This is a genomic window from Gilliamella sp. BG1, assembly GCF_046635625.1.
Taxonomy (GTDB): Bacteria; Pseudomonadota; Gammaproteobacteria; order Enterobacterales; family Orbaceae; genus Gilliamella; species Gilliamella bombi.
Genome location: NZ_JBIDFG010000006.1, coordinates 1 through 57,671 on the forward strand (window position 1 = coordinate 1; position 57,671 = coordinate 57,671).

Consider the following 57,671-nt stretch of genomic DNA (forward strand, 5'->3'; position numbering starts at 1 on the left):
TGCCCACACAGATTGTCTGTTTCTTCTTTTTAAAGAGCTAACAGCTTACATCTCTCGTCAACCTTTCGTTGATTTAGCTCGCTGTCTCAAGGGTTGCGTATGTTACTCACTTCACATGTGAACGTCAACCCCTATTTTAGAAATTTTTAATTTTTTGTGTTGAATGACTGCTTTTTACACAAATTTAGGCATTATAGGGTTATTTTTAGTTGTTTTGTCACATTAATAGCTTTATTAGTAGCCTCTTTAACTGTCGATGCTCTAGCTAACGCAACTCCCATTCTTCTTGTTCCTTTTACTTCTGGTTTACCAAATAAACGTAAATCAGTTTGCGGTTCGCTTAATGCTTTATCAATATTAGCAAAAGTTATTTGTTTGGAATTACCTTCTATTAATAAGACAGATGATGCACAGGCACCATATTGTTCTATAATTGGAATTGGCAATCCTAATATTGCCCTAGCATGTAATGCAAACTCAGATAGGTTTTGTGAAATTAATGTCACCATACCGGTATCATGGGGGCGAGGTGATACTTCACTAAACCATACTTGCTCCCCTTTAACAAATAATTCAACACCAAATACCCCTCGTCCACCTAATGCTTCTGTTATTTTAGTTGCAATATTTTTCGCTTGTTTCAATGCTTTTTCAGGCATCTGCTGAGGTTGCCAAGATTCTCGATAATCACCGTTTTCTTGACGATGACCAATTGGTTCGCAGAATGAAACTCCGTTAATATGCCGAACAGTCAGCAAAGTAATCTCGTAATCAAAATCAACAAAACCTTCTATGATTACTTTACCCCCACCAGAGCGCCCTCCCTCTTGAGCATATATCCATGAAGATTTAATATCTGCTTCACTACGCAATAAAGATTGACCTTTACCCGAAGAGCTCATAACTGGCTTAACCAAACATGGAAAACCTATCTCTTTTACCATTTGTTCATATTCAAATTCGTTTTCGGCGAAACGATAAGGTGAAGTGGGTAGTTTTAATTCTTCTGCAGCAAGACGGCGAATCCCCTCACGATTCATTGTTAATTGCGTTGCTTTTGCTGTTGGAATAACAGTAAATCCTTCTTTTTCCAACTCAACTAGTGTAGATGTGGCAATAGCTTCAATTTCTGGAACAATATAATCGGGATTTTCCATTTCAATGACTTTTTTTAGAGCATCCCCATCAAGCATATTAACAGTATGATAGCGATGAGCTACTTGCATTGCTGGCGCATTAGCGTATCGATCAACTGCAATAACTTCACAGCCAAAACGTTGTAATTCAATCGCCACTTCTTTAGCTAACTCTCCTGCACCACAAAGTAATACTTTTGTTGCAGTCGGTGATAAAGGAGTACCTAATTTAGCCATAATTCCCTCATACACAGTTAATCGTTATATCTCAAGAAATAAAAAATCGGGAAAATTATCCCGATTTTTTAATCAATATTAAGCTTGATAAGGATCACGTAAAATCATGGTTTCATTGCGATCCGGACCTGTTGAAATAATATCAATTGGTGTTTCGGTTAACTCTTCAATTCTTTTGATATAAGCTTTTGCTGCTTGTGGCAGTGCATCATAGCTTTTAATACCAAAAGTTGATTCGCTCCAACCTGGCATAGTTTCATAAACAGGTTTAACTAAGCTCCACTCTTCAGCGGCAGCTGGAGCATTTTTGATAACATCACCATTTGGTAATTGGTAACCGACACAAATTTTTACTTCTTTCAGCCCATCTAACACATCAAGCTTAGTTAAACAAAATCCTGAAACAGAATTAAGTTGTACCGCTTTACGCACAGCAACTGCATCAATCCATCCTGTTCGACGGCGACGACCAGTTGTTGCACCAAATTCATTACCTTGTTTGCAAAGATATTCACCAACTTCGTCAAATAGCTCGGTAGGGAATGGGCCTGCACCAACACGCGTAGAGTAAGCTTTAACAATACCTAACACATAGCCAACATAACGCGGACCAAAACCAGATCCCGTTGCCACACCACCAGCAGTAGTATTAGAAGAAGTTACAAAAGGATAAGTACCATGATCGATATCAAGTAATGTACCTTGTGCACCTTCGAACATAATTCTTTCGCCTTTTTTTCGTGCATCTTCTAAAAGCGCAGGAATATCGGCAATCATAGCAACTAAAATATCAGCTATAGCTAACGTTGCATCTAAAACTTTTTGATAATCTACAGCTTCGGTTTTGTAATAATTGACTAATTGGAAATTATGATATTCCATCACATCTTTTAGTTTTTCAGCAAAAGCTTGACGATCACGTAAATCACCAACTCGAAGTCCACGGCGAGCAACTTTATCCTCATAAGCAGGACCAATACCACGCCCTGTTGTTCCAATAGCTTTATTGCCACGAGCTTTTTCTCGAGCTTGATCTAATGCAATATGGTAAGGCAAAATTAGAGGACATGATTCAGAGATAAGGAGCCTTTCCCTAACAGGAATTCCACTATTTTCTAACTCTTTCATCTCTTTCATCAAAGCGTCAGGACAAAGCACTACACCATTAGCAATAATGCTAATAACATCATTACGTAAAATTCCTGATGGAATTAAGTGTAATACTGTTTTTTCACCATTAATAACTAATGTATGACCTGCATTATGCCCGCCTTGATAGCGAACAACATACTTCGCTTTTTCCGTAAGTAAATCAACAACCTTACCTTTTCCTTCATCACCCCATTGTGTACCTAACACAACAACATTATTACTCATAGACTATTTACTCATTTTGTTAATTATCAGATTTTAATTTCATATATTTAAAAAATTCACTATCAGGACTAATAACTACAATATCATTATCTGTAAAGCTTCGTTCATAAGCTTTTAGCCTCCGTATAAAGCTAAAAAACTCTATATCTTTACCAAAGGCATCAGCATAAAGTTTGATTGCATTCGCATCACCTTCACCACGAATAGAGCGAGATTGACGTTCAGCTTCAGATAATATTTTGGTTACTTCTAGTGTAGCCTCTGCTCGTATTTCATCAGCTCTTTTAACACCTTGAAAATGTTGATTTTGGAACACATTATTTCGTTCTGCTTTCATTTTCTCATAAATAGAATTAGACATTTCTTGAGGAAAATTAACTTTCTTTAAGCGAACATCAATAACTTCAATACCGAAAGGTCTCATACTCGCTTGATTAACCTCTAAAGCTTTTTCATCTTTATTAGCTTGATTTTCAATCGAATTACTTTTATCCAATTCTTTAACCGTGCTATTTAAAATATCTTTTACACGGGTTACTATAGAATTATGAGAGTTATTATTCGTATCATTAACAACATCAATGATATTTAATTTTTCAATTTCTGTTCTTAAACAACCATTTGATCGAGCAAGCAACAAGTTCTCGATACTATTACCAGCAGCAATAGTTTCATAATATCGATTAAAATCAATAATCTTCCATTGTACAAAATAATCAACAACTAAATCTTTATTTTCACGTGTTCTAAATTTTTGTTCTTGACCGGCATTATTAGGACTATTTATTGTTTTTATTTTAGCATCAACAATTTTTACATTATCCATTCCTGGAAATTTAAAATGTAATCCAGGTTCAGATAATCCTATAATTTTATTAAACCGTAAAACTATTCCACGAGTACCTTCTTCAATAACATAAGCGCTAGAAAAAAACACACCAATCAAAATTAATACTATAGGAACCAATAATTTGCGCATGCTTTTCTCCTTATCTTCCCATAAACCGTGGAGTCCGCGTAGTCTCGCCAACTTTAATGGTGTTATTAGTGTTATTGTTATTTTCTTTTGATAATTCCGGCTTTGATTTAGGCTGTTCTTTTATTGTTTCAGACGAGCTCAGCATATTGGAATTATATTCACTATTTTGGTTTGATAACGTCATTGTTTGAGAATTTTTTTCACTCTTATTTTTTAATAGTACTTCTAACGGTAACACCATTAAATTTCCACTTTTATCATTCACTATAATCTTATTGGTTTTGGTTAATACTCTTTCCATAGTTTCAATATATAAATGTTCTTTAGTAATTTCTGGTGCTACTTTATATTGTGGTAAGATTTTTTCAAAACTAGCCACATCACCAGCAGCTTCAAGTTCTACTCTAACCTTATAAGCATTAGCATCAGCTAAAATTCCTGCTGAACGTTCTTCTGCTTGCTGAATTTTTTTCACCTTATCAGCTTCAGCTTGTTTGATTTCTCGCTCACTATCGTCTTGAGAATGAAGCGTTTTATTGTCATTACCTTTCACTTCATCTGGTAGACGAGCAACTTGAAAATTCAAATTAACAATATTAATACCCATATCATAGGGACTAATGATATTGACTAACTCATCTTTAGTACTACGTTCTAGAGCTGAACGTTCATCAGAAATTATCGCATCAATATTTGAACTTGCCACTACCGTTCTAAGGGCGCTATCGGCAGCTTGGCGCAAACTATCTTCTACATTAGTGACATTAAATAAATATTTTAAAGGATCGCTGACACTATATTGCACATTTATATCAACAAAAACCAAATTTTCACCAGCTGTAACAGTAAGTCCCTTTTCGTTAAAATTTCGAATACCCTGTGTATCAACAATATACACTTTATCGATTAAAGTTGGCTTCCAATTTAGTCCTGGTTGAATGATTTCAGATTGAACTTGACCGAAGCGAGTAATTACACCACGTTGATTTTGGTTAATGGTATAAAATCCACTTCCTGCCCAAACTACAACAAGTAAAGCAATTATAGATATGATAATTTTAGTTGTACTCATCGGCAATTTAATTCCAGAGGAACCATTATTATTACCGAAATTATTTTTTTTTAATAATTTTTTAACTTTATCAAATAAACCATCAGATGAATGATTAGTTGGCTTTTTTTTATTATTCCCCCATGGGTCGTTATCTTGTCCGTTATTGCCGGGCTGATTCCACGCCATATTGTATATGCTCCATTTGATAATTAGTTGTTATTTTGCTTATTGATCAAGTATAACAGATCTGGTTCTTGTTTACAGAGGCGATTCCATTCTATAGAGGGAATTCTCACATCTAGATGAAAACTACCATCCTCATTAATAAATTCATTTTCTACCGCATTTAACTGATATAAACGACTTCTTAATCTTGCTAAATAAGCAGGTAAGTTTAAGTGGCAAACTTGTATTTGCTTAGCTAGCCTTTCTTTTAAAGCGATAAATAATTGATCTAATCCTAAACTATTTTGCGCTGAAATCCAAACACGAATTGGTATACCGTTTTCATCTCTATCAATACTTGGTTGTTTGCCTTCTATCAAGTCGATTTTATTCATAACAAGTAATGTTGGAATTTCGTGCGCATCAATTTCGTGCAAAACTTCATCAACAGCATGCATATTATCTAATAAATTAGGATCTGCTGCATCAACAACATGTAATAACAATGCAGCTTGTTGAGTTTCTAATAACGTTGCTTTAAAAGCCGCAATTAAATCATGTGGCAAATGGCGAATAAAACCAACTGTGTCAGCTAAAACAACTTCACCGACATCATCAACAATAACTCGACGAAGCGTTGGATCGAGTGTAGCAAATAACTGATTAGCAGCATATACATCAGCATTTGTTAACGCATTAAATAATGTTGATTTACCTGCATTCGTGTAGCCAACAAAAGAGACTGTTGATAGATCTGCTTTATTTCGTGATTGACGATTTTGATTTCGCTGTTTTTCAACTTTAGCAAGTCTTGATAAAATTAATTGAATCCGTTGACGAATCAACCTTCTATCAGTTTCTAATTGAGTTTCACCTGGACCACGTAAACCTATCCCACCTTTTTGACGTTCTAAATGCGTCCAACCTCGAACTAAACGAGTCGAAAGATGTTGTAACTGTGCTAATTCAACCTGTAATTTACCTTCATGTGTTCTGGCTCTTTGAGCAAAAATATCAAGAATCAATCCTGTTCTATCAACAACACGACATTTGCATAATTGCTCTAGATTACGTTCTTGGGAGGGAGTTAAAGAATGATTTACTAAAATAACAGAAGCATTAAGCTGTTTAACTTTTTCTGCTATTTCTTGAGCTTTACCTTCACCTACAAAATATTTGGTTTGAGGTACTTTTCTTGAGGTTGTTACAATATCGAGAATATCTATTTGAGCCGAAGAAACCAAAATTTCAAACTCTTTAAGATCCTCGATATTGCTCTCTTGAGGGAAGAATACATGGACTAATAAGGCAGATTCACCGCCTTTATATCTCTCAAACAATCAGATTCTCCACTGAAATTCAGCTTTCGCTTTCCTCTTCGGATTGAGATACCAATCCAGAAATAGGTCTAGATGGTACGACTGTCGAGATAGCATGTTTATATACCATTTGGCTTACAGTATTTTTTAACAAAATCACAAATTGATCAAATGATTCAATTTGTCCTTGTAACTTAATACCATTAACTAAATAGATTGAGACAGGAATATGCTCTCTACGAAGCAAATTTAAATAAGGATCTTGTAATGACTGCCCTTTTGACATGAGTTTATCCTTTAAAAATAATTATATTAAGATAAAATAAATACATTTATAAATAATTAATGTATTTTACATACTATTTCAGATACATCTTTAGTATCTACCAAAATAACATAAAAAAAGCTTCTCTTAAACCAATCAACTATAATTAATGCACAAATAACTAAAATTTTAAAAAATTTAAACTAAAAAGGTAAAAAAAATACTAAATACTGACACTAATATACATAACTTTACCTACGAAAAAATTTACAATTGTATATTATTAAACCACTATAAAAATTATCACTTAAAATATGTTTCGGAATATTGAATCCATATTATCATTGTTTAACCACGTAATAGGTTGTTTCCAACCACGAAGCCATGTTATTTGTCGTTTAGCTAATTGACGAGTAGCGCAAATTCCTTTAAAAACCATTTCATCATAACTTGTATTACCATTTAAATACTCCCACATTTGACGATATCCAACACAACGCATAGAAGGTAAATTTAAATGTAAATCCGATCGCTGCATAAGTGCTCTGACTTCATTTTCAAATCCTTGATCCAACATCTGTAAAAAGCGTTGTTCAATACGTTCATGTAATTGCGAACGATCTTGCGGCATAATAGCAAATTGCATAATATCGTATGGTAATGTTTCGCCACTTTCTTGTGTAAGTTCAGTTAGACTTTTGCCTGAAATTAAATAAACCTCTAAAGCACGATTAAGCCGCTGAGGATCGTTAGGATGAATTCGTTCAGCTGAAATTGGATCGATCTTTTTTAGCTCTTCGTGAATCGCTTGCCAACCTAATTTATTAGCTTTTTCCTCTATTTGCTTACGAATTACGCTATCAGCAGCAGGAAGCGGTGAAAGCCCTTCAATTAAAGCCTTAAAATAGAGCATTGTCCCACCAACTAATAATGGAATTCGCCCTTTTTTTAGGGTTTTTTCAATTTCCACAATGGCATCATGTCTAAAATTAGCTGCCGAATAACTTTTTGCAGGATCACAAATATCAATCAATTTATGTGGATACTTTTGTTGCTCTTCTTTAGTCGGTTTTGCAGTACCAATGTCCATACCACGATAAATTAGAGCTGAATCGACGCTAATAATATCAATAGGATAACGATCATAAAGCGCCATAGCAAATGCCGTTTTACCAGATGCTGTTGGCCCCATTAACGAAATAATTTTTGGTTTATTCATGATAAATCGATTGAGTTAAAGATTGCATGTCAATTGGGTATAAAAATGAATCTTGTTGTAACAGATTAATATCCACTTGTTCTAATTGAGCTAGTAACTGAATGGCTTTTACTACACTCCAGTTCATCGTAACACTATCATAATACTGATTAGCTAACCAAGCCGCTATTTGCGTTGGATCTAAAACTTCATTTTTTGAATCAGAAATAAAAGCAATTAAAGCGGGCAATAATTGTTGCCAATTGATAGTACGCAACATTTTAGGAACATTTTGCAAATACAGCTTCGCTTTATCAATATAAAAATCAAAACCTAAAAAATTTAGTTGCGGCTGATAAGAAGAAAGGACTTTCTGCTCCTTATTATTAATTAAAATTGTTAATGGGATAAGCAATTTTTCAGAATCTTGTGACAATAATTTAATCGCAACGAATTTTTGTTGAGCAATAGGCAACTTCATCAACATTAATTTTTGTTGATTATCTTCATTTTTTTCAAGCAATGCAATATCAGGTTGAATAATAGTTAACACCCGTCCAAATGTCACTAATAATGAATTATCAAGCTGCTGTTGTAATGATTGCAATGGTAAATTTCGTTTAGGAAATAATGATTCAATAACCGCTTTTTGTGGTTCAGTTATTTCATTTTCTTCTACCGATAAAAATGGCTTTTCTGGCTCAAGTTGTACAATATTTTGAGAAGAAGATTCAACGCTAACTAACTGACCATACAACGCATTTTCTTTAGCATAATTACTAGGTTTTTTAGGTAATTGGTTACTAGCTTGATAAGGCTTAGAAATCGTCTGTTGATTAAAGATATTTTCTCCAGCTGCTTGCCGATTAGGTGTTATTGTTACTTTTTCATCTGTTACAGATAAATCCGATTCAAGAGCCATAACTATAGCTTGATAAACGAAATCATGAACCAATCTTGCCTCATGAAAACGGACTTCATGTTTAGCAGGGTGAACATTAACATCAACTTGTTTTGGATCTATTTGTAAAAACACCACATAACTTTGTTGTTCATTCGCACGTCTTATATAGGCTTGTCGCAATGCATGATTAAGTAATTTATCTTTGATAACTCGACCATTAACATAAAAATATTGCAAATTACTAACTTCACTACTTGTTACCCAACCTTGAATGAACAAATCATCATGTTGCCAATCTAATTTGACTGCTTTTTGCATAAATACTCGCCCACATACCAATTCTACCCTTTTTTCAAGGGTAGATGAACGGTACTGCTTAACAAGTTTACTATTATGCTGCAAATTAAAAGTAACATCAGGACGTGCTAGCGCAATACGCCGAACGAATTCCTCAATATGCATAAATTCAGTTTTTTCTGTTTTTAAAAAACGGCGTCTTGCAGGCGTATTGTAAAACAAATCAAGTACTTCAACAGTCGAGCCAACAGGATGTGCAGCAGGTTTAATCACCGGTTCCATATCTCGCCCTTCAGCATAAACTTGCCAAGCTTCAGTTTGTTCTGCTGTGCGTGAAGTTAATGTCAATCTTGCAACTGAACTTATACTCGCCAGCGCCTCACCACGAAATCCAAGGCTAATAATAGAATCTAAATCATCTAACTTGCTGATTTTACTTGTCGCATGACGAGCAAGCGCCAGTGCTAATTCATCTTTAGCAATACCGCAACCATTATCTCTAATACGAATTAATTTACAGCCGCCTTGCTCAAGATCAATATCAATTTGAGTACTTCCCGCATCAAGGCTATTTTCAACCAACTCTTTAATGACTGATGCTGGACGTTCTACCACCTCACCAGCAGCAATTTGATTTGCTAATTGAGGAGAAAGAATATTAATTGCCATTAATGCTGTTCTCCAAATTTTGGATTTTGTTTAACGTAATTTTTTATACCTTGATAGATAGCTTTAGCAATCTTATCTTGATGAGCATTACTACTTAGTAAGCGTTCTTCACCTTCGTTAGAGATAAAACCAACTTCAACTAAAATCGATGGGATATCTGGTGAACGTAATACCCCTAAGCTTGCATGTTCTGGAGCAGATTTATGTAACTTTGTTATCCCTTTCATTTCTTTTAATACTTGTTTTGCTAACTCATATCCCACTCGTTGAGAATAAGAAAATTGCAGATCTAATACGGCTTGACTTAAATGAGGATCATGATCATCGCTAAGCGCATCACCTGCCCCACCAAGTAATTGTGACTGTTTTTCATCTTGTTCAAGCCAACGACCAAGTTCTGTGTCAGCTCGCTTAGTTGACAATACCCAGATCGAAGCACCAGTTGCATTCCGATTTGGTGCAGCATCAGCGTGAACTGAAACTAACAAATTAGCTTTATTTTTTCTAGCGATTTCAGAGCGTTGTGAAACAGAAATAAAATTATCACTGCTACGGGTTAACACCCCTTTAAAATTAGGATCTTTATTTAATAAATTGGTAAGTTTTTTAGCAATAGAAAGCGTAACTGTTTTTTCATATAACTTATTTTTCCCTATTGCGCCGGAATCTTTACCACCATGCCCTGCATCAACGGCAATCACAACTTTAGCTGCATAGGCAGAACTACAAAGCAGTAATAAGATAAAAAAAGTGAATAGTTTTTTCATTGTCTTTATATTGTTTATTTCAATTATGATAGATTAATAATCTCGCTGCCTTTTTCGCTTATTGCCTGAACGCAAGCAGTACGTTCAAGCGCCAAATAAGTCAAATGAATTTCAAGATCCGCGCTTGGCAAGATCCCATTTGCTTGCTGTGGCCACTCAATCAAACAAATTGATCGCGAAGAAAAATATTCACGAATCCCCATATACTCTAATTCTTCTGGATCGCAAAGCCGATATAAATCAAAATGGTAAACTGAAAAATCATCAAATTGATAGGGTTCAACTAATGTATAAGTTGGACTTTTTACGTTACCTACATGACCTAATTGTTGCAAAAAACCACGACTAAAAGTTGTTTTACCTGCACCTAGATCACCTATTAAATAGATAATAATTGTATCATCATGCTTGGACAAATAGTTTAAACATAGTTTGGCAAGTTTACTACCAAACAAAATCGTTTGTTGCTCATTGCTTAAAATAACTGGTTTCATGATGAATTCTTTGCTCAATAAATAGTTCTTATTATATACTAATAACATCAAAGATGTACTAACCAAAATGAGCTTGATTTTGTAAAAAAGTTTCAGGTAACTATACGTTTCAGTATAAAAAGTGAAAATAATGCTACATACTATATCAACAGCAAACCAATCAGCCATAAATCCACAATTAATATCAGCTCAAGATGTTGTATTGTTCTGGCAAAATGGCGTTATTCTGGCTATACAAAATAATCCATTATTAAATAATATTATAAAAAAAACTAAACACTGTTACGTCATCAACAGCGATATAGAAGCCCGAGGAATAAGCAAAATTATTGATTCAAGGCTTAAAATTATCAATATGCAACAAGTTGTTGAACTTACAACTAACCATTTTCCACAAATGAACTGGGAATGACCATAGGGCATAATGCTAAAACTACCCAGTTTTAAAAAGCATGAATCATGCAAATTTGCAAAACCTAAAACCTAAGTTTAATATAAATCTCAATTGTACTCAGCTCGTATTCAAATTTATGGCTAATTTATTAACGCTATCGGAAATCAATAATTATTTAAAAAATGGTGAAGTGATTGCTTACCCTACCGAGGCTGTTTTCGGTCTAGGGTGTGATCCTGATTGTGAATCAGCCGTATTAAAACTGTTACAACTAAAACAGCGTTCAGTAGATAAAGGCTTAATTTTAATTGCCAGCCATTACCAACAACTGATCCCTTATATAGATGAATTAGCTATTACTAATGAACAAAAACAGTTAGCACTTACTAGCTGGCCAGGCCCTGTTACTTGGGTTTTTCCTAAAAATACAAAAACACCTTATTTTTTGACTGGTAAATTCGACACCATAGCAGTACGAGTCACCAATCACCCCTTAGTTTGTAAACTATGCGATCTTTATGGCAAACCAATAGTTTCAACCAGTGCTAATTTATCGAATTATCCACCTTGTAAAACAGCAAGTGATGTCGTTAGCCAATTTGGTGAAAATTTTCCAATATTACAAGGACAAACAGGTAATAGATTACAGCCATCTCAAATCAGAAATATTCAAACAGGTAACATTATTCGACAAGGATAGATATATGCAAAATTTATATATTGGCGTAATGTCGGGAACCAGCATGGATGGAATTGATATTGCTATAATTAATATTACCGCAAAAAATGTCACATCAATAGCTAGTAGTTGCTACCCAATGCCCACCAACTTAAAGCAGCAATTATTAACATTATGTGAAACAAAGCAAACCACATTACAAAATTTGGGTGAATTAGATCATCAACTTGGTGAATTATTTGCTGATAGTATCAATCAATTTTTAAAAGTCAATAAAATTGATAAACAACAAATAAAAGCAATTGGTTGCCACGGGCAAACTATTTACCATGCACCAAACGGTAAAAACCCATTTACCCAACAAATTGGCGATGCCAATATTATCGCAGCAAAAACAGGCATAACCACCATAGCTGATTTTCGTCGAAAAGATATGGCTTATGGAGGGCAAGGAGCACCACTAGTCCCCGCTTTTCATAAAGCGGTGCTACAAGATCCACAAATTAATCGTGTAGTATTGAATATAGGAGGAATTAGTAACATTTCAGTATTAATTCCTAACCATACTGTTATTGGTTACGATACAGGTCCAGGAAACGTACTGCTTGATTGCTGGATAAATCAAAACCTAGGTAAAAGCTATGATAAAAATGGACTGTGGGCAAAAACAGGAAAAGTTAATCAAGACTTATTGAATAAATTATTTGATGAAGATTATTTCAAAATACCAGCACCTAAAAGTACAGGTAGAGAGTTATTTAATTTACCATGGTTACATAAAAAATTAATAGGGACGGATTTTAAAGCAGAAGATATTCAAGCAACGCTCGTTGAATTAACTTCTTTATCAATTGCAAATGAAATCAAAAAATTATCTATATTAAAAACATTACCTTGCGAACTTTTAGTCTGTGGCGGAGGTGCTAAAAATCCACTTATTATGCAAAGATTATCAGCATTATTACCATCATGGTCAGTATTAACAACCGATACAAAAGGTATAAATGGAGACGATATGGAGGCAATAGCCTTTGCTTGGCTTGCTTATTGCCGAATCAACAATATTCCATCAAATATTCCCGAAGTAACTGGCGCAAGCCAAGCTGTGTGTTTGGGGGTTATTTATCAATAAACTAAAAAATATATAAATATCGATCAAATCAACCCAAATTTTTGTAACGCTTTAGCAATACCATCATTATTATTAGTATCTGTAACAAACTCGGCTTTTGCTTTTAATTCATCAACTGCATTACCCATAGCAATAGGATGATCAACGGTTAGGAACATTTCAAAATCATTCATACCATCACCAAATGCATAAGTAGACACATCAGTGAACCCTTTATTTTTTAATAACTGAGTAATACCATAACCTTTAGAGCCACCATGATTAAAAACATCAACACAGTAAGGGGTATTACGAATAAAGGTTAGTTCAGGAAAAACATCTCGATAAAGATCTTCTCCAGATTCACAAAGTAATAAAAGCATCTGAATAGGTAATTTTAAATAAACCTGATCATCAACAGGAGGAACTGGTTGCTTAAGATAATGATAAAACTTCTCGGCTGGTTGACTATACTCAGATATACACATCATTTCATCATTATAAAAAGATAAAGGAATATTCGTTTTTTGCTTAGAATACTGATGTATTCTCATTATCACATCTTTATTAATATTATTAGTAAAAACCTTTTCGCCTTTGTATAAAACTACTTGCCCATTCATACCAATAATTGAATCAATTTGAGTCTTTTGCATTAAATCAGCAACTTCACAAGGTGTTCGACCAGTTGCTATCACTGGAATAATATTATTATGTTTTAATTTTTTTATAGCATTAAGGGAACTGGACAATACATCAATTTGACTATTAAACAATGTCCCATCTAAATCAAAAAAAACAATAGCTTCAGGTTTATGACTCATATTACAAATCCAAAATATTTTTAATAAAAGGAATAGTTAGCTTTCGTTGTTGTGCTAACGTTGCTACTTCAAACTTTTCTAATAAAGAAAATAATGTACGCATATCGCGATTAACACGTTTTAATAAAAATAACCCAACATCTGTTGATAGTTCAAATCCACTTAATTGCGCTCTCAATTGCAAAGCTTTAAGCTTGTCATCATCGCTAAGTTCTTTTAATTGATAAACCTGCCCCCAAGATAATCTAGAAACTAAATCAGGCAATATAAAAGAAATTTGTTTAGGTGGAGCATTTGCTGTTATCAATAATTTACTCACATTTTTTTCTGTCAAACGATTAAATAAATCGAAAATAGCCTCTTCCCAATCCCTATGACCTGCTATTACATCAATATCATCTAAACAGACTAAATCATAATTTTCTAATCCCTGTAAAATTTCAGGTACCAAATGGTAATGCTGTTTTAATGGAATATAACTAGCTAATTTATTTTGGCTTGACGCATGTAAAAGGTGAGTTCGGCCTGCAACGCTAGCCGCCCATATATAAAAGACATTAAACCCCTCTTTATCTAACAAGGTTTGCAATGAATCAAACAACAACCGATTATTACCTATATAAAAACTATCAAAAGTTTCATTATTAGATAACGGAAAAGGCAAAGGTAACTGTGAAAGAGTAATAAAGTAACCTCACAATACAAATAAAATCATATTAAGTATAAATTTGCTTTTATAAAAATCAATCACTTTTATACAAAAAGACAAACAGATAACAGTTAATAAAAAAATAAAACAAAAAACAATAAAACGATCAAAAATTGTTGTTTAAAATAAAAACAACAAAAAGTTAAAAATTAAGCGATCAAACTTAATTTTTGTGGATAACTCTGTTAAAAATTAGGATAACAAGCTGTTATGATCGCACTAACAACTTAAAAATAGAAAACAGTTGTGGATAAAAAGAATAGTTATACACAAGTTAAAACAAAAAAAGATCCGATCAATTAACAGAATAGACAGATCGATAAGATCCTATAAAATAATAACAAAAAAGAGTTATCAACAAAAAGGATCCGATCTAATAATAATAAAAATAAAAAGATCATCTAAAAGATCTTATTTTATTTAGACCACGATCCTAATAGATCATTTGACGTAACCAAAAAGATGAGTAAAATCTCCTACCCTGAATAAATCAAATCTCCCGATCTAAATTAGCGATCATCTATACACAAAACAAATACGAGGCTTTTTATGTTTTATCCAGATCTTTTTGATGTCATCATTGTTGGTGGCGGTCATGCAGGAACAGAAGCAGCAATGGCATCAGCAAGAATGGGGCGAAAAACACTACTTTTAACCCATAATATCAATACATTAGGACAAATGTCTTGTAATCCTGCCATTGGTGGTATAGGCAAAGGTCATTTGGTAAAAGAAATTGATGCAATGGGTGGCTTAATGGCACACGCTATCGATCATGCTGGGATCCAATTTAGGATCTTAAATAGCAGTAAAGGACCTGCAGTCAGGGCTACAAGAGCACAAGCAGATCGATCACTATATTGCAAAGTGATCCGAACTACACTTGAAAATCAAGAAAATTTAATGCTTTTTCAACAATCTGTTGAAGATGTGATCATCGAAAACGATCAGATCGTAGGTGTAAAAACCCAAATGGGAGTATGCTTTAAAGCTAAAACAGTCGTATTAACAACAGGCACCTTTTTAGACGGAAAGATCCATATAGGACTTAATAATTACAGTGGTGGACGTACAGGCGATCCTGCTTCGATCGGCTTATCAAAATCACTTCATCAATATCCATTTAGAATGGGACGATTAAAAACTGGTACACCACCACGAATTGATGCGAGAACAATTGATTTTTCAAAATTAGGTACACAATATGGTGATGATCCTGTTCCTGTATTCTCATTTTTAGGTAATGCAAACGAACATCCTAAACAAATTCCTTGCTATATAACAAGCACTAACGAAACAACGCACGAGATAATCCGAAATAGTTTAGATCGTAGTCCCATGTATACAGGTGTTATAGAAGGAGTTGGCCCAAGATACTGCCCATCTATTGAAGACAAAATTATGCGTTTTGTGGATCGTAATTCTCATCAGATCTATTTAGAGCCTGAAGGATTAGATAGCAACGAAATATATCCAAACGGGATCTCAACAAGTTTACCATTTGATACACAATTAGCATTTGTACGCAGTATGAAAGGATTAGAAAATGCAAATATTGTCAGACCAGGTTATGCGATCGAATATGATTATTTTGATCCAAGGGATCTTAAGCCAACACTTGAAAGTAAAGTTATCAAAGGGCTCTTTTTAGCAGGACAGATCAACGGAACAACTGGCTATGAAGAAGCCGCAGCTCAAGGAATGCTTGCTGGTTTAAATGCAGCACGTTTTGCATATGATCAAGATCAATGGTATCCAAGCCGTGATCAAGCCTATTTAGGGGTATTAGTTGATGATCTTTGTACTCTTGGTACTAACGAACCTTATCGCATGTTTACCTCGCGTGCTGAATATCGTTTAATGTTACGTGAAGACAATGCTGATATTCGCTTAACCGAGCTTGGTCGCAAGCTAGGTATGGTTGATGATTATCGCTGGCAACGTTTTAACGAAAAATTTGAAGCTATTGAACAAGAAAGAGCAAGATTACGTGATATATGGGTACATCCTCATATTGAAAGCATTGACGAAGTAAATGCCGTATTAAGTGCTAATTTGACTAAAGAAGCCAATGGAGAAGAGCTACTTAAGCGACCTGAAATGAGTTATAACACATTGAAATCGCTTTCATTATTTGCTCCAGGATTGTCTGATGCACAGGCTGCGGAACAGGTTGAAATTCAAGTTAAATATGATGGATATATAAAACTGCAAATAGAAGAAATTGAACGTCAAAAACGCAATGAAGAAACGCTTATTCCTGAGCATATTGATTATGCTGAAATATCGGGTTTATCGAACGAAGTTGTGGCTAAATTAAAACAACATAAACCTATTTCAATAGGACAAGCTTCGCGTATATCAGGAATTACTCCTGCTGCGATTTCAATGTTACTAGTTTATTTAAAAAAGAAAAATTATGTTAAAAAAGAAACTCATTAATCTAATAGATCAAACCGATCTTTTGATCTCAGAATCACAAATAGATCAATTGATCCATTATGTTGAAATGCTCAACAAATGGAATAAGACTTACAACTTAACAGCTGTACGAGATCCTAATGAAATGTTAATCAAACATATCATGGATAGTTTAGTTGTATCGCCCTATTTAACTGGCAAAACTTTTATTGATGTTGGAACTGGTCCTGGTTTACCAGGTGTTCCACTAGCAATAATTAACCCAGATAAACAATTTGATTTAGTGGATAGTTTAGGTAAGCGTATTCGATTTTTAAAACAAGTTCAGTTTGAATTAAAGCTAACTAATATAAACCCAATACAAAGCCGAATAGAAGTGTATAACGATAAAAAGTTTGATGGAGTTATTAGCCGAGCATTTGCTTCATTGCAAGACATGCTTAGTTGGTGTAAACATCTTCCTAATGAACAAGGATTTTTTTATGCTTTAAAAGGAAGCGATATAGATCCTATTGCTGATGGTTTTACACTTAAACAAAATATAAAATTGACTATACCAGAATTAGATGCTGAAAGGCGTTTGATTATTATACAATAATTTTTGTAATTAAATACAAGCTGCTCTGAAACTTTTTACAAATTTAATTTTTGCGTTTTTTCAGATAATCTTTAATACCATCAACAATTGATTTAGACACTTGATTTTGGAATGAAACAGTCTTTAACTTTTTTTCTTCAGTAATATTACTAATAAAGGCTGTTTCGACTAAAACAGATGGAATATCGGGTGCTTTTAACACCGCAAAACCTGCTTTTTCAAGTGATGGTTTATGTAACTTATTGACTCTTTTCATTCGATTCAAAATAGCATTACCAAGTAATACCCCATTATTTAATGTTGTTTTTTGAACCAAATCTAAAATGGTATTATCTAAATATTTATCACCACTACGGCTAACACCGCCTATTTGATCTGCTTCATTTTGAGTTTGGGCCAAATAACTGGCTGCAGAACTACTTGCTCCACCTGTTGATAATGCAAAAACCGATGAACCACCGACAGAACGATTAGCAAAAGCATCTGCATGAATAGAAATAAATAGATCTGCATGGAGTGAACGAGCTTTAGCAACTCGTACTTTTAATGGGATAAAAACATCTTCATTACGGGTCATGTAGACTTTTATATTCGGTTCTTTCTTAAGTAAATTATAAGTACGACGTGCAATTTGCAAAACAATATCTTTTTCACGTGTTTTATTGTAACCAATAGCGCCAGGATCTTCTCCACCGTGTCCAGGATCAATCACAACAATAACGGGAGCATTTTTACTCTTATTGGTTGGTGTTTTTATACTAGATTGCTTTTTATTGAGATCACCTTTTTTATATTCTTCTAAAAGCGCAAGTAAAGGGTCATCATCAGTGCTTGAAGCTGGTTTAGATGGATAAAGATCCATAACTAAACGATGTTTGAATTTTGCTATCGGCGATAAGGTAAAAGTATTTGGTTGAACACCTTGTTTTAATTCGATCAAAATTCTTACTGTCTTTGGATCTCGTTGAACAACGCGTATAGATTTAATATAAGGGTCGTGTTTTAATACCTTTGATGAGATATTTTTTAAAATTGGATTTAGATTAACATTGTTAATATCAATAGCGATCCTATTAGGATTACTTAATAAAAAGTGCTTGTATTTTAAGCTAATATTTGATTCTAAAGTAATTCTTGTATAAGTTGATGAAGGCCAAACGCGCACAGCAATAACTTGCGCCATTGCTGCGGCAAAGCCTACACGAGTGACGGATAACAAACATGTAGCAATAATACCTTTTATTAATAGGCGCTTTGTTGGGCTAAATGTTTTTTTCATACCTTAAAAACTTTATTTATTATCAAAATTAGCTGCAGATAATAGCATAAACTAAAGGGATATTAAAAAGAATGATTATCATAATCGACTGTTATTTTTGTAAATAGTCTGTTCTAAATTATCAATCAATTTTTATAATAAAAAAGATTATCAAATTAAATAATAAAAACAACCTTGCTTTAAGTTGTCATTTTTATTTTGTTATAGACCCTATAATAACAAAAGATTACAATATAGCACGCTAAAATCGCGGATTTAAACCCGTTTTCATTTTAACAATTAAATTATAGCTGAGTTATTGATGAGCAAAAAACTACATATCAAAACTTGGGGCTGTCAAATGAATGAGTATGACTCAACAAAAATGGCAGATCTCCTTGAATCTACCCACGGTTTAACTTTAACTGAAAATGCCGAAGAAGCAGATATTTTATTACTCAATACCTGCTCTATTCGAGAAAAAGCCCAAGAAAAAGTCTTTCATCAATTAGGACGTTGGAAGAACCTTAAAAAAAATAACCCAAATATCATTATTGGTGTAGGGGGATGTGTTGCTTCACAAGAAGGCGCCCACATTCGCAAACGAGCACCATTTGTGGATATTATTTTTGGACCGCAGACCTTTCACCGATTACCAGAAATGATTGAGCAAGTTAGAAGTGGTAAAGGTAATCATGTGGTTGATGTAAGTTTTCCTGAAATAGAAAAATTTGATCGCCTACCAGAGCCTCGTAGTGAAGGCCCAACCGCATTTGTTTCAATTATGGAAGGATGTAATAAATATTGTACTTATTGCGTAGTTCCTTACACTCGAGGTGAAGAAGTTAGTCGACCTTGTGATGATGTTATTTATGAAATAGCTCAGCTTGCTGAGCAAGGTGTACGTGAAGTCAATCTATTAGGTCAAAATGTAAATGCATATCGTGGACCGACATTCGATGGTGATATCTGTTCCTTTGCTGAATTACTACGCTTAGTTGCAGCCATTGATGGTATAGATCGTATTCGTTTTACAACTAGCCATCCAATCGAATTTACAGATGATATTATTGATGTTTATCGTGACACACCAGAACTAGTAAATTTTTTACATTTACCAGTACAAAGTGGATCAGATCGTGTATTAAACTTAATGAAACGTACGCATACTGCACTTGAATATAAATCAATTATTCGAAAACTACGCAAAGTACGACCAGATATTCAAATTAGCTCCGATTTTATTGTTGGTTTCCCAGGTGAAACACAAGAAGACTTTGAACAAACCATGAAGTTAATTGCCGATGTTAATTTTGATTTAAGTTACAGTTTTGTCTATTCAGCACGTCCAGGTACGCCAGCTGCTGAAATGGAAGATAATGTTTCGGAAGAAGAAAAAAAACAAAGACTATACATTCTTCAAGAGCGAATTAACCAACAAGCTATGCAATTTAGCCGTCGTATGTTAAATACCGTGCAACGTATTTTGGTTGAAGGTCCATCCAAAAAAGATCTTATGGAATTAACAGGCCGAACTGAAAATAATAGAATTGTTAACTTTGAAGGTCGCCCTGAAATGATTGGTAAATTTGTTGACGTTGAAATTACCGATGTTTATCCAAATTCATTGCGTGGCAAAGTAGTTAGAACTGAAGATGAAATGGATCTACGCGTAAGCGAATCACCAATGTCAGTTATATCTCGAACCCGAAAGGAAAATGATTTAGGTGTTGGTATTTATCAACCATAAAAACAAAACGTAAAATATTTAGTTATTTATTTTAAATAGAAATTAAAAAGTTATTAAATAAGAAAATAGGAAAGAAAAAATGTTTATTATTTTTGGTACTCGTGGAAGAGAAGTCAACGAACGTGGTGGACAATTTAATTGTCCTAATTGTTGCTCACAACAAAATATTACTACTGACGAAAAACAACAGAAATACACACAAATAAAAGTAGCAAAATATTTTACATTATTTTTTATTCCTATTTTTAGTTACTCTACCTTAGGTCGTTATATAAAATGTAATCAATGCAATAACGATTATAACGAAAATGTGCTCGACTATGTACCGCCAACATTTGAAGAACAAATAGCTTCATATGTTGAACAAGAGTTAAAAAGTGGAACACCTATTTCAATGTTGGTTAATAAATTGAAATCACAAGGATTTGATGAAAAGCAATCAACAAGTGCAGTAAATAATGTTGTTAACGGAAATATAGTTTCTTGTCATCAATGTAAAATGGATTTTATAAAAGGCGTTGAAAAATGTTCTTTATGTGAACAGCGTCTGAGCAATTAAAATTAATTGAATAGAGGTTTTATTTTTGAATATTACAACACAAGAAACCATACTTGAGCCCGCTGATAATCAGCGGCTTAATAGTCTTTGTGGTCCTTATAATGACAATATAAAACAGTTAGAACGTCGGCTTGGTATTGAAATTAATCATCGAGGTAATTTATTTTCAATAACTGGTGATAATATTTGTGTTCGAGCGACTATTGATATTTTGCAATCTCTTTATAAACAAACCAAAATCAAAGACAAAATAATTGATATTGAACCAGAACAAATTCATTTAGTTATCAAAGAGACAGGTGCGCTTGAAAAAGTGAGTGAACACTTACCTAGTTATGTTGATCATCAAGGCGGAAAGCTAGTGATGATAAAAACTAAGCGAGGTATAATCAAACCCCGAACAGCGAACCAAGCACAATACATAGCTCATGTTTTGGATTACGACATTTCTTTTGGTATAGGGCCTGCTGGAACAGGTAAAACTTATTTAGCGGTAGCAGCTGCCGTTGATGCGCTCGAAAAACAACAAATTCGTCGTATTGTACTAACTCGACCAGCAGTCGAAGCTGGTGAAAAACTTGGCTTTTTACCAGGTGATTTAAGCCAAAAAGTGGATCCTTACTTACGTCCACTTTATGATGCTTTATTTGAAATGTTAGGTTTTGAAAAAGTCGAAAAACTAATTGAAAAAAGTGTGATTGAAGTGGCGCCACTCGCTTATATGCGTGGACGCACATTAAATGATGCATTTATTATTCTTGATGAAAGCCAAAATACAACGATTGAACAAATGAAAATGTTTTTAACTCGAATTGGTTTTAATTCGAAAGCGGTAATAACAGGTGATATTACTCAAATCGATTTACCACGTAATCAAAAATCTGGATTACGTCATGCAATAGAAGTATTAAGCCAAGTTGATGAAATTAGTTTTAATTTTTTTAATAGTGAAGATGTCGTGCGCCACCCAGTAGTTGCTAGAATTGTTAATGCTTACGAAAAATGGGAAGAACAGCAACATATGCAACATAAGTTGCAGCATACAGAAAGAAGTATTTAGAGGAGTACTATTATCTCTATCTCAAGTAAAAAAAAGAAAACTAAGATTCGAGATCATTCCGCGGAAGCAAATTTGTTTTTACGCCGAGCACTGTTTTCTTTTATTGTCATTATTATTTTAATTATCATATTGATTGCAAACTTAGCTGGTTTACAGATTTTGAATTATAGCTATTACACTACTAAATCTAATGATAATCGTATTGAAATTATTCCTATTCCACCTAATCGTGGCATGATTTATGATCGTAATGGTACGCCATTAGCGATTAATAATATTACATATCAATTAAATATTATTCCTGATAAAACTAAAAACCTCAATGAACAATTTGAGCAATTAAAAAAGATTGTTGATTTGACAGATGAAGATATTGAAACATTTCAAAAAGAACGACGCAATTATAGAGCTCATCGTCCAGTACCGCTAAAAGATAATTTAACCGAAAAACAAATAGCTCGTTTTGTTGTAGATCAACATCGTTTTCCGTTTGTTTCTATTGTAGGTATACAGCATCGTTATTATCCTTATGGATCATCACTGACCCATATTCTTGGCTATATCTCTAAAATTAATAGCCAAGATAAACAGCGATTAGAAGATGAAAATAAAGCAAGTGATTATGTGGCAACTTTTAATATTGGTAAAATGGGAATAGAAAAGTACTACGAAGACGTATTACACGGAACCCCTGGTTATGAAAAGGTTGAAGTTAACAGCCGAGGTAGAATTGTACGCCAGCTAAATCAACATCCACCACAAGCAGGTGAGGATATCTATTTATCTATTAACCTAAAATTACAGCTTTATATAGAGCAATTACTGGCTGGACGTAAAGCGGCAGTGGTAGCTATTGACCCTAATAATGGTGAAATTTTATCCTTGGTTTCTAGTCCAAGTTATGATTCCAACGCTTTTGTTGGTGGTATATCAAGTACTAAATATAGCGAATTACTCAAAGATCCTAGTAAGCCACTTTTTAATCGAGCTTTATTAGGTGCTTATCCACCAGCTTCAACAGTTAAGCCTTTTATTTCCATTGCGGCCTTAAGTGAAGGAGTGATCACACCAAAAAGTGTGGTTAATGATCCTGGTTGGTGGCAATTACCTGGTACTGAACGGCGTTATCGTGATTGGTTAAAATGGGGACACGGTCGAGTTGATGTATTAAGGGCGATTGAAGAATCAGTTGATACCTACTTTTATCAAGTTGCTTATGATATGGGCATTGATCGCCTAAATTTGTGGATGACTAAATTTGGTTATGGTGAACGAACAGGTATAGATATTTCACCAAACGAAGAAACACGAGCAGTTATGCCTAGTCGTGAATGGAAAATCAAACGCCATAAAAAATCTTGGTTGCAAGGCGATACTATACCAGTTGGTATCGGTCAAGGTTATTGGACAGCAACACCTATCCAAATGGCAAAAGCATTAACCACGTTAATTAATAATGGTAAAACTTATACTCCTCATTTTTTATTATATAAAAAGAGCGATATTTTAAATTCAGATGAACATCAACCAACAATTAATCCTGAAAAATACATAGAAGATAATAGTTTAGTTAATGTTAAATCAATTTATTGGGATTTAGCTAAAGAAGGTATGCATCGTGTCATGTTTGGATCACGAGGAACGGCACGTAAAATTTATGCAGATGCAAAATATCAAGCGGCTGGCAAATCAGGTACCGCACAAGTTTATGGCTTAAAACAAGATGAAATTTATAACGCTCATAAGATCCCTGAACATTTACGCGATCACGCGTTATTTATTGCTTATGCTCCTTACGATAATCCAAAAATTGCCTTAGCCATTGTTTTAGAAAATGGCGGTGGCGGAAGCTCAAACGGCGGTGCAGTAGCTCGTAAAATATTAGATTTTTATCTTCTTGGAAATAACTCAACAGAGCTAGATGACCCATCACCAAATACAGGAGCTGAAGATTAATAATGAATAATAGTAAAAAATCTTTTTGGCAAAAAATACATATTGATCCCTTATTTTTTTTATTTATTACTTTATTACTAGGTTATAGTCTTTATATACTTTGGAGTGCTAGTGGGCAAAATATTGATATGATGCAAAAGCGAGTAATACAAATATTACTTGGCTATACTGTAATGATTACGCTGGCACAATTTTCGCCCAGAACCTATGAAAAATGGTCACCATATCTGTATGTTGTTTGCATTATCATCCTATTATTAGTAGATATTTTTGGATATACCAGTAAAGGCGCACAGCGCTGGTTAGATTTAGGTATTTTGCGATTTCAACCTTCTGAAATAGCCAAAATAGCCGTACCATTAATGGTTGCAAAGTTCATTCATCGTGATGGATGCCCACCGCCATTAAAAACCACATTACAAACACTTGGTATAATTGGAGTGCCTACATTACTTGTTGCTATGCAACCAGATCTAGGCACAGCAATATTGATTATTATGTCAGGAATTTTTATTATTTTTTTAGCAGGCATTAATTGGCGCTATATTCTTATTGCATTAATTTTAATTGCTATATTTTTACCAATTATGTGGTTTTTTTTAATGCATGATTATCAACAAAAACGCGTATTGATGCTAATAAATCCTGAGCTTGATCCAAATGGGGCTGGTTATCATATTATTCAATCTAAAACAGCAATTGGATCGGGTGGTATATGGGGCAAAGGCTGGCTTGAAGGTACGCAATCGCAACTTGAATTTTTACCAGAGCGACACACCGATTTTATCTTTTCAGTTATAGCTGAAGAGTTTGGTTTTATTGGTTCGATTATTTTGTTAATTCTATTTTTATGCTTAATTGTGCGTGGACTTATTATTGCAGCTCAAGCACAAACAACATTTGGACGAATTTTATCGGGTGGACTAATTTTAGTATTTTTTATTTATGCATTTATTAATATTGGTATGGTCAGTGGAATCTTACCAGTAGTTGGTGTACCATTACCTCTAATAAGTTATGGTGGCTCATCTTTAGTCGTATTAATGGCAAGTTTTGGCATTATGATGTCTATTCACACACATCGATATATGTTGTCTAAAAATATTTAACGGAATTGAAATAAATGAAAAAGAAATTTAAATTATCTTTTGCTTTGTTTGCGCTTGCAATTTGTTCATCAGCATCGGCTGAAATGGCTTTTCCTATCCCAGCTATTCCACAACTAGATGCTGAATCTTATATTTTAATAGATGCAAAATCAGGCGAAATTTTGGCACAATATAATGCTGAACAACAGCGTGACCCAGCTAGCCTAACCAAAATGATGACCAGTTATGTGGTTGGTCAAGCACTACGCTCAGGACGCATAAAAAATGATGATATGGTTGTAGTAAGTAAAGATGCATGGGCAACGGGCAACCCTGTTTTAAAAGGGTCATCATTGATGTTTTTAGAAGTGGGTAAAACAGTATCAGTATCTGATCTTAATAAAGGTATTATCATCCAATCTGGTAACGATGCTTGTATTGCAATGGCTGAACATGTTGCAGGAAGCCAAGGTGCATTTGTTAACCTAATGAATGATTATGCAAAAAAAATTGGACTAAACCATACCCATTTTGAAACCGTTCATGGGCTCGATGCGCCAGGGCAATACACAACAGCTAAAGACATGGCTTTTTTAGGGCAAGCATTGATTCGTGATTTACCAGAAGAATATTCTATTTATAAACAAAAAGAATTTACCTATACCCTATCAAAACCACAACTTAATCGAAATGGACTACTTTGGGATACCACATTAAACGTTGATGGAATTAAAACAGGACATACCAATGCTGCTGGCTATAACTTAGTTGCTTCAGCGGTTGATGGCAATACCCGTTTAATTTCAGCGGTACTAGGTGGACGAACCTTTAAAGGGCGTGAAGAAGAAAGTAAAAAACTATTAGTATGGGGATTCCGCTTTTTTGAAACTGCAAATCCTGTAAAAGCTGATACGCCATTAGCAACAGAAACGATTTGGTATGGTGATAAAAATAAAATTCAATTAGGTGCAACTAATGGCGCTTATATCACAGTACCAAAAGGTCGTGCGGCAGATGTGCAAGTTGAATATAAAATTGATGATTATATTTATGCTCCAATAACCAAAGGTACAGCCGTAGGTAAAATGCAGTTCCTATTAGATGGTAAAGTAATTAGTGAACAGCCACTTGTTGCTTTGCAAAATGTTGAAGAAACAGGATTTTTTGGTGGAATCTGGGATTGGATCTGCCTACAATGCCATAAATTATTTAGCTAGTTTCAATTATCACAGTTCTGTAAGTATCAGCTTACAGAACAACCTTACTTTTTAAAAATAAACATCTTCTAATATAAAAAACTGCCATAAAAAACCGTCAGGTATACTATTGATTTTATTGAATTTTTTATTAAAACGCTATATTTAACAAATAGTTGCTAATTAAATATACAATAAACACTTAATAAAACTAACTTATACATCATTACAATAATTAACTCCGCTAACAACAGTTAATATTACAAATAAAGCTAGCAATCTTATACTATTTATGGTATAAAACGCGCGCTACATTTCACATTATTTTTTTGTAAAAGTAATGGTGGATAAAAGCATTAAATTTAATGATTAATTAACGTTATAACACACACATATCATTACACTTTTCCGGGGTGCCTTTTACTTTATGTATAGGTCGGTAAAAGCGGATATGTGGAGGCATAACCCCAACGTCAAAATGAGGAAATCATGACTACAGTATCAATGCGCGATATGTTACAAGCGGGTGTACACTTTGGACACCAAACTCGTTATTGGAACCCAAAAATGAAACCATTTATTTTTGGTGCACGCAATAAAGTTCATATTATCAATCTTGAAAAAACAGTACCACTGTTTAACGAAGCATTAGCTGAATTAAACAAGATTGCCGCTCGTAAAGGTAAAATTTTATTTGTTGGTACAAAACGTGCAGCTAGCGAAGCAATTAAACAAGCTGCTGAAAGCTGTGGACAATACTACGTTAATCACCGTTGGTTAGGTGGTATGTTGACTAACTGGAAAACAGTACGTCAATCAATCAAACGTCTAAAAGATTTAGAAACACAAGCTAGTGATGGTACATTCGATAAATTAACCAAAAAAGAAGCACTAATGCGTGCTCGTGAAATGGCTAAATTAGAAAATAGCTTGGGTGGAATTAAAAATATGGGTGGCTTACCTGATGTGATCTTTGTTATTGGTGCAGACCACGAACATATCGCTATCAAAGAAGCTAACAACTTAGGTATTCCAGTCATTGCTATTGTTGATACTAACTCAGATCCTGATGGTATTGATTACGTTGTTCCAGGTAATGATGATGCGATTCGTGCAATTCAATTATATGCAAATGCAGTTGCTGAAGCAGTACGTTCTGGTCGTGAACAAAACCAATCTCCAGTATCTGAAGAAAGCTTCGTAGAAGAAGCTCCAGCAGCAGAGTAATAAACTCAAATATTTTCAGGGTCGATAATAATATCGACCCATTCTAATGAAAATCATCACAATGGTTAAATAGAGGATTAAAAAATGGCTGAAGTTACCGCTTCTATGGTAAAAGAACTGCGCGAAAGAACTGGCGCAGGTATGATGGAATGTAAAAAAGCATTAGTTGAAGCAAACGGTGATATCGAACTTGCAATTGACAACATGCGTAAATCAGGTCAAGCAAAAGCAGCTAAAAAAGCAGGTCGTGTTGCGGCTGAAGGTGTTATTATTTCTAAAATCTCTGCGGATAAAAAATTTGGCGTAATATTAGAAGTAAACTGCGAAACAGACTTTGTTGCTAAAGATGCAGGATTCTTAGCATTTAGTGATAAAGTTGCAGAGGCAGCATTAACAGAACGCATTAGCGATATTGCTGCACTACAAGCTAAATTTGAAGAAGAGCGCACAGCTTTAGTTGCTAAAATTGGTGAAAATATCGGTATTCGTCGTGTTGCTGAAATTGCTGGTGACGTAGTAGGTAGTTACCAACACGGTGCTCGTATTGGTGTATTAGTTGCTGCAAACGGTGCTGACGATGAATTAGTTAAACACATCGCAATGCACATTGCTGCAAGCAAACCAGAGTACGTTGATCCAAGTGACGTACCTGCTGATGTAGTTGAACATGAACGTAACATTCAAATTGATATCGCAATGCAATCAGGTAAACCGCGTGAAATCGCTGAAAAAATGGTTGAAGGTCGTATGCGTAAATTCACTGGTGAAGTATCACTAACTGGTCAACCATTTGTAATGGAACCTTCAAAAACTGTTGGCGATTTATTAAAAGAAAAGAGCGCAGCAGTTACTTCATTCATTCGTTTTGAAGTGGGTGAAGGTATTGAAAAAGTCGAAGTTGACTTCGCAGCAGAAGTTGCAGCAATATCAAAACAATCTTAATTGTTTTATAAAACCGCCGTTAAGGCGGTTTTGTTTATCTACAAAATATTTTAAAATTACTGCTAGATAGGAGCCCTAGCTCCTTATTTTATTAAATAACGAAACAGTGAGACATCATATGGTAACCCCTTTTTATAAACGTATTCTTCTTAAACTCAGTGGTGAAGCACTACAAGGTGACGAAGGTTTTGGTATTGATGCAACCGTTCTTGATCGTATGGCTCAAGAAATAAAAGAGCTTATTGAAATGAATGTTGAAGTTGCTGTTGTTATTGGGGGTGGTAATCTATTTCGTGGCGCAGGGCTTGCTAAAGCGGGAATGAACCGAGTAGTTGGTGATCACATGGGCATGCTTGCAACTGTCATGAATGGACTTGCGATGCGAGATGCATTACACCGAATAGAAGTAAACGCTCGCCTAATGTCAGCCATTCCATTAAATGGCGTGTGCGATGACTATCGTTGGACTGAAGCAATTAGCTTGCTTCGTCATGGTAAAGTCGTTATCCTTTCTGCTGGAACTGGTAATCCTTTTTTCACAACCGATTCAGCAGCATGCTTACGGGGTATTGAAATTGGTGCAGATGTTGTCTTAAAAGCGACCAAAGTAGATGGTGTTTACTCTGCCGATCCTGTTAAAGATCCAACAGCAACACTTTATAAAACACTAAGCTATGAAAAAGTGCTTACAGATGAGCTTAAAGTAATGGATTTAGCGGCATTCACATTAGCAAGGGATCATAATCTACCAATTTGTGTCTTTAATATGAATAAACCTGGAGCGTTGCGTCGTGTTATATTAGGTGAACAAGAAGGGACATTAATTAATAACAAAGCAACAGTAACCAGTTAATTATCTTTATTTTAAATAAGGCTTTTATTATGTTAAACGAGATTCAAAAAGAAGCGCAAACGCGCATGGAAAAAAGTATTGATGCGTTTCAAAATCATATTTCTAAAGTAAGAACGGGTCGCGCATCACCAAGCTTATTAGATGGTATTATGGTTGAATATTATGGTAGTCCAACGCCATTACGCCAACTAGCTAACATCGTTGCTGAAGATGCAAGAACGCTAGCGATTACTGTATTTGACAAATCACTTACACCACTAATTGAAAAAGCAATCTTAACATCAGATTTAGGACTTAACCCAGCATCAGCAGGTACCGTTATTCGCGTTCCATTACCGCCACTAACCGAAGAACGCCGTCGAGACTTAACCAAAATTGTCCGTAACGAAGCAGAACAAGGTCGAGTATCGATCCGTAATATTCGCCGTGATGCCAACGACCAAATCAAAGCATTACTAAAAGATAAAGAAATATCTGAAGATGATGAACGTAAAGCACAAGATTTAATCCAAAAAGCGACAGATGCCGCAATTAAAAAATTAGATACAGTGCTTGCCGATAAAGAAAAGGAACTAATGGAATTCTAATTTTTATCTTCTTTTTCCTCTTTTCTTCCAAACGCTCTGTTTTATAAAGCAGAGTGTTTTATTAAGCAAAAGTTTTACTTGCCAATAAATGCATTGACTATTTTACAGCCATAATTAAAAATCAAGATAATCCTTATCAAGTTCATTTTCGTTATTGCAATAATTTTCTTCTTTTTGCGTACATTGACGAGAAAACTCATCATCTAATTTATCATCAACTTTTTTATACTGACATAGCGAATTAACTAAATTGAAGTGATTTTGGTTAATATCATATTGATGTGTTTCTGTCACTATAACAGCGCCATTCTCTTTAATAGGACAATATTTTCGCTTAGTTGCCTGTTTTTTATTTTCATCAAAGGCTATATCACGACCTTCTAAATTTAGATAAATAAACTTTCCTTTTTTCTTATCGAAAGCGTAATATCGATCAATAATTGGTGCATCCATGACCTCATCGGTTGTTTGTGAAATATAAAAATCATTATTATCACCATCAAAGTTGTAATCACCTACATCAGTGATTTGATCATCATCTGTAGACCAAAAGAAGCCTTTTTTTATTGTATCGATTGACATAAATGCATAACCATCAAAATCATCAATTGTTTGCAGTAAACTACCATCTCTTTTTCGGTAAACATTAATACCAACCATTTTATGCGCACAGCCTTTTATGGATAAAAGGACTTTGAAAAAATAGTCTTTGGTGGTTCTGTGTTGTAAAAATTCTACATTTTTAGACTTTTTCTCCGATTTATCAGGAAAACATCCAAATTTAAATTCACTTTTTAACTTTGTTTTATTCAATGATTGTAAGTTTCTATCTAATGGAATCTTATCTGGTTCAACTTGATTTTCATTGTTATCTTTGTTTTCAAAAGACGTTTCATCTAATAATTTAGGGGTATTAGTTATATTATTTATATATACAACTCTATTAGTATCATAATCATAATGATATTCTTCTTTATATTTTCCATTAGTTTTAATTTGAATACCGTAAAAATAGTCGGCAACTACAAAATTAGGTAAAAAGAATATTGAAATTAAAAAATATTTCATTGTTTTTGTACATCCTTACTAATCATTTTAGCCATTTTTTAGTGATAATTTTTATTGTTTTTACCAGTCTCTAAACGAATTCCATGGTATCCAGTTGATTATTTCACCATTCTTCTTACTATGATAGCTGACTTTAAACCACAAAAGTTCCTTATTTTTATCTTCAATTTCTCCTATTTTATTTTCGTCCCTCTCTATATCAATAATTTCGACAAAATCGTTCCTTTTTAAATAGTTATCAGTTGGATGCTGAAAATCAGGTTGTTCATAAAGTTGGACTTTTGCTAGTTGAATATAAGAATGAATATCTCGTTTTTTTGTTGATTTATCCAACAGTGATGAAAGTTTTTTCATATCATAAAAGGTGACATGACCACTAGAATCAAGAATATCTAAACCAATCATATATGGGAATTGAAGACTATTTGAGCGCACCATTCTTTGAAACACTTCAACATTGTTGAAATGGTATTGCTTATCTTTATTGGCTATTATTACTGTATATTTATCTAAATCATAATCTTCGATGGATTGGTAACGTTGATAAAAATTAATATCCCCCATTTTGGCAACAAGCACATCAAAATCTTTATACGATAGACTTTCATCTGTATGGGGAAAATAGGCGTAAGAATTTATTGATTCAGGCGAAAAATAAACCAAAAACTTATATAAATCATCAACGCTATTTAATGTTTGACTTTCTATACAGTATGAATATTGTGTCTTCATCAAGTTTATTAACCGTCTTCTGACATATACACAATCAGCAGTTAAATTATTATCTTCAATGGTTATCGGAATATGTGCTTCAGTATTAAGAGTTATTGTATTGGTGTAAAAAAAAGCGGGTTTATTCTTCCAATTGACAAATTTAATATCAAGCTGTTCAAAAATGCCAATTAAATTTTTAAATTGGTAATCCATATCATCCGCTTTAACTTCTAAAATTGTGGGTTTTAAAAATTTGCCATTTTCATCATCACAGCGATAACTAGTAAAATGATAATATTTAGAATGAATATTAAAAGGATGATTATTAATCTCTGCCTTATTTAAGCAAGGTGACTTCGCATAGCAGATATTACAAATTGTTATACATATTATTAATATAATGTTTTTTTTAAACATTTTTTTTACCAAACAGTATTTTTTATTTACGTTTATAGACATTTATTGATCTTATCCTAAAGTTTGTACAAACTTTATCTTTATAATACCTGCTAATTATTTTTATTTTAAATAATAAAGATTTAATTATTTTAAACGAGCTTTAAAAAGCTGAATTTAGTATAGCTAAAGTTAGAAAATTTATCCAAAACAAGATATAGAAAAATTTATACCGTTATCAAACGATTCAGTGTCAAACTCTTAACTATGAGTACATTTAAAAATAACCTATTGGTCTGCTATTTTTTATTTAAAAAATCGGTCAATAAATATATTGATTTTATTTATGTTTTTTGAATCCAATTTTTACCAAAAACATCCCACCATCCCCAACATCCGCCGTTACCTCACTACGCACAATTATTTACAAAAAAGTCCGCCAAAAAACTAGCCAACTATTTTATAAATGGTTATACTTTTATCGCTGTAGGAAAACAAGCTTATTAAATAAGCGAATAATTATAAAAATTCAAATAAAACAAAATATTACTTGACACGAGGAATGTAATGCATTATCATTTTAGGCACAAGGCACAAGGCACAAGCACTGGCAAACCTATGTCTTAAATTTATCAAATAATCCTATTCGACGAGTTTTTACACAAAACTTATTTATATCTTCGAAATTATCGCTCAAATCACCTAAAACAGCTTTGCTAGTATTAGCTCTGTTATTATTGTCATCGTCATGGGATGTACAGGCGAATGGTAAAAAGGCTCGAGCAGGTAATCGTAGTGATGCAATAATGCTACAACCGTCGGCAGTTATTGATTATGTAAGGCCAAATATAATTTGGGGTAGACACAAAAACGCAGGCCCAGCTGACATATGGAATCCTGATAAGGGCTTTTTAGTACAATCAATCAATCCTGAGTCATACAGCCTAAATTTTCCGACTACAGGTGCGCATAATTTATATTTTGATTTACTCATAACTGGAGATATAGAAGAATTGACATGGGAACCAGTCACGCATGAGGGAATCACTGCAACAGTGACAAATGTTGCAGCTAATGATGTTTGGATTCCTCTTGGAGATAGGGGAGTTGTAGCACGTGTTAGGCTAACAGGTCCAGAGGCAAGAAATCAATGGTACAATCCTCATCCTAATCCAATTGCTAAGCCAAGGTTACCACAGACGTTTGAGTTAGTGGGTAGAGATAGATATGGCATTGAGGTAGTAAAATATGGATTTGTATTAAGGCTGTGGTTCGTCAATCGTGGTAATCAATCGAAAACTTATAGTGACCATTTAGCATGGTGTAATAGTTTGGGTTATCGAATGCCACGGGTAAGAGATTTAACCAATGCAGTTTGTTCTGGTGGGGGGGGGGCAGGAAATTGGTGTCAAGACGCAGTAAGCGCCACACCTAGCTCATCAGTTAATTTTTACAAGCGTCACATAGGCGCTGGCTTTTTCACGGAGTGGGGCAACATGGACTACTACGCTGATGCGGGCTTCGTCTACGACGACTATTGGACGAGCGACGCTACAGCTGCAGGTAGCGCTCAGTTCAATGTCAGCTCGGACGGCGGCCACGTCTGCAGCATCAGAGCCAGCTACTCCTACTATGGCCTTTGCACCGCACCTTAGCTTTTAGCGTTTAGTTCTTAATCCTTATGGCGCGGAATGGGGTTATGGTGCTTGAGAGGATAATATAACAAAGAATAAAGCCCCCGCGTAAGTTGGGGCGTTTTCCTTAGGGTTGCGCTATTGTGGCAAAGCCACAATCGCACCGCCCGCCACCGACGCTGAAAGCGTGGCTGGCGGGGGCACAAGGACAAGCAAATAAACAAAGAGGAGTCATGCAATGGAAATTAAACAAAAATTAGCATTAAGTGACAATTCGATACATTTTTTTAGAGAAGGACTTTTTTTAAAGATTTATAACCAATCATTTTATGTGATGACTCAATTATTAGAATTCAACATAAAACCGATAATCAAACACATAAAAAACTCGACCAAATGTGCGAGCGCATCAACGTAGCTTAGATTTAGCAACTTAGCATTCACATCAGATAGGAAAAAGCTATGGGGCAACTCAGCTAAAATCCACTTTGCTGTTGATAGTGGTGGTCTACCGATTTGTTTCGCAAGGATAACATTATGTTATTGCTGGTATTTATACTTATGTGGCTACCAATGTATTGTTGATTAATATATAAACACAAAAAGTCAACTGCCTTAATAATTCAGTTAAAAAAATATTTAGTTAGCAATACAACAAGCTTTAGAAAAATGGACTATGCCAAAAACTAGAAAAATACAATGAGTCGGTTTATTATAAAATTTTGTGACAAAATTAATTATCACCTTTAATGGGCAAATATACAAATTTAGTATGGATTTATAAAGGGATATATTCTGAATCAGCAAATATTTGCAGATTCACCATATAGAGAATAAAATTTTAGGCGATTTATTAACTTTTATAATATGGCTAAGACGCATTATGAATTTTTAAAGAGTTATTTTAATTATGAAGTGTAAACAATCCAGAGGTTTCTTAGCTGTAAGTTTATTTATTCTACAAAAGGAGCAATTTAAATAGATGAAACAAGTCGGAAAGAAGAAAATGATTTTCTTTTTTAGTCCTGATCATTATCTATCTCAGTGGTATCCTTGTCATTTTGTTATTAATGAAATAGCATTTACTAGTGCAGAACAATGGATGATGTATTCTAAAGCGTTGTTATTTAAAGATATAGAGAGTGCCAATGCTATTCTATCTATTCCGTCATCTAAAATGCAAAAAAAGCTGGGGCAAACTGTGCGTAATTTTGATGAAAATATATGGAATAAGCATAAAAAAGAGATTGTTTTTGAGGGTAATTATGCAAAATTTTCTCAAAATGATGAGCTTAAAAAATATCTATTATCAACCAAAGATAAAGTATTAGCAGAAGCAAGCCCTTATGATAAGATTTGGGGAATTGGTTTAAGTATTGATGACGAAATGAGATTTAATATGACTAAATGGCGCGGCAAAAATTTACTTGGTGACGTTTTGATGCAAGTAAGGAAGGCATTAAAAGCGTAATTCTAAATAACTATTAATCATCTATTTTTATACTGAAACACATAGTTACCTGAAACTTTTTGACAAAACTATCAATCTTTTTATCAACTTTTTTGTTTATGGCGCTAACATAGATTAGCTTTTTGTTAAAAATATCCCAAGCCAAATCCAACCACTAAAATAATAAGCGTTGAATATTTTTGTTGGGATATTTTGTTAATTGTTATAAAAAATAAACGTTTATTTCTGTTTTGAAACGCTTAGCAACTGAATTTTAAAAATATCACTCAGTAGCCACAGTAAAACGTTGTTTAATATGCTTGGCTTTTTCTGCTTCATCAATCATGGCAATGGCATAATCGGCATAACTGATTTGGCTTTTTCCTTGGCTGTTAAATAACACCTCTTCACCGCCCAAGATATAATGCCCAGTTCTTTCCCCATCAGCATTAAACTCAATGGCTGGGCTTAAATAAGTCCATTGCACATCATCGCACGTTCTAAGCGCATCAAGTGCTTTGGCCATATTGGTGGCTAATGGTTTAAATACCTCAGGAAAATCAGGTGAATCAACCAAACGTAGTGAATGCTGTGGATTAACATATAAACTGCCTGCTCCCCCAACCACTAATAGGCGATTTGTTTTACCACTTAATATATCCGTTAAATGTTTTAAACTGGTTTGATGCAATGGCAGTGATTCCAGTGCCCAAGTACCAAATGCATCGATAATCACATCAAAGGGTTTTAAATCAGTATAGGTTAATTCGAACAGATCTTTAATTAGCACATTTGCTTTGGGATCGAGCGGTTGACTCGCTTTGCGCACTATTGCGGTAACATCATGCCCTCGTGAAATCGCCTCTTTGACTAAAAGTTGCCCTGTTTTACCACTCGCACCAATGACTGCTATTTTCATACTTTACTCCTTTTAATCGTTTAAGGATTAACATGATATAAGAATGGTTTTAGATTAGTCTTTAACGTTTCTACTGTAAAGTAGGTACCAAATAGTGCTATAGTAACTTTTTTGAAACTATTGTTGAATTTTAAGGATTAATGATTAAATTAAATAATGATTTGCCTATTTGCCCTGTTGAAATAACATTAATGTTAATGGGTGATAAGTGGAAAGTCTTAATTGTGAGAGACCTGCTTACGGGAACCAAGCGCTTTGGTGAACTAAAAAAATCGCTGACTGGTATATCACAAAAAGTTTTAACTCAGCACCTGCGAGCTATGGAAAAAAATGGGTTATTAACCCGCAAAGTGTATGCCGAGGTTCCCCCCAGAGTTGAATATACATTAACCGAGGTTGGACAAAGTCTAAAACAGGTGCATGATGCCATGTTAGAGTGGGGAAAGGCTTACAAATTAAAAGCGGATGAGTCATCTTTTCCTCATCCGTCAATCAATCATAATTAACTATCAAATTCTTCGCAGCCAAAATAAAACTCATCTGAGTTGGCATTTTTGTCACGACCGATAAGAATGATACTAGGAAAATGATTTTCTTCTGTGATTGGGGCTGTATATTGATAATATTGTCCTATATCACCCCAAGACATTTCTTCTTTTAAATGGGCAGGGATTGGGATTGCCCCCATTGCTTTGGCAAATGTATCTATATCACCTTTGGCAACAGCATAAAAATATGAACCGCTATCGCCTTGGTATTTAATTTGCGATACAGTCGTATTCATTATTTCCAGCGGTTTGGCAAAGTGATACTCTAAATTAATCAGCCCATCATCTTCTAAGTTTTTTATGGTAATGTTTTGTTGGTTAAGTTGTTTAACCACTTTTGCATCACGACCATCAATTGGAGCAACCTTGCATAATAAAGCCGCTTTAAATTGTGCTTCAATTGTATTATTTGTTTCGGTCGCTAATGCATATTCTGAGAAACCCAAAATGAGCAGTGAACTGCATAAAAATTTGTATGACACCTTTATTTTTTTCCTTTTTAAGGCTTTGTTTAAATTATTTACTATTGTTACAAAAAATAACTGCATTAGATAGTATTTGTCAGAATTTAGTTAAATAAAATTATTTTAATATCAATGGGTAAATGGTCAATTTTATATTAAATCTTAATATAGCTATTAGTTAACAAAACTTATTTACCAACTGGTATAAATAATCTCAAATCGCTATTTTTTATAAAATAGATTAGTATGATTTTATTGATTTTTGTTGGCTAAATTATTATGAGTATATCTTCAAACAACTTAACCATTAAAGATATTGCAAAGCTTTGTTCGGTAAGTAAATCTACCGTGTCTCGAGTGATTAATCATGATCCTATGGTTAAAGAAGCTACGCGTAATAAAGTTTTGGCAATCATTGAACAGTATCACTTTACGCCGTCTAAATCGGCAAGAGCGATGCGTGGTTATGGGAATAAAGTGATTGGGATTATTGTAACTCGTCTTGATTCTCTTTCTGAAAATCAAGCTGTTCAAAGTATGTTGCCTATTTTTTATCGGCATGGTTATGATCCTATCATTATGGAAAGCCAATTTAGTACAGCCAAAGTCAAAGAATATTTATCCATGCTTAAAGGTAAACAAGCTGATGGCGTAGTTATCTTTGCATTTACTGGACTAGAGCAGTCATTATTATCCACCTGGCAAAATAGTAGTGTAGTAATCGCAAGAAAATTCCAAGATCATACTTGTATTTGTTATGATGATATTGGTGCAGTTAGATTATTGCTTGCTCATTTATATCAATCGCAACAACATCAAAATATTGGTTATGTCGGTATTGAGCAACAAGACCAAACTACTGGCGCATTGCGTTATCAAGCTTATTTGGATTTTTGCCAGCAATATCAACTTAGCCCCAATGCGGTTTTAGGTCAATTAAGTTATCGTTCAGGTTATGATCTTGCCCAATTGGTGTTAACTAAAAATCCATCGGCTATCGTTTGTGCAACTGATGGTATTGCATTAGGATTAAATAAGTATTTACACGAAAAACAGCTTGAACATATTACCGTAGCTAGCATTGGTAATAGTGAGCTACTGAGTTTTCTTTTTCCTAAGACTTGTGCAGTTGAACTCGGTTTTGATCAAGCAGGTAGTTGTGCGGCTCAAGAGTTACTTAATATGTTACAAAATCAGTTTGAACTGAAAAGTATCACCATTCCTTGCCATTTAATAAGCTAACCAGTAGTTATTTTTATTTAATTTGTGCTTATTTTGCTCTAATTTGTGATATTAATCACAAAAAAGGGAACGTTCCCATTTATTAATTTATCAATTCAATCTATGCTTAATCTATATTCAAAATAGCCAGATTATTAGTGAAATAAAAAGGCTAATTCTAATTTAAAGGAGACCTTTTATGGCTAAAAATTTCCAATTAACTAGCCAATCGATAATGCAATTGATCGAGTTGATTGGTGGGAAAGAAAATATTGCCAGTGTCACTCACTGTTTAACAAGATTGAGGTTTGCCTTAGTTGATCCTAAGCTAGCTGATGTCCAAGCTATAGAAGAACTGCCTTTTGTGAAAGGTTGTTTTAATAATGCTGGACAGTTTCAAGTTATCATTGGTACCAATGTTGATAGTTATTACAAAGCATTGATCCAGCAATTAAATTTAGATGAAGCAAGCAAAGAGCAAACTAAAGTTGCAGCAAAAAAGAATATGTCTTTTTTTGAAAGGTTTATTTCTAACTTAGCAGAAATTTTTGTGCCATTATTACCAGCTTTAATCGCTGGTGGTTTATTACTTGGATTACGTAATATTATTGGTGAAATGCCAACTATTGATGATAAGCCGCTGATACAAACCTATCATTGGCTAGCGCCAATTTACAGTATACTTTGGTTACCTTGCGAGGCGATTTTCCACTTTTTACCAGTTGCCATTTGTTGGTCTACCGTGAAAAAGATGGGAGGATCGCCAATTTTAGGTATTGTTTTAGGCATCACTTTGGTTTCACCACAATTGATGAGCGCTTATGACCTTGGCAGTAAAATACCTGATGTTTGGGATTTTGGTTGGTTTAGTATCGAAAAAGTCGGCTATCAAGCACAGGTGATTCCGTCTATTTTTGCAGGTTTAGCGTTGGGTTGGTTCGAAACACGATTACGCAAAATTGTACCTGATTACTTGAATCTAGTGATTGTGCCGATTGTTGCTCTTCTTGTTTCTGTGCTTTTAGCACATTTCCTTTTAGGTCCAATTGGAAGAATGTTAGGTAATGGTATTGCTTTTATTGTTAAATATTTAATGACTGGTGATTATGCCTTTATTGGCGCTGCTGTTTTTGGTTTCTTTTATTCACCATTGGTTATTACTGGTATTCACCATACAACCCTTGCAATTGACTTACAAATGACTGAAAGTATGGGCGGTACGCCGATTTGGCCAATTATTGCTTTATCTAATATTGCTCAAGCTTCGGCTGTTGTGGGTATTATTTTAGTTAGTAAAAAACATAATGAGCGTGAAGTGTCGGTTCCTGCTGCCATATCAGGTTATCTTGGGGTAACCGAGCCTGCTATGTATGGTATTAATTTGCGCTATAAATTCCCGATGCTGTGCGCCATGGTTGGTTCAGCTTTAGCTGGGTTAATTTGTGGTTTATTCGGTGTGTTATCTAATGGTATTGGGGTTGGCGGTTTGCCGGGTATTTTATCGATAAAGCCGATATATTGGTCGATTTATGCTTTGGCGATGATTGTGGCAATTGTGGTTCCGATTGTTTTAACTTCGATCGTTTATAAAATTAAACTTAAAAAAGGTACGTTAGATATTCGTTAAACACGAGCTAATAACCATTAACCGTTCTTGTTATTGAGCGGTTAATTTATGAAAAATAAATAATAAAGAGCAAGCAATGAATAAAATCGATATCCCTTGGTGGCAAAATGGTACTATTTACCAGATCTATCCAAAAAGTTTCCAAGCTAGTGGCGCTGGTTCGACGGGTGATTTATTAGGTATTATTAGCCGATTAGACTATCTTGAAAATTTAGGGGTTAGTGCTATTTGGTTAACGCCGATTTATCCATCCCCACAAATTGATAACGGTTATGATGTGTCGGATTATTATGATATAGATCCGAGCTATGGCTCAATGGCTGATTTCGAACTACTGGTTAAACAAGCGCACGAGCGTGGTATTCGCATTATGATGGATATGGTGTTTAATCATACTTCAACACAGCACCCATGGTTTAAATCAGCCTTAGATAAGTCAAGTCCTTATCGCTCATTTTATATTTGGAAAGACGCTAAAGCCGATGGCTCAGAGCCTAACAATTGGCGGTCAAAATTTGGCGGTAAAGCATGGCAATGGCATGAACAATCAAAACAGTACTATTTGCACTTATTTGCTAAACAGCAAGCCGATCTTAATTGGGAAAACCCAACTGTTCGTCAAGAAATCAAAAAAGTATGTCAATTTTGGGCTGATAAAGGCGTTGATGCATTAAGGCTTGATGTGATTAATTTAGTTTCAAAACAGCAAGATTTTCTGGATGATGAAAATGGTGATGGTCGTCGATTTTATACCGATGGTCCAAAAATTCATGAATTTTTACAAGAGATCAGTCGTGATGTGTTTCAACCCAACCAACTTAAAACGGTTGGCGAAATGTCATCCACCACATTAGAAAACTGCCAAAAATATGCTAGCTTAGATGGTAAAGAATTGACCATGACGTTTAACTTTCATCATCTAAAAATCGATTATCCAAACGGTAATAAATGGACGCTGGCTAAACCTGATTTACTTGAACTCAAAAAAATCCTTGGCTATTGGCAAACAGGCATGCAAGATAAGGCTTGGAATGCAATTTTTTGGTGTAATCATGATCAACCTCGTATCGTCTCACGCCTTGGTGATGAAAACCAATATCACAAACAATCTGCCAAAATGTTAGCCATGCTACTGTATGGTTTACAAGGCACACCTTATCTTTATCAAGGTGAAGAAATCGGTATGACCAATCCTCATTTTACTGATATTTCACAATATAAAGATGTTGAGAGTCTTAACATTTATCAAGAAAAAATAGCAGATGGTATGTCTAAAGCAGAAATTTTAGCAATCCTTGCTAGCAAATCCAGAGACAACAGCCGAACGCCAATGCAATGGGATAATTCAGCCAATGCTGGCTTTACTAAAGGTAAGCCTTGGATTGAGGTGGCAAACAATTATCCACAAATTAATGTCAAAGCGGCACTTGATGATCCTGATTCGATATTTTATTGCTATCAAACCTTAATTAAATTACGCAAAACATACCCGATTTTTATTTTTGGTGATTATCAAGATTTAACGCCAGATATTGCTGATTATTGGTGCTATATCAGACGGTGGCATAATCAAAAATTACTGATGATAGCAAATCTGACCGATAAAACACTGACATGGTCATTACCTAATTCGTTACAACTCTTGAATTGGCAACGATTATTTAGCAATTATCAAGATAACCATCGGCTAGGCTCTGAAATAAGATTAAAACCTTATGAGACCATATATTGGTTGCAACAGGCGGATTAAGCAAGCGATATGGGCAATCTATAAAAAGGTTGTCCATTTTAATGTACGATAATTGTCCCATTTTAAAGCCAACCAGTTGATCGATTTAATTAAAATATCTTTTAAAAAATAGCCTAAAAGTTATAATATTTTGCTTAAAAAATGGGTAAATAAAAAATTAAAGAGGAATGAGGATGGAAGACAAAACGATTTTATTAATGAATCAGTATTTAGATAGAGATTATAGTGTTTTTCCAATGGCTGAAGATAAAATAGTATTGCAAGATATTCGCAATATTGAAAATAGTTTGGCAATTAAATTTCCTGATGAATATGTTGCTCATTTACTTGGTGAAGATTGTGATGCTATTCCCCATAGAGGCATTTATATTGAAGTAAAAGAGGAGATTTGGCGTCGTCCTCAAGCAATGGCCGTGGGACCTTTTTGGACATTTTTATATGGTTTTCATACTTATACAGCCTCTAAATTAAGTGCTGATTGGATGAGGCTTGATTTTATTGGCCATCAATTTATGCAGGAAACAGGGCTTAAAGCAATCCCAATCTTGAAAATTATTAATGATGCTGATATGTATTGTGTTAATGAATTTAGTGATATTGTAAAATTTAATCACGAAATGAATGTTTTGGAACCAACAAATATGGATTTTTGGCAGGTTTTGGAATTTGAATTAAAAGAGCTAAAAGAAAGAAAAGAAACCAAAAAATCTAAATTAAAATAATTTCATACTTAAATTAGAGTATCACAAGGAAGTGAAATAAATTAACATAATGACATGTATTGTAAATAACTCATTGAATTATTTTTATAATTCAATCATGAACTGTTATTGTTTTGCGATATCATTAGTGGTTATATAATAATTCACGCATTTTTACTAACTGTGCAATCGCTTTAGTAAAATTAGGTGTTTCTGGCAACATTGAAGTGATTGATGCGGTTTCAATTTTGCTTAACAATGTTTCTGCGATATTCATAATCTCATCATAGCTTAATTGACCATTTTTAATGGCAAGCAGTTCATCACGATTAGCGCATTTATTGGTAATGGTGCCTTTAGTCATTATTTCATGCGCCACTTGCAATAAACGAATAGTATGCATCATATTTTTAGCATCAAAATCATTACCACTTTTAATATTACTTTGATAACGCTGCTCATTTCGCTTTTCAACCCATTGCCAGTAAGCCTTATAATCACGACAATGCGATGAAAAACCATCACGATTAAAACTTAAGTAAGCATTTACTGTGGTGCCTACTTTCACCGACGACAAGCAAAGTTCGGTCGAATCATCATTTTGAATAATGCCATGATAGCCACAATCCCCCGAGGCATCATAAAAAAGAGCATATAAATCTCGACTATGTGGAATATTCACCAAACCACATAAATGTTGCTCAAAACGCTTTTCACTTAACCAATTAGTGAGGGGATAAGCATGCTGCCCTTGAATAATATAACAAAAATCAAGAACCGTTTTACGTTTCACCTCAATGGGATTATTGATTTTTTTATTCAATCCTTTAGCTTTTTTAATTTGTGACATAGCATAGTGAGCAAAGGTTTGTTTAGTTTGTTGGGATAGAAATAGATCAAGGGTTAACTGCTGCGTAATTGGATGCTGATATAAAATACAGTCGGGTGCAGAAGCCAATACTTCTAAAATATTCGGATTACTTTTTAGCAATAACTCAACAAAGCGACCTAATTCATAATAAACAATATCATTAGTTTCATTATTAATTTGTGGAATATAATCCAATCCATAAAACTTATTTTTAGGTAGATAAAAAACTCCTTTAATATCGGTATCTGATGTTTCAGTAGCCAAACCAAATGCACGGCTACCGCTGATCACTTCAAATAAGATTAAGTTTTGTGCTTTTAAATCGTCGATTGTCATTTAGTTTTCCTTGTCTTATTTTAAGCTCATTAATGTTTGTATAAAAAAATAATCTAACTTATCAGCCTTAAAATGTTGTTCGTCTATAGCCTGTAAACTTTCTTTAATCTCAATCATGGATTGTTCAATAAACAATAAGATTTTTGGATCGATAGTGATAGGTGTTGATTCAGTCATGGTTGCTTTTAAGGCAATAATATCATTGATTTGTTGGCTTAAATCATCAGGTAATAGTGTCAATAATGGCGTAATGGCCATGGGGGCGATTTGCTGTTTTTCTAAACACCATTTGGCACTTAATAAAGGTCTTAATACATAAAACAGTTTTTTGATACCGATCTGCTGCCCTTCACTGCTTTGTAAGGCGCTTTTAGCAATCCCTAAATAGTGATGAATATTGCCACGAGCATTAAAAAAATCAGCACAAAGTTGCCATAATTGGTTAGCAATTGGTGCATTTTGTTGATAAATAATGGGTGATTGCAACCATTCAAACGGGGTAGTATTTGATTTGCGGATCAATTGTAAAGTTTTTTTTAAATCCCAACCATGCAAATCCAGCTCATCATCAATAGGAAAAGTTAAATGTGAAGCAGGGTTATCAATGGCTAAGTATTTCTCAAAACGATGCACATAAATAAAACGCACATCATAATCACTATTCGGCGATGGAAACCCCCACGCCCGACTGCCTGATTCGCAAGCGTAAAGTATATGGATATTATGTTGTTGTGCTAATTCTGCTAACTTTTGTTTTATGCGGTTTTGCATTGCAACTATTCCTTTAGGTTATTTATTTTACTTTATATCTGAATTTTTAACGCATTTAAAGTCTTTTGCATATTACCATTAACAAATCATTGAGCATGATGATTTATGATTGAAACGGTATAGAATCCTGAATATTTTTTACAAATAATATAACAAAGTCTAACTTTAACCCATTTTCAAAATTAAATTCTTTGACATGTACCATTTCCCTTTTTAGATAATTTAATAAAATGGCATCGTGTATTAAATATGAGCAGAATATCTGAATATAGGATTTAACGGGTAATTTTAGATATTTAATTAAAATTCAAAAATATAATTAAATTTACCCTTTCTAATCTTCAAGATGCGAATGTCTAAGAATCAGGCTAGATGCAATACGGTTGTATATTTTTCAGTATATTATCATACTGTAATTATTTTCGGTTTAGCAAAAATTCTTTTTGATTATTAATTATGCGGTTAAAATTACTTTTAAATCCAAACATTATTTGAAATAAAGAATGATTAAAAAATATCACTTTGCCTGATGAAAAGTCATTTTGTTTTTTATATAAAGAAATCACATTAGGCGTTTCAGGAGGAAAACTATTATAAACTTCATAATGAATAAAACTGTGTTTGATTGAGTTAAAAAGGTTATTAATCATTTTTAAAAAACCACTACTATCTTGCTGATAATTAATATCATCACCTAGAATAATTTTTTTACAAAGAGGATAATTTGTAACTTTTTTAGGGGAAAATAAATCACCTATACAATCTACTTTTATTTGGCTATCTTTTATAAAAATACTCTTATAGCAAGTAATGTATGTCAATTGAACCAGTTCATCAAATAAACTTCTTATTGAAAGAATTAAACTTTCTGTTTTTAACCTATACATAATGGCTGGATTACGATTTTGCGGAAAAATCATTCCAATATTCTGAATGTTTTTAACATATTTTTCATGAAAATCTATAACTTCAATAAATTCATTTTGAATATGTAAATATCTATAGGTAAGTATTAATGATTGTAATTGAGGATTTGTAAAATTTTCTATCTTTTCATATTGTGGCATTTTATGAAAATCGAAAGTATCTATTGTGAAATATGGTGGTAGATTTTCTTGATAAATATAGTTTTCTTCCGACATATTGCTAGCTCTATTTTTTTTAAAGACGTCTTTTTTTGCTGTCCATTGCTCGTTTTCAAAAACATATATAAAACCTGAAGGAAGTTCTCCATCGGGTACAGGGATATCTGTCGAATTAGCGGGAAGCCCTATACCTGCTGGCTGATAACAATTTTCTTCATGATGGGTAAAATATTTATCTTTTTCATCATAATGATAAATAGTTACATACCTTTCATGATCGTAAAATTTACACATAAATATCTCCTTTAGTTAATATACCATTCTTTTTATGGGTTATATAAATTATGGTTTTTGTCAACCTATTTGGCTCTGTTTTAGCTATTATGTAAAGCTAATAGTATTTTCTATCTTTATTTAATGTCTTCATCTGATTCAATTGTACTAGTAGTTGTATAGCTGGCTTTATCATATTTTAAACGGTTTAATATCGAGGATTGCTCCTCGATATTTGCAAGTAAATAGAATATTTAACTATTGTGCGAAGCAAGTAGCGTTACTAACCTTTTTTTAATTTCATCATTAGGTTCATTTGCAATAAGTTCTTGCAGGGCAAGCGTTATTTTATCTGTCCAACATTGTCGATCCCAAGCTTCAATGGCATTTAATGCCATGTTTCGGTTGCGTATTACTGGGCTGTTTAGACCAATTAATATAAGATCTTCACCCATACCCGGAAATCGATTGAGCTCTTGTAAAATAGCATCCAATGCACGGTGTGCTTTATATTTGATGCCAAATGCAGATTCTAGCGCTGGCCCAGTTGCGATTTTTGTAAAGTCATATTGTTGCCTAGCTAACTGTATAACTTGTTGTACTCTTTGTATATCATCGGCTTGCATTAAATAATACCACTGTTCACCCTGATGATTTTTTTGATATGCAAAACGCGCATCCCATGCATCAAATCCAAATTGCGTGTAAAGATCAGCAGCTAGGTAAAATTTACTGCTATCATCAGTCATTAAATCATGTTCAATTAATGCTAACCATTTATCTTGATGGATAAACTTATTTGCTTTTTCAATAATTGCATTTTTTATTTTTTCATTCCAATTAGGATAGCTTTCATTAAGCTGGTTGCTAACAAAATCATGTATAGTCAGTACTGTCCGTAAAGGGGGGAGTTCAGCTAATGAGGGTAGTTTTAGTAAATGTTTTAAATAATTTAAACAAACAATAGCACCTTCTTCATAACAATGCATATCTTCGGCTGGTCCGCCCATGATGAGTGCCTCTAAAATTTCACCCGCAGATTCTAATAAAGGTAAATCAACATAATCTTGTTCTAAAACCTGATTTAATTCACCTGTGGTTGCGCAAGTATAAGCAAGATATTCGTTCATAACGCTATTTTGATAACCCGCTCTTAATAACCAATCTTTAGTTGTTGATGATAATTGATATCCGACTAATCGTTCAACAATATGGATCCTACCCCAACCATCCACTTTTTTAGCTAAAGTAACTAAGGCATTTTCGACTTGTTCGGGTGATGATAAGGTGTTTTGTAATGCAACTGCTGAATATAAGGTAAACTCTTCATGCATGCCTAATAATAAAAATAAGTCTGTTTGTTCGGTAGTAAAACATCCTAATACAGCAATACTAAACTTAATGATTTCACGATCAGGGCTATTTGTTGCTAACCAATAGGTAAATTCATATAACTTATCAAAATCAATGTCAATTTTTGGTATTGCATCACTTAAATCATCAATAAAACTTAAAGTACCTTCCGTATTTATTAAGGTGTAAAGTTTTTCGATATCGTGTTTATTGGGTTGTGTTGATATTGTGATTAGTAACGTTAAAATTTCTTCAACACATGTGTGTTCAGATGATACGCCATGATGATTGCTAACCCCATCCATCGTCCCTGCTGCCCATTTTAATTTTGTATCATCAGATGATTCATCAGGAAGTGTTTGGGCTATTTCAGGCAGTTTTTCCGCATGTTGATAAGGCAGTAAAAATTGATAAATACTGATTTTATTGTTATCCCATACCATTGGAAATGGTTGAGTCGTCGCCATATTTGAGGGTTCTGTCGTTGAATTTTGAGTAGTTTCTTTCATCGTTAATCCTTTAAATATTTTATTGTTAGAATGATTAATTAGTTATTTAAATCAAATTGAATAATCATGATAGTAATGCATTATTTTAGATTTATCATTGATATAATTAAGGTTTTTAATATTTTTATTTCCACCAATATTGAGGATTGCTCCTCAATATTTTTTACCCTTTCACACACACAACTTGCCGTAATTGATGGACAATTTCGACCAGTTCATTTTGGGCTGTCATTACTGCATCAATATCTTTGTATGCCATTGGGATTTCATCAATCACGTTGGCATCTTTACGGCATTCAACATGCGCTGTTGCTTTAATTTGGTCTTCAATGGTAAATTTCTTTTTGGCTTCTGTTCGGCTCATAACTCGCCCTGCACCATGCGAGCATGAACAGAAACTTTCTTCATTACCAAGTCCTCGCACAATATAGCTTTTTGCACCCATTGAGCCTGGAATAATCCCTAGCTCACCTTTTCGAGCAGACACCGCACCTTTACGCGTAATGAAAATTTCTTCACCAAAATGTTGCTCTTTTTGTACATAGTTATGGTGACAATTTACTGCCGACATGTGGGTGGTAAATGGTTTAGTAATGACTTTACGCATTGCTAAAATAACATTATTCATCATTGCTTCACGGTTGAGTCTTGCAAATTCTTGCGCCCAATGCACAGCATCAACATAATCTTGAAAGTGTTCAGTGCCTTCTTGTAAATAAGCTAAATCTTTATCAGGTAGATTTTTGATATGGGCTTCCATATCTTTTTTAGCCATTTCTATAAAAAAGCTACCAATAGCATTACCTACACCACGTGATCCACTATGCAGCATTATCCAAACTCGATCGGCTTCGTCCAAACAAATTTCGATAAAATGGTTGCCAGTGCCGAGTGTTCCTAAATGTCGGTAGTTATTAGTATTTAAAAAACGTGGGTATTTTTCAGTTAATTTTTCAAAACCGGGTAATAGCTGTTGCCAATAACTATCGATTAGTGATGGTGGATTTTGCCAGCTACCAATATCTTGTCGACGGTTATGAGGCGATCGACCATGTGGTACCGCTTTTTCAATTTCATGCCGTAACGGTAATAAATTATCGGGCAAATCACTCGCTATTAAAGACGTTTGCACAGCAATCATGCCACAGCCAATATCCACTCCTACAGTTGCAGGTATAATTGCGCCTATGGTTGGGATCACACTACCGATAGTCGATCCTTTACCTACGTGTACATCAGGCATTACGGCGATATGTTTAAAAATAAACGGTAATTGTGACGTTTTGGTTAATTGTGTTTTGGCTTCTTCTTCAACAGGCACGCCTTTTGTCCACATTTTTATTGGTTTTGCGTTATCTGTTTGTAATAAGTTATATTGACTCATTTTTAATTCCATCTAAATTTTATGTAACGTTAAGTTACTAAGTTTACAAGTTCAGTTTTATTTTGGGATGTTATCCCTTTTCTCTTGGGCGATAAAACCTTTTTTGTTATTCATTATTATAATTTGCTAAAAGTGTGCCAAAAATTAAAAAAAGATAAAAATAATTAATATCAATTTGATTTAAAACGAAAAAATAAATTTAAAACAGATCAATCTAAAAATTAGATAGATTTAAATAAGTTTGTTTTTTATAATTTTATCTATTAATTTATAAATTTTTATAAAAATGAAAAAGAATGTAGTGTTTGGTTTTTTAGGAAATGTATTGGATCAACGTGGTAAAGGTAAACGACGATGGTTGCAATGGCGACCGACTATCGATTTATGTCATCAATCTGATCTACCATTAACTCGATTTGAATTACTCTATTATCAAAACGATTATCATCTGCTTTGCGAAGTTGTTAAAGATATTAAAATTTTATCACCACAAACCGAAGTAAGGCCAATCGCAGTAAATATAGATGATCCATGGGATTTTGAACAAGTTTATACCTGCCTTTTTGATATTTCGAAAAACTACTCATTTAATTCAGAACAAGAAGAGTATTATTTGCATATCACAACAGGTACGCATGTCGCACAGATTTGTTGGTTTTTACTAGCAGAATCGCGCTATTATCCAGCTAAATTATTACAAATGTCTCCACCATCCAAAAAGGAGATAATAGAAAAAAATTATAACTTAGAGGAAGCAGATCTTATTGCGCAAGTACCTTACGGTAATATGAATATCATCGATTTGAATTTGCATCGTTATGATAAAATCTTAACCCGTTTTCAACAATATGCCATTCAAGCAACAGATCTGTTAAAGTCAGGTATCGCTACTCGTAACCAACAATTTAATCAATTAATTGCTGAAATAGAACAGGTTGCTAGCCGATCGCATGCCCCTATTTTATTGTGTGGGCCAACTGGTGCAGGTAAATCATTTTTAGCTAAACAAATTTATTTGCTAAAACACACTAATCATCAAATTAACGGTCAATTTGTCGAAATTAACTGCGCCACCTTACGAGGTGATAGTGCAATGTCAACCTTATTTGGCCATGTGAAAGGAGCATTTACGGGTGCAAATCTCGCTCGTACCGGTTTACTTAAAAATGCTGATGGGGGATTATTATTTTTAGATGAAATTGGTGAACTTGGGCTTGATGAACAAGCAATGTTATTAAAAGCGATCGAAGAGAAACAATTTTATCCATTTGGTAGTGATAAACCGATTCAGAGTGATTTTCAATTAATTGCTGGGACTAATAAAGATCTTAAATTGGCGATTGAGAATGGTGAATTTCGTGAAGATCTGTTTGCCAGAATCAATTTGTGGAGTTATCAACTGCCGAGTTTAGCCGAACGAAAAGAAGATATCGAACCGAATATTGATTATGAATTGGCGCGTTATGCTAAAGAATACGGCATTATGCCACGTTTCAATCAACAATCAAGACGTGCTTATTTAGCTTTTGCTACCTCTCAGGAAGCCTTATGGCAGGGTAACTTTCGTGAATTAAATAGCTCGATTATTCGAATGGCAACGTTAGCACCACAAGCTAATATTACGTTGGAACAAGTAGAAAAAGAGATTCTACGCTTAAAACAAAACTGGGGGAAACACAAATCAGATGACTCTTTAATTCCATTAGAAATAGATGAATTTGATCGCTTCCAATTGGAAAAGGTGATTGAAATCTGCCAAAAAAGTAGCTGTTTATCTGAAGCTGGCAGAAAATTGTTCGCTGTGTCTCGCATAAAAAAACAACGTAGCAATGATGCTGATCGATTAAAAAAATATTTGGCAAAGTTTGGTTTAAGTTGGGATATGGTTAATAAAGCTTAATCAATGTATTGGTAAAATCTATTCCATAAATGAAAAGATTTTTACTGACAACTGTATTTATACATTTAAACTAATTAAACGAGATTGTTCATCAAATTTAGCAACTACTCTTTGCTCACCTTTTATTGCAACAAGCTATGTTTGAGCTGTCAAATCGCTTTGTTTGACTTGATAATCTTTAGCAATTAGATAGTACTTAAGTGCCTGGTAATGATCCACATCAAAGTTTGAAATAAATTGAGAAAATATTTCAAAAATTTGGGTTTGATTATTTTTCTGCTCATGGTTATCACTTTCAGATGAAGAACTCCCAAACAGATTTGTTATAAATTTTGGAAAAATTTTAGAGATTTTATTCTGGTTATTATTTTTTGAGTTAATATGATCTTTTTTTATGGTTACCAATGCTATTCCTTGCCCAAAATCAGCCAGATAATATCCATCGGTATTAAACATTCCTGTAGCAATTACCCCTATTTTGTATAAATCTTCTTGTGTAGTGTCAAATTGAGCAGAAGTGAATAAATTAATATCATTTTCTTCACCATAGCTTTTTAAACTCAACGCTTGTTCAATAACCGATGTGGGTAACTGCGATGCTTCGTTATTCCAAGACCAAAGCCATGTTTCAGAAGATAAAGAAAAAGTACCTAATAATTGAATAGAAAAGGTTATATTATCACCAAAATAGATAACACCTTGATTGATATCTATTTGCCAATTGCTATCGCCAATTATTTCATAAAAATTGAGCTGTTTTTCAAATCCATAACAACCAAAGTTCTCTAACAATTCTTTTTCTGATTTGCATGGTGTTAGCATAACTTTTTGTATCCCCATACCCATAATAATTCTTTATTTTCTCTTTTAAATTTTATGTTTTGATTTAATACTGATATGTAATCCATAATATTAATATATGGTTTATCAAATCTCAATATCTTTACAGATAAAGATTTTTTGTATAGAATGTGCCCGCTTTCCTGAATAGTGCTGCTGCAGGAAAACAGTAATTATCTTCTCAATATGAGGAGACACTATTTTATTGTTTTCTAGGTGGCTATTATGTCTACATTTACCCGTTTACAAAAACGTTTGTCCCGCCTTGGGATTGAAAGTCATTTTAATAATGATATTTATACTTTTAATAAAGAAAATACTACTGCTCAGGTATTATTGCCTAATCCTTTACCATTAGAGGAAAAAGCCGTAGAACAACTATTAAATTTTGCTTCAGTTAAAATACCTAATAGTTTAGGTAAAGTTTGTACTGCGCGTGCAACACCCGATTTTCATCCGGGTACTATTGCACCAGTAGGTAGTATTGTTGCTACCACGCAGAATTTTATTATTCCAGCTGCAATTGGCACTGATATTAATTGTGGTATGCGGCTTTTTACAACGGGCTTAAGTTATGAGCAAGTGTGTAAACAAAAGTCTTCAATTATTGCGCAATTAAAACGCGTATTATTGCAAGATGAACGTGATGTTCCTGTTACGCCGCGATCTTTTCAAGCATTATTTGATCAAGATATTTCGGCATGGTTATCTGAATTACCTCAGCATGGGCTATGGAATTCGGTTAATTATGAACGGTTACGGGCAGAGCTTGATAAAATATCTGGTAATCATTTAATTGTAGCAGATAGTAAATATGCACCTGAAGCCTTTTTTGAAAAGCGAGATATTATCCGTCCCGCTAGCTTAGGTACTGTCGGTTCTGGTAACCATTTTGTTGAGTTACAAATTGTTGATGAGATAATGGATCGTCATTTAGCTTATCAATTAGGTCTTCAAAAAAATAGTATTGTGGTTATGATCCATACTGGATCACGTGATGTTGGATTTTATATTGGTCAACGTTGGCAAGATAGAGCAAAAGCCCTATGGCCAGCTAATGAAAAACAGCCTAAATCAGGATTGTTTGGCTTGACTGATAATGACGCTAAAGCTTATTTACAAGCAATGGGCGTTGCTGCTCGATATGCTTGGATAAATCGTATTGTCATCACCGAGTTAATACGTAAATCGTTATCAACGATCTTTCATCAAGATGATAGTCAATTAGTGGTTGATATTTCTCATAATATTATTTTACCAGAGCAAGGCATGAATATTCATCGTAAAGGTGCTACGCCTGCATATACAGGTCAAATAACATTAATTCCTGGGTCGATGGGTGATCACTCTTATGTAGCAGTTGGTAAAGGTAATGAAGAGTGGTTATGGTCTTGTTCACATGGTGCAGGAAGAGCAGAAAGAAGGCAAAACATGCGTAATAAAAAGGTAGAGTTTGAAAAGACTACCTTACCATGGCAATGCATTACTCTCAAAGAAGAGCGGCTACGCGAAGAAGCGCCTATAGCATACAAACCAATTACACCAGTAATTGAGGCGCAACAAAAAGCCGATTTGATTCAAACCATAGTTAAACTTAAACCTTGGATTACGTTTAAAGTATAATTAGGAAAATATTTTGTGCTAGAATTTATTATTTAATCAAAATATTAATATAAAATTTTAGCACAAAATACTTATTGTTTAGAAGAATAACATAGAAATGATATTCTTTTATAACATCAATTCCATCCCCCGATACCGCAAATCTGGCTTTTTAATCCACGCTTGAGCATCAATAATTGCCAATTCTCGAGCCTCTTTTTGTTTGGTGATCTCTAGCACGTGATTAGCGGCATTGGCGGCTAATTCAAACGCCATTAATTGGGATTGTCCATTAATTAGATGCGCTGTAAACAAGCTACAAATTAAATCACCTACACCTAATGGACGATGTGGAAAGTCATATAGTGGGCGGGCAAGATGATAGTTTTGGGTTGGCGTTGCTAACACCATTTCAAATAGGTCGGTTGTTTTGCCAGCGTGCACCAAATTTTTTACTAATATAGCTTTAATAGACTGTTTTTGTAATGTTTTTATCGCATTTAGTACATCGTTAAATGTTTTAATTTCGATATCAGAAAGTATTTGTAATTCTAATAAATTTGGTGTGATATAGTCGGCTTGTTTAACCGCTTGTTTAGTGAAGAAATCAATAATACCTTGTGGCAGTGAACTACCTTTATTGATATCGCCACCCATAACAGGATCACAAACATAGATAGCATTAGGGTTATAGTATTTAATTTTGTTGACTGCTTCTAAGATTTCTTCGCCTTGTTCAGCAAGACCAATATAGCCCGAAATAATGGCGTCAATAGACTTTAAGATCCCAATTTTTTCTAGACTATTAACTATTCGTGTAATTTGTTTAGCACCAAGCACTATGCCATCATAATGAGGATAAACCGTATTACTGGATAATTGCACGGTATGGATCGGCATAACTTCAACGCCTTGTAGCTGCATGGCTAATGTCGATACCTTGTTACCGGCATAACCATAAACAACATTTGATTGAATTGATAATACTGTTTTCATATGTTTGCCTTATTATTCGTCATAGTAATGATAGCGGTTTAGGAGATAGATACAGATGATAGATATCAATGCTAAACAACAATAAAACAAGGCTAATGGTATCCAAAAAGCTTTGTAAGTATAAATAATATATGCCCCTATCATCGGAATTAGGCTACCAAAAATGGCAGCGCAACCTTGATAGCTGATAGATAACCCTGTGTAACGTATTCTGGTAGGAAAAACTCGACTTAAATAGCCCGCTATTACGCCATAAAAGCCACTGTAGCAAATTACGTTGAGCGAAATACCAATAATAAAGCTATTTTTTGTGCCTAGCTGAATGATTGGGAATAATAAAAATACCGATCCCATTGCTAAGATTGCCGAACAAATTAAAAATCGTGTTGCCGAGTATTTTTCTGAAAAATAGGCAATAAAAGGTTGCACAACAAAATGCACAATCGCAATCCAAAATAGAGCATCAACAATTATCTTGTCTTCAATACCTAGTGCAATAGTGGTATAGCCAATCATTAATGTATTAGAAAATATTCCACTAAATGACAATATATTAGCGCCAATGCTTAAAATTAATAGTGGTGTTGATTTTTTTAAAACTTCAATAATCGGTATTGAGTCTTGCTTTAAGTTTGCTTGCTTTTTGCATGATTCGATAAAGACAGGTGACTCGGTTAAGGTGACTCTAGCAATAATGCCAATAATTAATAAAATAGAACTGGCTAAAAATGGAATACGCCAGTAGCCACTATTAATAAGCTCAGCTATAGGTGAACGGATAATATAAGAAAAGACCAATAATGCTAAAATATTTCCTGCTGGGCTTCCCCACTGTGCAAAGGAAGAAAAGAAGTTTTTTAACCCTTTTGGGGCATGTTCATTGGTCATAAGCACTGCACCGCCCCATTCACCACCAACCGCAATCCCTTGTAATATGCGTAATGTAACTAATAATATTGGTGATAAAATGCCTGCTTGTTGATAAGAGGGTAATAAACCAACACAGGTGGTGGCACACCCCATTAAAACCAACGTAGTAATTAACGATTTTTTACGCCCCAAACGATCACCAATATGACCAAATAGTAACGCTCCTAAAGGACGTGATAAAAATCCCACGGCAAAGGTGGCAAAAGATCCTAAGATTTGCACAAATTGATTATCATCAGGAAAAAAAAGCTGACCAAATATTAATACTGATGCCAAGGCATAGATATAAAAATCATACCATTCAATGGTCGTACCAATAAAGGCGGCAAAAGCGACTTTTTTAGCTGATGAATTGGACATAAGTAATCTTAGGGCTATCGCGGTTGTAAGTTAATAATGAGTACGAAACTAGCACAAAACTATTAATATGACAATTTGTTATCTTCTAAGAAAAGAAAAATGCAATGGATAGATTTAGTATCTAATTTAGTGACAGAATTAACTGTCACCTTTATTATTTTCCTCTATACAGAAACACGCAATTTTATGTTCATTATAATTAATAAGCTGTGGTTGTTCTGTTGTACAACGTGAAAATGCTAAACGGCATCGAGCATTAAACGCACAACCCATAGGTGGATTTAGCGGACTTGGTAATTCACCTTCTAATTTAATTCTATCTCGTCTAAGATCAGGATTTAATCTTGGGGTTGCTGATAATAGTGCCTGAGTATATGGATGTTTAGGGTTACGATAGATTTCATCTTTTCGTCCTTGTTCAACGCAACGACCCAAATACATTACCATTACGTCATCAGCAATGTGTTCAACGACGGAAAGGTCATGAGAAATAAAAATATAAGATAAACCTAGGTCTTGCTGTAGATCCATCATCAAATTTAGCACTTGTGCTCGTACAGAAACGTCTAATGCTGAAACAGGTTCATCAGCAACTACTATTTCGGGATCAAGCATTAAACCTCTTGCGATAGCAATGCGTTGACGTTGTCCTCCTGAAAACATATGGGGATAACGGTTATAAAACTCTTCTTTTAATCCAACTTTTTGCATCATTGATAGTACTTTTGCTTTACGATCATTTGCTGTTAGATCAGTATTAATAATTAGAGGCTCTTCTAATATGGAACCGATTTTTTTGCGGGGGTTCAATGATGAGTATGGATTCTGGAAAACGATTTGAATCTTTTGGCGACGCAATTTTTGAGCTTGTTGATCATTATCCAACAAATTCTGATTTTTAAAATAAATTTCTCCAGATGTGGGTTTTTCAATCATTGTTAGTAATCTTGCTAATGAGGATTTACCACAACCTGATTCACCGACAACCGCAAGTGTTTTAGCTTTGTCTAATGTAAAAGATACACCGTCAACGGCTTTGACTTGCTTGGTTTCAGAAAAAAGTCCCGTTTTAACATGATAATATTTTGTCAAGTTTCGGGCATCAAGCAGTAATTCATTATTTTCCATGTTATTGTTCATATTGTGGTATCCCTTCGCTTGATAGTGGATAATGACATTTTACTTTTCTAGTTTCACCATAGCTAACTAGTGCTGGTTCTTGGGTATAACAATGTTCAGTAGCATAAGGACAACGAGGGTTGAGTAAACAGCCTGTTGGTCGATCATATTTTCCTGGTACAACGCCTGATAATGATGCTAATCGCTCTTTGTCTTGAGTGAACTCAGGCAGTGATCGTAATAGTGCCTGTGTGTAAGGGTGTAATGGTTTTTTAAAGATAATTTCAGCATCGCCTATTTCAACCACTTGTCCAGCATACATTACAATAATTTTTTGTGCAGCCTCAGAAACTAACGCTAAGTCATGAGTAATAAGTATTAATGCCATATTATTTTTGCGTTGCAAATCAAGTAATAACTCAATAATTTGCCCTTGAATTGTGACATCTAGTGCTGTTGTTGGTTCATCAGCAATTAAGAGTTTTGGATTGCATGCAATGGCTATTGCAATCATTACTCGTTGGCTCATTCCGCCAGATAACTGGTGTGGGTAAACCTTTAATCGATTTTCAGCATCAGGAATTCCGACTAATTTAAGCAATTCAATCGCTCTTGCTTTGAGCGCTTTTTTACTGCCACCTTGGTGGATTTTTAATGTTTCAATGATTTGGTAACCTATGGTAAAACATGGGTTTAAGCTAGTCATCGGATCTTGAAAGATCATTGCCACATCTGCACCTACAATTTTACGGCGCATTTTAGTTGAGATTTGTTGAA

At 34.1% G+C, this 57,671-nt stretch carries 50 protein-coding genes and 2 pseudogenes (1 of these 52 running past the window's edge); 25 read left to right on the forward strand and 27 right to left on the reverse strand.

Features of this window, described 5'->3' with window-relative positions; translation table 11 throughout:
* Nucleotides 1-191: 191 nt before the first annotated feature.
* The 10 genes and pseudogenes from purT to tsaE form a co-directional block, all read right to left on the reverse strand.
* A complete protein-coding gene (gene purT / locus ACGH80_RS03820; RefSeq protein WP_411630556.1) occupies nt 192-1,373 on the reverse strand; it encodes a formate-dependent phosphoribosylglycinamide formyltransferase in 1,182 nt (393 codons plus the stop codon).
* 78 nt (nt 1,374-1,451) lie between these two features.
* On the reverse strand, nt 1,452-2,750 hold the full coding sequence (locus ACGH80_RS03825) for an adenylosuccinate synthase (protein WP_411630557.1): 1,299 nt from the start codon (nt 2,748-2,750) through the stop codon (nt 1,452-1,454).
* Between the two features lie 19 nt (nt 2,751-2,769).
* Complete coding sequence (hflC, locus tag ACGH80_RS03830) at nt 2,770-3,729, reverse strand: protease modulator HflC (protein ID WP_411630558.1); 960 nt, start codon at nt 3,727-3,729, stop codon at nt 2,770-2,772.
* A gap of 10 nt (nt 3,730-3,739) precedes the next feature.
* Entirely contained in the window at nt 3,740-4,969 is a 1,230-nt protein-coding gene (gene hflK, locus ACGH80_RS03835) for an FtsH protease activity modulator HflK (protein ID WP_411630559.1), read from the reverse strand.
* Between the two features lie 23 nt (nt 4,970-4,992).
* Nucleotides 4,993-6,288 carry a ribosome rescue GTPase HflX gene (gene hflX, locus ACGH80_RS03840; protein ID WP_085163813.1) on the reverse strand — a complete coding sequence of 432 codons (1,296 nt, stop codon included), beginning with the start codon at nt 6,286-6,288 and terminating at the stop codon, nt 4,993-4,995.
* 19 nt (nt 6,289-6,307) lie between these two features.
* A complete protein-coding gene (gene hfq, locus ACGH80_RS03845; RefSeq protein WP_065590789.1) occupies nt 6,308-6,553 on the reverse strand; it encodes an RNA chaperone Hfq in 246 nt (81 codons plus the stop codon).
* Between the two features lie 286 nt (nt 6,554-6,839).
* Nucleotides 6,840-7,751 (reverse strand): tRNA (adenosine(37)-N6)-dimethylallyltransferase MiaA, encoded by a 912-nt coding sequence (gene miaA, locus ACGH80_RS03850; RefSeq protein WP_034911914.1) that lies wholly within the window; start codon nt 7,749-7,751, stop codon nt 6,840-6,842.
* Nucleotides 7,744-9,600 carry a DNA mismatch repair endonuclease MutL gene (gene mutL, locus ACGH80_RS03855; RefSeq protein ID WP_411630560.1) on the reverse strand — a complete coding sequence of 619 codons (1,857 nt, stop codon included), beginning with the start codon at nt 9,598-9,600 and terminating at the stop codon, nt 7,744-7,746. Before mutL ends, miaA begins: the two co-directional genes overlap by 8 nt.
* A gap of 20 nt (nt 9,601-9,620) precedes the next feature.
* Nucleotides 9,621-10,325: pseudogene (locus ACGH80_RS03860) on the reverse strand (N-acetylmuramoyl-L-alanine amidase); the annotation flags it as partial.
* Between the two features lie 65 nt (nt 10,326-10,390).
* Nucleotides 10,391-10,864, reverse strand: coding sequence for a tRNA (adenosine(37)-N6)-threonylcarbamoyltransferase complex ATPase subunit type 1 TsaE (tsaE, locus tag ACGH80_RS03865; protein ID WP_065590797.1), 474 nt, complete (start codon nt 10,862-10,864; stop codon nt 10,391-10,393).
* Nucleotides 10,865-10,991: 127 nt separating this feature from the next.
* On the opposite strand from tsaE, the gene tusB reads away from it, so the two are divergent.
* The 3 genes from tusB to ACGH80_RS03880 all read left to right on the forward strand — a co-directional run bounded on the left by tusB (nt 10,992) and on the right by ACGH80_RS03880 (nt 13,066).
* Nucleotides 10,992-11,273 (forward strand): sulfurtransferase complex subunit TusB, encoded by a 282-nt coding sequence (tusB, locus tag ACGH80_RS03870; RefSeq protein ID WP_065590785.1) that lies wholly within the window; start codon nt 10,992-10,994, stop codon nt 11,271-11,273.
* A 118-nt stretch (nt 11,274-11,391) separates the two neighbouring features.
* Nucleotides 11,392-11,955 (forward strand): Sua5/YciO/YrdC/YwlC family protein, encoded by a 564-nt coding sequence (locus ACGH80_RS03875; protein WP_065636380.1) that lies wholly within the window; start codon nt 11,392-11,394, stop codon nt 11,953-11,955.
* 4 nt (nt 11,956-11,959) lie between these two features.
* Nucleotides 11,960-13,066 (forward strand): anhydro-N-acetylmuramic acid kinase, encoded by a 1,107-nt coding sequence (locus ACGH80_RS03880; protein ID WP_411630561.1) that lies wholly within the window; start codon nt 11,960-11,962, stop codon nt 13,064-13,066.
* Nucleotides 13,067-13,089: 23 nt separating this feature from the next.
* On the opposite strand, the gene ACGH80_RS03885 is transcribed toward ACGH80_RS03880, so the two are convergent.
* The gene (locus ACGH80_RS03885; protein WP_411630562.1) at nt 13,090-13,869 is read right to left on the reverse strand and encodes a Cof-type HAD-IIB family hydrolase; all 780 of its coding nucleotides are present in this window, start codon (nt 13,867-13,869) and stop codon (nt 13,090-13,092) included.
* Nucleotide 13,870: 1 nt separating this feature from the next.
* Nucleotides 13,871-14,554, reverse strand: coding sequence for a DnaA inactivator Hda (hda, locus tag ACGH80_RS03890; RefSeq protein ID WP_411630598.1), 684 nt, complete (start codon nt 14,552-14,554; stop codon nt 13,871-13,873).
* Nucleotides 14,555-15,127: 573 nt separating this feature from the next.
* Between hda and mnmG the strand changes: the two genes are divergently transcribed.
* Together mnmG and rsmG are read left to right on the forward strand one after the other, a co-directional pair.
* Nucleotides 15,128-17,020 carry a tRNA uridine-5-carboxymethylaminomethyl(34) synthesis enzyme MnmG gene (gene mnmG, locus ACGH80_RS03895; protein ID WP_411630563.1) on the forward strand — a complete coding sequence of 631 codons (1,893 nt, stop codon included), beginning with the start codon at nt 15,128-15,130 and terminating at the stop codon, nt 17,018-17,020.
* Complete coding sequence (gene rsmG, locus ACGH80_RS03900) at nt 16,998-17,597, forward strand: 16S rRNA (guanine(527)-N(7))-methyltransferase RsmG (protein WP_411630564.1); 600 nt, start codon at nt 16,998-17,000, stop codon at nt 17,595-17,597. Before mnmG ends, rsmG begins: the two co-directional genes overlap by 23 nt.
* Nucleotides 17,598-17,640: 43 nt before the next feature.
* On the opposite strand, the gene ACGH80_RS03905 is transcribed toward rsmG, so the two are convergent.
* Nucleotides 17,641-18,876, reverse strand: coding sequence for an N-acetylmuramoyl-L-alanine amidase (locus ACGH80_RS03905; protein WP_411630565.1), 1,236 nt, complete (start codon nt 18,874-18,876; stop codon nt 17,641-17,643).
* A 301-nt stretch (nt 18,877-19,177) separates the two neighbouring features.
* On the opposite strand from ACGH80_RS03905, the gene miaB reads away from it, so the two are divergent.
* The 10 genes from miaB to frr all read left to right on the forward strand — a co-directional run bounded on the left by miaB (nt 19,178) and on the right by frr (nt 30,073).
* Complete coding sequence (gene miaB / locus ACGH80_RS03910) at nt 19,178-20,605, forward strand: tRNA (N6-isopentenyl adenosine(37)-C2)-methylthiotransferase MiaB (RefSeq protein ID WP_065590779.1); 1,428 nt, start codon at nt 19,178-19,180, stop codon at nt 20,603-20,605.
* A 79-nt stretch (nt 20,606-20,684) separates the two neighbouring features.
* Nucleotides 20,685-21,164 (forward strand): hypothetical protein, encoded by a 480-nt coding sequence (locus ACGH80_RS03915; protein WP_085163805.1) that lies wholly within the window; start codon nt 20,685-20,687, stop codon nt 21,162-21,164.
* Between the two features lie 25 nt (nt 21,165-21,189).
* Entirely contained in the window at nt 21,190-22,224 is a 1,035-nt protein-coding gene (locus ACGH80_RS03920) for a PhoH family protein (RefSeq protein WP_411630566.1), read from the forward strand.
* Between the two features lie 18 nt (nt 22,225-22,242).
* Entirely contained in the window at nt 22,243-24,180 is a 1,938-nt protein-coding gene (gene mrdA / locus ACGH80_RS03925) for a penicillin-binding protein 2 (protein WP_411630599.1), read from the forward strand.
* 2 nt (nt 24,181-24,182) lie between these two features.
* The gene (gene mrdB / locus ACGH80_RS03930) at nt 24,183-25,289 is read left to right on the forward strand and encodes a peptidoglycan glycosyltransferase MrdB (RefSeq protein WP_034911963.1); all 1,107 of its coding nucleotides are present in this window, start codon (nt 24,183-24,185) and stop codon (nt 25,287-25,289) included.
* Between the two features lie 14 nt (nt 25,290-25,303).
* Nucleotides 25,304-26,485, forward strand: a complete 1,182-nt coding sequence (locus ACGH80_RS03935) for a serine hydrolase (protein ID WP_085163801.1) — start codon at nt 25,304-25,306, stop codon at nt 26,483-26,485.
* Between the two features lie 468 nt (nt 26,486-26,953).
* Nucleotides 26,954-27,691, forward strand: a complete 738-nt coding sequence (gene rpsB, locus ACGH80_RS03940) for a 30S ribosomal protein S2 (RefSeq protein ID WP_034947534.1) — start codon at nt 26,954-26,956, stop codon at nt 27,689-27,691.
* 84 nt (nt 27,692-27,775) lie between these two features.
* Nucleotides 27,776-28,633, forward strand: a complete 858-nt coding sequence (gene tsf, locus ACGH80_RS03945) for a translation elongation factor Ts (protein ID WP_065590774.1) — start codon at nt 27,776-27,778, stop codon at nt 28,631-28,633.
* Between the two features lie 118 nt (nt 28,634-28,751).
* Nucleotides 28,752-29,486, forward strand: coding sequence for a UMP kinase (gene pyrH / locus ACGH80_RS03950; protein ID WP_034911998.1), 735 nt, complete (start codon nt 28,752-28,754; stop codon nt 29,484-29,486).
* A 29-nt stretch (nt 29,487-29,515) separates the two neighbouring features.
* The gene (gene frr, locus ACGH80_RS03955; protein ID WP_065560532.1) at nt 29,516-30,073 is read left to right on the forward strand and encodes a ribosome recycling factor; all 558 of its coding nucleotides are present in this window, start codon (nt 29,516-29,518) and stop codon (nt 30,071-30,073) included.
* 114 nt (nt 30,074-30,187) lie between these two features.
* Here frr and ACGH80_RS03960 read toward each other — a convergent pair whose 3' ends face one another.
* Both ACGH80_RS03960 and ACGH80_RS03965 read right to left on the reverse strand, forming a co-directional pair.
* Entirely contained in the window at nt 30,188-31,141 is a 954-nt protein-coding gene (locus ACGH80_RS03960) for a hypothetical protein (RefSeq protein WP_296302264.1), read from the reverse strand.
* A 60-nt stretch (nt 31,142-31,201) separates the two neighbouring features.
* On the reverse strand, nt 31,202-32,272 hold the full coding sequence (locus tag ACGH80_RS03965) for a hypothetical protein (RefSeq protein ID WP_296302265.1): 1,071 nt from the start codon (nt 32,270-32,272) through the stop codon (nt 31,202-31,204).
* 716 nt (nt 32,273-32,988) lie between these two features.
* Here ACGH80_RS03965 and ACGH80_RS03970 point away from each other — a divergent pair.
* The 3 genes and pseudogenes from ACGH80_RS03970 (at nt 32,989) to ACGH80_RS03980 (ending at nt 35,356) form a co-directional block, all read left to right on the forward strand.
* Entirely contained in the window at nt 32,989-33,906 is a 918-nt protein-coding gene (locus ACGH80_RS03970) for a hypothetical protein (protein WP_411630567.1), read from the forward strand.
* A 377-nt stretch (nt 33,907-34,283) separates the two neighbouring features.
* Nucleotides 34,284-34,408, forward strand: a pseudogene (locus ACGH80_RS03975) (IS5/IS1182 family transposase); the annotation flags it as partial.
* Nucleotides 34,409-34,867: 459 nt separating this feature from the next.
* A complete protein-coding gene (locus ACGH80_RS03980; RefSeq protein ID WP_411630568.1) occupies nt 34,868-35,356 on the forward strand; it encodes an NADAR family protein in 489 nt (162 codons plus the stop codon).
* 262 nt (nt 35,357-35,618) lie between these two features.
* On the opposite strand, the gene ACGH80_RS03985 is transcribed toward ACGH80_RS03980, so the two are convergent.
* Nucleotides 35,619-36,254 carry an NAD(P)-dependent oxidoreductase gene (locus tag ACGH80_RS03985; RefSeq protein ID WP_411630569.1) on the reverse strand — a complete coding sequence of 212 codons (636 nt, stop codon included), beginning with the start codon at nt 36,252-36,254 and terminating at the stop codon, nt 35,619-35,621.
* A gap of 140 nt (nt 36,255-36,394) precedes the next feature.
* Here ACGH80_RS03985 and ACGH80_RS03990 point away from each other — a divergent pair, with 140 nt between their 5' ends.
* A complete protein-coding gene (locus ACGH80_RS03990) occupies nt 36,395-36,760 on the forward strand; it encodes a winged helix-turn-helix transcriptional regulator (RefSeq protein ID WP_065590768.1) in 366 nt (121 codons plus the stop codon).
* On the opposite strand, the gene ACGH80_RS03995 is transcribed toward ACGH80_RS03990, so the two are convergent.
* Nucleotides 36,757-37,284 (reverse strand): hypothetical protein, encoded by a 528-nt coding sequence (locus ACGH80_RS03995; RefSeq protein WP_411630570.1) that lies wholly within the window; start codon nt 37,282-37,284, stop codon nt 36,757-36,759. The genes ACGH80_RS03990 and ACGH80_RS03995 overlap by 4 nt on opposite strands.
* A 261-nt stretch (nt 37,285-37,545) precedes the next feature.
* Here ACGH80_RS03995 and treR point away from each other — a divergent pair, with 261 nt between their 5' ends.
* From treR to ACGH80_RS04015, 4 genes are all read left to right on the forward strand, one after another.
* A complete protein-coding gene (gene treR, locus ACGH80_RS04000; RefSeq protein WP_411630571.1) occupies nt 37,546-38,508 on the forward strand; it encodes a trehalose operon repressor TreR in 963 nt (320 codons plus the stop codon).
* Between the two features lie 178 nt (nt 38,509-38,686).
* Nucleotides 38,687-40,114, forward strand: a complete 1,428-nt coding sequence (gene treB / locus ACGH80_RS04005) for a PTS trehalose transporter subunit IIBC (protein ID WP_411630572.1) — start codon at nt 38,687-38,689, stop codon at nt 40,112-40,114.
* Between the two features lie 76 nt (nt 40,115-40,190).
* Nucleotides 40,191-41,864 carry an alpha,alpha-phosphotrehalase gene (gene treC / locus ACGH80_RS04010; protein WP_411630573.1) on the forward strand — a complete coding sequence of 558 codons (1,674 nt, stop codon included), beginning with the start codon at nt 40,191-40,193 and terminating at the stop codon, nt 41,862-41,864.
* 173 nt (nt 41,865-42,037) lie between these two features.
* Nucleotides 42,038-42,586 (forward strand): hypothetical protein, encoded by a 549-nt coding sequence (locus ACGH80_RS04015; RefSeq protein WP_296302270.1) that lies wholly within the window; start codon nt 42,038-42,040, stop codon nt 42,584-42,586.
* A gap of 124 nt (nt 42,587-42,710) precedes the next feature.
* Here ACGH80_RS04015 and ACGH80_RS04020 read toward each other — a convergent pair whose 3' ends face one another.
* The 5 genes from ACGH80_RS04020 to ACGH80_RS04040 form a co-directional block, all read right to left on the reverse strand.
* Nucleotides 42,711-43,772: a DNA polymerase beta superfamily protein gene (locus ACGH80_RS04020; RefSeq protein ID WP_411630574.1), complete on the reverse strand. Its 1,062-nt coding sequence runs from the start codon at nt 43,770-43,772 to the stop codon at nt 42,711-42,713.
* Between the two features lie 15 nt (nt 43,773-43,787).
* A complete protein-coding gene (locus tag ACGH80_RS04025) occupies nt 43,788-44,543 on the reverse strand; it encodes a DNA polymerase beta superfamily protein (RefSeq protein WP_085165866.1) in 756 nt (251 codons plus the stop codon).
* Nucleotides 44,544-44,959: 416 nt separating this feature from the next.
* Nucleotides 44,960-45,922 (reverse strand): hypothetical protein, encoded by a 963-nt coding sequence (locus ACGH80_RS04030; protein WP_238786470.1) that lies wholly within the window; start codon nt 45,920-45,922, stop codon nt 44,960-44,962.
* 233 nt (nt 45,923-46,155) lie between these two features.
* Nucleotides 46,156-47,763 (reverse strand): hypothetical protein, encoded by a 1,608-nt coding sequence (locus tag ACGH80_RS04035; protein ID WP_296300561.1) that lies wholly within the window; start codon nt 47,761-47,763, stop codon nt 46,156-46,158.
* Between the two features lie 163 nt (nt 47,764-47,926).
* Complete coding sequence (locus ACGH80_RS04040; protein ID WP_411630575.1) at nt 47,927-49,147, reverse strand: RtcB family protein; 1,221 nt, start codon at nt 49,145-49,147, stop codon at nt 47,927-47,929.
* Between the two features lie 286 nt (nt 49,148-49,433).
* Between ACGH80_RS04040 and rtcR the strand changes: the two genes are divergently transcribed.
* Nucleotides 49,434-51,047 (forward strand): RNA repair transcriptional activator RtcR, encoded by a 1,614-nt coding sequence (gene rtcR / locus ACGH80_RS04045; RefSeq protein ID WP_296317579.1) that lies wholly within the window; start codon nt 49,434-49,436, stop codon nt 51,045-51,047.
* Nucleotides 51,048-51,182: 135 nt separating this feature from the next.
* On the opposite strand, the gene ACGH80_RS04050 is transcribed toward rtcR, so the two are convergent.
* A complete protein-coding gene (locus ACGH80_RS04050; RefSeq protein ID WP_411630576.1) occupies nt 51,183-51,869 on the reverse strand; it encodes a DUF6882 domain-containing protein in 687 nt (228 codons plus the stop codon).
* A gap of 243 nt (nt 51,870-52,112) precedes the next feature.
* Between ACGH80_RS04050 and ACGH80_RS04055 the strand changes: the two genes are divergently transcribed.
* Nucleotides 52,113-53,510, forward strand: coding sequence for an RtcB family protein (locus ACGH80_RS04055; protein ID WP_085165860.1), 1,398 nt, complete (start codon nt 52,113-52,115; stop codon nt 53,508-53,510).
* A gap of 108 nt (nt 53,511-53,618) precedes the next feature.
* On the opposite strand, the gene pdxY is transcribed toward ACGH80_RS04055, so the two are convergent.
* The 4 genes from pdxY to dppD form a co-directional block, all read right to left on the reverse strand.
* The gene (gene pdxY, locus ACGH80_RS04060) at nt 53,619-54,485 is read right to left on the reverse strand and encodes a pyridoxal kinase PdxY (RefSeq protein WP_411630577.1); all 867 of its coding nucleotides are present in this window, start codon (nt 54,483-54,485) and stop codon (nt 53,619-53,621) included.
* A 12-nt stretch (nt 54,486-54,497) separates the two neighbouring features.
* Complete coding sequence (locus ACGH80_RS04065; RefSeq protein WP_411630578.1) at nt 54,498-55,775, reverse strand: MFS transporter; 1,278 nt, start codon at nt 55,773-55,775, stop codon at nt 54,498-54,500.
* 138 nt (nt 55,776-55,913) lie between these two features.
* Entirely contained in the window at nt 55,914-56,915 is a 1,002-nt protein-coding gene (locus ACGH80_RS04070) for a peptide ABC transporter ATP-binding protein (protein WP_065561599.1), read from the reverse strand.
* On the reverse strand, nt 56,905-57,671 hold the 3' portion of the coding sequence (gene dppD / locus ACGH80_RS04075) for a dipeptide ABC transporter ATP-binding protein (protein ID WP_411630579.1). 211 nt of this gene lie beyond the right edge of the window; only the last 767 of its 978 coding nucleotides appear in the window; its start codon lies off the right edge, out of view; the stop codon is at nt 56,905-56,907. Before dppD ends, ACGH80_RS04070 begins: the two co-directional genes overlap by 11 nt.

Coding starts and splice junctions, on each gene's coding strand:
- purT (WP_411630556.1), bottom strand. CDS start 1,373: ATGGCTAAATTAGGTACTCCTTTATCACCGACTGCAACAAAAGTATTA.
- ACGH80_RS03825 (WP_411630557.1), bottom strand. CDS start 2,750: ATGAGTAATAATGTTGTTGTGTTAGGTACACAATGGGGTGATGAAGGA.
- hflC (WP_411630558.1), bottom strand. CDS start 3,729: ATGCGCAAATTATTGGTTCCTATAGTATTAATTTTGATTGGTGTGTTT.
- hflK (WP_411630559.1), bottom strand. CDS start 4,969: ATGGCGTGGAATCAGCCCGGCAATAACGGACAAGATAACGACCCATGG.
- hfq (WP_065590789.1), bottom strand. CDS start 6,553: ATGTCAAAAGGGCAGTCATTACAAGATCCTTATTTAAATTTGCTTCGT.
- miaA (WP_034911914.1), bottom strand. CDS start 7,751: ATGAATAAACCAAAAATTATTTCGTTAATGGGGCCAACAGCATCTGGT.
- mutL (WP_411630560.1), bottom strand. CDS start 9,600: ATGGCAATTAATATTCTTTCTCCTCAATTAGCAAATCAAATTGCTGCT.
- tusB (WP_065590785.1), top strand. CDS start 10,992: ATGCTACATACTATATCAACAGCAAACCAATCAGCCATAAATCCACAA.
- ACGH80_RS03875 (WP_065636380.1), top strand. CDS start 11,392: ATGGCTAATTTATTAACGCTATCGGAAATCAATAATTATTTAAAAAAT.
- ACGH80_RS03880 (WP_411630561.1), top strand. CDS start 11,960: ATGCAAAATTTATATATTGGCGTAATGTCGGGAACCAGCATGGATGGA.
- ACGH80_RS03885 (WP_411630562.1), bottom strand. CDS start 13,869: ATGAGTCATAAACCTGAAGCTATTGTTTTTTTTGATTTAGATGGGACA.
- mnmG (WP_411630563.1), top strand. CDS start 15,128: ATGTTTTATCCAGATCTTTTTGATGTCATCATTGTTGGTGGCGGTCAT.
- rsmG (WP_411630564.1), top strand. CDS start 16,998: ATGTTAAAAAAGAAACTCATTAATCTAATAGATCAAACCGATCTTTTG.
- ACGH80_RS03905 (WP_411630565.1), bottom strand. CDS start 18,876: ATGAAAAAAACATTTAGCCCAACAAAGCGCCTATTAATAAAAGGTATT.
- miaB (WP_065590779.1), top strand. CDS start 19,178: ATGAGCAAAAAACTACATATCAAAACTTGGGGCTGTCAAATGAATGAG.
- ACGH80_RS03915 (WP_085163805.1), top strand. CDS start 20,685: ATGTTTATTATTTTTGGTACTCGTGGAAGAGAAGTCAACGAACGTGGT.
- mrdB (WP_034911963.1), top strand. CDS start 24,183: ATGAATAATAGTAAAAAATCTTTTTGGCAAAAAATACATATTGATCCC.
- ACGH80_RS03935 (WP_085163801.1), top strand. CDS start 25,304: ATGAAAAAGAAATTTAAATTATCTTTTGCTTTGTTTGCGCTTGCAATT.
- rpsB (WP_034947534.1), top strand. CDS start 26,954: ATGACTACAGTATCAATGCGCGATATGTTACAAGCGGGTGTACACTTT.
- tsf (WP_065590774.1), top strand. CDS start 27,776: ATGGCTGAAGTTACCGCTTCTATGGTAAAAGAACTGCGCGAAAGAACT.
- pyrH (WP_034911998.1), top strand. CDS start 28,752: ATGGTAACCCCTTTTTATAAACGTATTCTTCTTAAACTCAGTGGTGAA.
- frr (WP_065560532.1), top strand. CDS start 29,516: ATGTTAAACGAGATTCAAAAAGAAGCGCAAACGCGCATGGAAAAAAGT.
- ACGH80_RS03960 (WP_296302264.1), bottom strand. CDS start 31,141: ATGAAATATTTTTTAATTTCAATATTCTTTTTACCTAATTTTGTAGTT.
- ACGH80_RS03965 (WP_296302265.1), bottom strand. CDS start 32,272: ATGTTTAAAAAAAACATTATATTAATAATATGTATAACAATTTGTAAT.
- ACGH80_RS03980 (WP_411630568.1), top strand. CDS start 34,868: ATGAAACAAGTCGGAAAGAAGAAAATGATTTTCTTTTTTAGTCCTGAT.
- ACGH80_RS03985 (WP_411630569.1), bottom strand. CDS start 36,254: ATGAAAATAGCAGTCATTGGTGCGAGTGGTAAAACAGGGCAACTTTTA.
- ACGH80_RS03990 (WP_065590768.1), top strand. CDS start 36,395: ATGATTAAATTAAATAATGATTTGCCTATTTGCCCTGTTGAAATAACA.
- treR (WP_411630571.1), top strand. CDS start 37,546: ATGAGTATATCTTCAAACAACTTAACCATTAAAGATATTGCAAAGCTT.
- treB (WP_411630572.1), top strand. CDS start 38,687: ATGGCTAAAAATTTCCAATTAACTAGCCAATCGATAATGCAATTGATC.
- treC (WP_411630573.1), top strand. CDS start 40,191: ATGAATAAAATCGATATCCCTTGGTGGCAAAATGGTACTATTTACCAG.
- ACGH80_RS04015 (WP_296302270.1), top strand. CDS start 42,038: ATGGAAGACAAAACGATTTTATTAATGAATCAGTATTTAGATAGAGAT.
- ACGH80_RS04020 (WP_411630574.1), bottom strand. CDS start 43,772: ATGACAATCGACGATTTAAAAGCACAAAACTTAATCTTATTTGAAGTG.
- ACGH80_RS04025 (WP_085165866.1), bottom strand. CDS start 44,543: ATGCAAAACCGCATAAAACAAAAGTTAGCAGAATTAGCACAACAACAT.
- ACGH80_RS04030 (WP_238786470.1), bottom strand. CDS start 45,922: ATGTGTAAATTTTACGATCATGAAAGGTATGTAACTATTTATCATTAT.
- ACGH80_RS04035 (WP_296300561.1), bottom strand. CDS start 47,763: ATGAAAGAAACTACTCAAAATTCAACGACAGAACCCTCAAATATGGCG.
- ACGH80_RS04040 (WP_411630575.1), bottom strand. CDS start 49,147: ATGAGTCAATATAACTTATTACAAACAGATAACGCAAAACCAATAAAA.
- rtcR (WP_296317579.1), top strand. CDS start 49,434: ATGAAAAAGAATGTAGTGTTTGGTTTTTTAGGAAATGTATTGGATCAA.
- ACGH80_RS04050 (WP_411630576.1), bottom strand. CDS start 51,869: ATGCTAACACCATGCAAATCAGAAAAAGAATTGTTAGAGAACTTTGGT.
- ACGH80_RS04055 (WP_085165860.1), top strand. CDS start 52,113: ATGTCTACATTTACCCGTTTACAAAAACGTTTGTCCCGCCTTGGGATT.
- pdxY (WP_411630577.1), bottom strand. CDS start 54,485: ATGAAAACAGTATTATCAATTCAATCAAATGTTGTTTATGGTTATGCC.
- ACGH80_RS04065 (WP_411630578.1), bottom strand. CDS start 55,775: ATGTCCAATTCATCAGCTAAAAAAGTCGCTTTTGCCGCCTTTATTGGT.
- ACGH80_RS04070 (WP_065561599.1), bottom strand. CDS start 56,915: ATGAACAATAACATGGAAAATAATGAATTACTGCTTGATGCCCGAAAC.